47 protein-coding genes (1 of these 47 running past the window's edge) are annotated in these 57,464 nt (G+C 61.9%); 19 read left to right on the top strand and 28 right to left on the bottom strand.

The annotated features are described in order from the left end of the window. The 6 genes from AB5Y54_RS19695 to AB5Y54_RS19670 form a co-directional block, all read right to left on the bottom strand. On the bottom strand, nt 1-923 hold the 5' portion of the coding sequence (locus AB5Y54_RS19695) for an EAL domain-containing protein (protein WP_109112568.1). Its footprint begins 1,003 nt before the window's first position; the window shows 923 of its 1,926 coding nt (coding positions 1-923); its start codon is at nt 921-923; its stop codon lies off the left edge, out of view. Nucleotides 924-926: 3 nt separating this feature from the next. Continuing rightward, a complete protein-coding gene (locus tag AB5Y54_RS19690; protein WP_232092819.1) occupies nt 927-1,685 on the bottom strand; it encodes a transglutaminase-like cysteine peptidase in 759 nt (252 codons plus the stop codon). Between the two features lie 99 nt (nt 1,686-1,784). Next, on the bottom strand, nt 1,785-3,116 hold the full coding sequence (locus tag AB5Y54_RS19685; protein WP_010675164.1) for a TolC family outer membrane protein: 1,332 nt from the start codon (nt 3,114-3,116) through the stop codon (nt 1,785-1,787). Between the two features lie 35 nt (nt 3,117-3,151). Then, nucleotides 3,152-4,567 (bottom strand): HlyD family type I secretion periplasmic adaptor subunit, encoded by a 1,416-nt coding sequence (locus tag AB5Y54_RS19680; RefSeq protein WP_010675165.1) that lies wholly within the window; start codon nt 4,565-4,567, stop codon nt 3,152-3,154. Continuing rightward, nucleotides 4,560-6,704, bottom strand: coding sequence for a type I secretion system permease/ATPase (locus tag AB5Y54_RS19675; RefSeq protein ID WP_039040368.1), 2,145 nt, complete (start codon nt 6,702-6,704; stop codon nt 4,560-4,562). The genes AB5Y54_RS19680 and AB5Y54_RS19675 overlap by 8 nt, the downstream gene beginning before the upstream one ends. 370 nt (nt 6,705-7,074) lie before the next feature. Continuing rightward, nucleotides 7,075-8,019, bottom strand: coding sequence for a TIGR01212 family radical SAM protein (locus AB5Y54_RS19670; RefSeq protein WP_113070079.1), 945 nt, complete (start codon nt 8,017-8,019; stop codon nt 7,075-7,077). A gap of 613 nt (nt 8,020-8,632) precedes the next feature. Here AB5Y54_RS19670 and gltB point away from each other — a divergent pair. Together gltB and AB5Y54_RS19660 are read left to right on the top strand one after the other, a co-directional pair. Beyond that, on the top strand, nt 8,633-13,090 hold the full coding sequence (gene gltB, locus AB5Y54_RS19665; RefSeq protein ID WP_042014659.1) for a glutamate synthase large subunit: 4,458 nt from the start codon (nt 8,633-8,635) through the stop codon (nt 13,088-13,090). 12 nt (nt 13,091-13,102) lie between these two features. Beyond that, nucleotides 13,103-14,518 carry an FAD-dependent oxidoreductase gene (locus AB5Y54_RS19660; RefSeq protein WP_042014661.1) on the top strand — a complete coding sequence of 472 codons (1,416 nt, stop codon included), beginning with the start codon at nt 13,103-13,105 and terminating at the stop codon, nt 14,516-14,518. A gap of 82 nt (nt 14,519-14,600) precedes the next feature. Here the strand turns inward: AB5Y54_RS19660 and AB5Y54_RS19655 are convergent, their stop codons facing one another. Further along, on the bottom strand, nt 14,601-15,179 hold the full coding sequence (locus AB5Y54_RS19655; RefSeq protein WP_103858275.1) for an O-methyltransferase: 579 nt from the start codon (nt 15,177-15,179) through the stop codon (nt 14,601-14,603). Between the two features lie 61 nt (nt 15,180-15,240). Between AB5Y54_RS19655 and AB5Y54_RS19650 the strand changes: the two genes are divergently transcribed. Then, the gene (locus AB5Y54_RS19650) at nt 15,241-15,435 is read left to right on the top strand and encodes a hypothetical protein (RefSeq protein WP_223931711.1); all 195 of its coding nucleotides are present in this window, start codon (nt 15,241-15,243) and stop codon (nt 15,433-15,435) included. On the opposite strand, the gene AB5Y54_RS19645 is transcribed toward AB5Y54_RS19650, so the two are convergent. The 5 genes from AB5Y54_RS19645 to AB5Y54_RS19625 all read right to left on the bottom strand — a co-directional run bounded on the left by AB5Y54_RS19645 (nt 15,432) and on the right by AB5Y54_RS19625 (nt 20,143). Beyond that, nucleotides 15,432-15,863 carry a hypothetical protein gene (locus AB5Y54_RS19645; RefSeq protein ID WP_041213092.1) on the bottom strand — a complete coding sequence of 144 codons (432 nt, stop codon included), beginning with the start codon at nt 15,861-15,863 and terminating at the stop codon, nt 15,432-15,434. The genes AB5Y54_RS19650 and AB5Y54_RS19645 overlap by 4 nt on opposite strands. Nucleotides 15,864-15,907: 44 nt before the next feature. After that, entirely contained in the window at nt 15,908-16,948 is a 1,041-nt protein-coding gene (locus AB5Y54_RS19640; protein ID WP_223931698.1) for a M35 family metallo-endopeptidase, read from the bottom strand. Between the two features lie 253 nt (nt 16,949-17,201). Continuing rightward, nucleotides 17,202-17,837, bottom strand: a complete 636-nt coding sequence (locus AB5Y54_RS19635) for a DUF2913 family protein (protein WP_041213094.1) — start codon at nt 17,835-17,837, stop codon at nt 17,202-17,204. 114 nt (nt 17,838-17,951) lie between these two features. After that, on the bottom strand, nt 17,952-19,247 hold the full coding sequence (locus AB5Y54_RS19630) for a DEAD/DEAH box helicase (RefSeq protein ID WP_180344881.1): 1,296 nt from the start codon (nt 19,245-19,247) through the stop codon (nt 17,952-17,954). A 245-nt stretch (nt 19,248-19,492) separates the two neighbouring features. Beyond that, nucleotides 19,493-20,143 (bottom strand): DedA family protein, encoded by a 651-nt coding sequence (locus AB5Y54_RS19625; RefSeq protein ID WP_010675180.1) that lies wholly within the window; start codon nt 20,141-20,143, stop codon nt 19,493-19,495. Nucleotides 20,144-20,544: 401 nt separating this feature from the next. Between AB5Y54_RS19625 and AB5Y54_RS19620 the strand changes: the two genes are divergently transcribed. Together AB5Y54_RS19620 and AB5Y54_RS19615 are read left to right on the top strand one after the other, a co-directional pair. Beyond that, complete coding sequence (locus tag AB5Y54_RS19620) at nt 20,545-21,444, top strand: autotransporter domain-containing protein (protein ID WP_232092820.1); 900 nt, start codon at nt 20,545-20,547, stop codon at nt 21,442-21,444. 111 nt (nt 21,445-21,555) lie between these two features. Continuing rightward, nucleotides 21,556-22,554 carry a DUF1176 domain-containing protein gene (locus tag AB5Y54_RS19615; protein ID WP_368154221.1) on the top strand — a complete coding sequence of 333 codons (999 nt, stop codon included), beginning with the start codon at nt 21,556-21,558 and terminating at the stop codon, nt 22,552-22,554. Nucleotides 22,555-22,594: 40 nt separating this feature from the next. Here the strand turns inward: AB5Y54_RS19615 and AB5Y54_RS19610 are convergent, their stop codons facing one another. The 6 genes from AB5Y54_RS19610 to dapB all read right to left on the bottom strand — a co-directional run bounded on the left by AB5Y54_RS19610 (nt 22,595) and on the right by dapB (nt 33,065). Continuing rightward, the gene (locus tag AB5Y54_RS19610; protein WP_323899577.1) at nt 22,595-23,758 is read right to left on the bottom strand and encodes a DUF1615 domain-containing protein; all 1,164 of its coding nucleotides are present in this window, start codon (nt 23,756-23,758) and stop codon (nt 22,595-22,597) included. 145 nt (nt 23,759-23,903) lie between these two features. After that, entirely contained in the window at nt 23,904-24,809 is a 906-nt protein-coding gene (locus tag AB5Y54_RS19605) for a GGDEF domain-containing protein (RefSeq protein WP_223924770.1), read from the bottom strand. A 244-nt stretch (nt 24,810-25,053) separates the two neighbouring features. Further along, the gene (gene leuA / locus AB5Y54_RS19600) at nt 25,054-26,712 is read right to left on the bottom strand and encodes a 2-isopropylmalate synthase (protein WP_042014680.1); all 1,659 of its coding nucleotides are present in this window, start codon (nt 26,710-26,712) and stop codon (nt 25,054-25,056) included. A 503-nt stretch (nt 26,713-27,215) separates the two neighbouring features. After that, nucleotides 27,216-30,440, bottom strand: a complete 3,225-nt coding sequence (gene carB, locus AB5Y54_RS19595) for a carbamoyl-phosphate synthase large subunit (RefSeq protein ID WP_103260345.1) — start codon at nt 30,438-30,440, stop codon at nt 27,216-27,218. 16 nt (nt 30,441-30,456) lie between these two features. After that, nucleotides 30,457-31,593 carry a glutamine-hydrolyzing carbamoyl-phosphate synthase small subunit gene (carA, locus tag AB5Y54_RS19590; RefSeq protein ID WP_048207941.1) on the bottom strand — a complete coding sequence of 379 codons (1,137 nt, stop codon included), beginning with the start codon at nt 31,591-31,593 and terminating at the stop codon, nt 30,457-30,459. A 659-nt stretch (nt 31,594-32,252) separates the two neighbouring features. Next, a complete protein-coding gene (gene dapB / locus AB5Y54_RS19585) occupies nt 32,253-33,065 on the bottom strand; it encodes a 4-hydroxy-tetrahydrodipicolinate reductase (RefSeq protein WP_010675190.1) in 813 nt (270 codons plus the stop codon). A 316-nt stretch (nt 33,066-33,381) separates the two neighbouring features. Here dapB and AB5Y54_RS19580 point away from each other — a divergent pair, with 316 nt between their 5' ends. The 4 genes from AB5Y54_RS19580 (at nt 33,382) to serA (ending at nt 37,724) form a co-directional block, all read left to right on the top strand. Beyond that, nucleotides 33,382-34,728 (top strand): Na+/H+ antiporter NhaC family protein, encoded by a 1,347-nt coding sequence (locus AB5Y54_RS19580; RefSeq protein ID WP_323899581.1) that lies wholly within the window; start codon nt 33,382-33,384, stop codon nt 34,726-34,728. 104 nt (nt 34,729-34,832) lie between these two features. Further along, nucleotides 34,833-35,429, top strand: coding sequence for a 5-formyltetrahydrofolate cyclo-ligase (locus AB5Y54_RS19575; protein WP_039040382.1), 597 nt, complete (start codon nt 34,833-34,835; stop codon nt 35,427-35,429). Nucleotides 35,430-35,572: 143 nt separating this feature from the next. After that, a complete protein-coding gene (rpiA, locus tag AB5Y54_RS19570) occupies nt 35,573-36,226 on the top strand; it encodes a ribose-5-phosphate isomerase RpiA (protein WP_039040383.1) in 654 nt (217 codons plus the stop codon). 265 nt (nt 36,227-36,491) lie between these two features. Then, nucleotides 36,492-37,724 (top strand): phosphoglycerate dehydrogenase, encoded by a 1,233-nt coding sequence (serA, locus tag AB5Y54_RS19565; RefSeq protein ID WP_039040384.1) that lies wholly within the window; start codon nt 36,492-36,494, stop codon nt 37,722-37,724. A 78-nt stretch (nt 37,725-37,802) separates the two neighbouring features. Here serA and AB5Y54_RS19560 read toward each other — a convergent pair whose 3' ends face one another. Then, nucleotides 37,803-38,183 carry a diacylglycerol kinase gene (locus AB5Y54_RS19560; RefSeq protein ID WP_052816484.1) on the bottom strand — a complete coding sequence of 127 codons (381 nt, stop codon included), beginning with the start codon at nt 38,181-38,183 and terminating at the stop codon, nt 37,803-37,805. A gap of 141 nt (nt 38,184-38,324) precedes the next feature. On the opposite strand from AB5Y54_RS19560, the gene AB5Y54_RS19555 reads away from it, so the two are divergent. Beyond that, complete coding sequence (locus AB5Y54_RS19555; protein ID WP_010675196.1) at nt 38,325-39,389, top strand: 3-deoxy-7-phosphoheptulonate synthase; 1,065 nt, start codon at nt 38,325-38,327, stop codon at nt 39,387-39,389. Nucleotides 39,390-39,600: 211 nt separating this feature from the next. Here the strand turns inward: AB5Y54_RS19555 and AB5Y54_RS19550 are convergent, their stop codons facing one another. From AB5Y54_RS19550 to AB5Y54_RS19540, 3 genes are all read right to left on the bottom strand, one after another. Next, nucleotides 39,601-40,374: an ATP-binding cassette domain-containing protein gene (locus AB5Y54_RS19550; protein WP_223956718.1), complete on the bottom strand. Its 774-nt coding sequence runs from the start codon at nt 40,372-40,374 to the stop codon at nt 39,601-39,603. Beyond that, entirely contained in the window at nt 40,361-41,368 is a 1,008-nt protein-coding gene (btuC, locus tag AB5Y54_RS19545; RefSeq protein WP_039041213.1) for a vitamin B12 ABC transporter permease BtuC, read from the bottom strand. Before btuC ends, AB5Y54_RS19550 begins: the two co-directional genes overlap by 14 nt. Before the next feature lie 75 nt (nt 41,369-41,443). After that, a complete protein-coding gene (locus AB5Y54_RS19540; protein WP_045524275.1) occupies nt 41,444-42,175 on the bottom strand; it encodes an ABC transporter substrate-binding protein in 732 nt (243 codons plus the stop codon). A 112-nt stretch (nt 42,176-42,287) separates the two neighbouring features. On the opposite strand from AB5Y54_RS19540, the gene AB5Y54_RS19535 reads away from it, so the two are divergent. Next, nucleotides 42,288-42,644, top strand: a complete 357-nt coding sequence (locus AB5Y54_RS19535; protein WP_010675200.1) for a DMT family protein — start codon at nt 42,288-42,290, stop codon at nt 42,642-42,644. A 56-nt stretch (nt 42,645-42,700) separates the two neighbouring features. Then, nucleotides 42,701-43,837 carry a type IVa pilus ATPase TapW gene (tapW, locus tag AB5Y54_RS19530; RefSeq protein WP_029314740.1) on the top strand — a complete coding sequence of 379 codons (1,137 nt, stop codon included), beginning with the start codon at nt 42,701-42,703 and terminating at the stop codon, nt 43,835-43,837. 61 nt (nt 43,838-43,898) lie between these two features. Here tapW and AB5Y54_RS19525 read toward each other — a convergent pair whose 3' ends face one another. The 3 genes from AB5Y54_RS19525 to AB5Y54_RS19515 are packed head-to-tail and all read right to left on the bottom strand — an operon-like array spanning nt 43,899 to nt 46,682. Continuing rightward, a complete protein-coding gene (locus AB5Y54_RS19525; protein ID WP_039041210.1) occupies nt 43,899-44,141 on the bottom strand; it encodes a FeoC-like transcriptional regulator in 243 nt (80 codons plus the stop codon). Nucleotides 44,142-44,187: 46 nt separating this feature from the next. Then, the gene (feoB, locus tag AB5Y54_RS19520) at nt 44,188-46,458 is read right to left on the bottom strand and encodes a Fe(2+) transporter permease subunit FeoB (RefSeq protein ID WP_368154220.1); all 2,271 of its coding nucleotides are present in this window, start codon (nt 46,456-46,458) and stop codon (nt 44,188-44,190) included. Beyond that, nucleotides 46,455-46,682, bottom strand: a complete 228-nt coding sequence (locus tag AB5Y54_RS19515) for a FeoA family protein (protein ID WP_010675204.1) — start codon at nt 46,680-46,682, stop codon at nt 46,455-46,457. The genes feoB and AB5Y54_RS19515 overlap by 4 nt, the downstream gene beginning before the upstream one ends. 119 nt (nt 46,683-46,801) lie before the next feature. Here AB5Y54_RS19515 and AB5Y54_RS19510 point away from each other — a divergent pair, with 119 nt between their 5' ends. From AB5Y54_RS19510 to AB5Y54_RS19480, 7 genes are all read left to right on the top strand, one after another. Then, the gene (locus AB5Y54_RS19510) at nt 46,802-47,131 is read left to right on the top strand and encodes a translation initiation factor (protein ID WP_010675205.1); all 330 of its coding nucleotides are present in this window, start codon (nt 46,802-46,804) and stop codon (nt 47,129-47,131) included. Between the two features lie 253 nt (nt 47,132-47,384). Then, entirely contained in the window at nt 47,385-47,942 is a 558-nt protein-coding gene (locus tag AB5Y54_RS19505; RefSeq protein WP_010675206.1) for a TMEM165/GDT1 family protein, read from the top strand. A 217-nt stretch (nt 47,943-48,159) separates the two neighbouring features. After that, complete coding sequence (locus AB5Y54_RS19500; RefSeq protein ID WP_368154219.1) at nt 48,160-49,098, top strand: DUF2157 domain-containing protein; 939 nt, start codon at nt 48,160-48,162, stop codon at nt 49,096-49,098. Next, on the top strand, nt 49,091-50,098 hold the full coding sequence (locus AB5Y54_RS19495) for a DUF4401 domain-containing protein (protein WP_042014995.1): 1,008 nt from the start codon (nt 49,091-49,093) through the stop codon (nt 50,096-50,098). The genes AB5Y54_RS19500 and AB5Y54_RS19495 overlap by 8 nt, the downstream gene beginning before the upstream one ends. Then, on the top strand, nt 50,095-50,589 hold the full coding sequence (locus AB5Y54_RS19490) for a GDYXXLXY domain-containing protein (protein WP_201893651.1): 495 nt from the start codon (nt 50,095-50,097) through the stop codon (nt 50,587-50,589). The genes AB5Y54_RS19495 and AB5Y54_RS19490 overlap by 4 nt, the downstream gene beginning before the upstream one ends. Before the next feature lie 191 nt (nt 50,590-50,780). Continuing rightward, nucleotides 50,781-51,503 (top strand): transporter substrate-binding domain-containing protein, encoded by a 723-nt coding sequence (locus AB5Y54_RS19485; RefSeq protein WP_323930016.1) that lies wholly within the window; start codon nt 50,781-50,783, stop codon nt 51,501-51,503. A 280-nt stretch (nt 51,504-51,783) separates the two neighbouring features. After that, the gene (locus tag AB5Y54_RS19480; RefSeq protein ID WP_029314742.1) at nt 51,784-52,062 is read left to right on the top strand and encodes a hypothetical protein; all 279 of its coding nucleotides are present in this window, start codon (nt 51,784-51,786) and stop codon (nt 52,060-52,062) included. 101 nt (nt 52,063-52,163) lie between these two features. Here the strand turns inward: AB5Y54_RS19480 and AB5Y54_RS19475 are convergent, their stop codons facing one another. From AB5Y54_RS19475 to AB5Y54_RS19465, 3 genes are all read right to left on the bottom strand, one after another. Further along, a complete protein-coding gene (locus tag AB5Y54_RS19475) occupies nt 52,164-52,451 on the bottom strand; it encodes a hypothetical protein (RefSeq protein ID WP_042864058.1) in 288 nt (95 codons plus the stop codon). Nucleotides 52,452-52,537: 86 nt separating this feature from the next. Continuing rightward, on the bottom strand, nt 52,538-53,596 hold the full coding sequence (locus AB5Y54_RS19470; RefSeq protein WP_368154218.1) for a GGDEF domain-containing protein: 1,059 nt from the start codon (nt 53,594-53,596) through the stop codon (nt 52,538-52,540). Between the two features lie 2,714 nt (nt 53,597-56,310). Then, on the bottom strand, nt 56,311-57,348 hold the full coding sequence (locus tag AB5Y54_RS19465) for an IS630-like element ISAeme16 family transposase (protein WP_041206064.1): 1,038 nt from the start codon (nt 57,346-57,348) through the stop codon (nt 56,311-56,313). Between the last annotated feature and the right edge of the window lie 116 nt (nt 57,349-57,464).

Raw genomic sequence — 57,464 nt, 5'->3', positions numbered from 1 at the left:
GCGCCATCCCAGCCATCCAGCAGTTCCCTGAGCACCTGTGCAATGGACTTGACCATGTTGTCCCTTGCAGCAAAGCCCTCTTCCCGATAGAGATCGTCCAGCATGTCGACGGCCACCAGCATGACCCCGCCCTGCCCGGCCTCCGCAATCCAGGCATTGACCTGCCCGACGAAGTAAGAGCGGTTGCCAAGCCCGGAGACGGCATCCACATAGACGCGGGCTCGCAGATTTTCGGCTTCGTCAGCCTGCTCTTTGAACTGCACGGCAAGCTTGCTGGAAAGGGTATTGATGGCCTGTACCACTTGCCGCAGCTCGCGGGTCTTGGGCTCGGGAATGGCGTGGCCGAAATGGTGCAGCTCGATTTCAACCGCCTGATCGCAAATCAGCTTGAGCGGTTTGAGCAGATAATTGAGCGCCCGCATCAGCAAGAGAGTGGTGACGAGAAAGCCGACCAGGAACCAGGTGGCCAGTTCGCTCATTCCTTTCCAAAGCTCGTAGTAGGCTTGTCCAGGGTGGCCGACGACCTTCAGCTTGCCCAGTTGCAGCCAACCCGACGTCAAAATCGATTCATTGGCCACTTCAGGGAACAGATCCAGCCCAATGAACCACTGTGGGACCCCTTCGATATGGCTGCTGTTCTCCAGCTCGATGACATCCTTGGAGGCCAGCAGATCGAGACGGACCAGCTTGTAGTAACCCCCGTCGAACACCGCCTTGATCACGGATTCGGCACTGACCTTGTCGCCGTTCTCCAGATAGGGGGTCAGCGCCAGACCCAGTGCGGTGGACGTATTGATGACGGTGGTCTCCTGCTGCTGCGCCAGGTAGTTGCGGGTCGAATTGAATTGCACCCAATAGGTGGCGGCAAACAGCAATCCGAACAGCAGCAGCATGGTTGCCAATAGTTGTCTGTAGAGCGTCATAGGTTAATCATCCAAATTGACCGCAGGCCGAGCCAATCGCCCCGATGTCATGCGATTGCGTAAGTCTGTCCATAATCCCAAGCGGGATGATTGCCCGGCCAGTTCCCCTTGACCACGCGCCTTCATCAGCCACAAGTGACTACCGTTAAAACTGTAAATTGGCAACAAATCCGCCCGTTGGGTCGCCGGGCGAATTGATCCGACAAGATTGTCCAGAATCAGGGGTACTGCCGCAGGCGTCTCATAGTAGGCAACGACCATATGAAACTGGTTATAATCCAATGCCTTGACATATACCATTCGCATTTTTTCATCAGGGATGCCAAGTTCCAGCAAGGTAAAATACTTGGAAATGCTGAAGTCTTCACAATCTCCTCCTGCTGCGCCCAGAAATTCCAGCGGTGTCGCCCAATAATCCTTCTTGTGCCACAACTTGATGTCATCGATGAAACGCATCTGGTTGAAGAACTGGTTCACCTTCTCCAGCTTCTGCCGATCCGTCAGCCCCGCTGCCTTGTTCTGCATTGCCAAAGTGCGCCAGCTGGTGACCCGTTTGCCGGCCCTAGGGCCATAGGTCTCCTCCGCGCGCTTGACCAGTTTCATATCCTCCGGTGAGAGAGGCTGGCTGGCGCTGAGCAGCAGGGGGATCGCCAGCAGGGCCAGCCATAGCAGGCGAACCCGCCAGGGCGCACGTGCACCTGCGATAGCTCGATACCCATCACGTCGGCTCCAGCCTGTCGATGCCACTTCTTTCTGTGTCATGACGCCGCCATCATCCCCTGACCGCCGGACGCATAAAAGAATGACTGCAGCACGCTGCAGCCATTCCCCTTGCCTGATATGACATCAGTGGCAGGGCCATCAGTTGTTGTTGGCCTGCCATTCAGCCGGTTGCTGCACATTCAGGGCATTGAGCAGACCACCGGTGGCATTGAGGATACGATAATCCGCCAACAGGGAGTCGTACTCGGCCGTGATGTAGCTGCGGCGAGCCTCGAACAGTTCGTTCTCCGTGTTCAGCACGTCCAGCAAGGTCCGTTGGCCCAGGCCGAATTGCTTCTTGTACGCCTGTACGGTGTCATAGCTGGCGTCCACGTGCTCTTTGAGGAAGACTTTTTGCTTGGCCAGCGACTCTTTGGCGTTCCAGGCGAGGCGGGTCCCCTCTTCCACCTGACGGAAGGCATTCATGTGAATGTCTTTGGCCTGGGAATAGAGCGCAGAGGTTGCCTTGCTTTCTGCCAGATCGGACCCACCGCGGAACAGGTTGTAACGCATCCGGACCATGGCGGTGAGATCGTCGTTACGGCCTTTGACCGCATCGATGTCCTCGTTCCAGTTCTGATCCACTTCAAAGGCTACGTTCGGGTAGAACCCTGACTTGGAGCCTTCATGCTGGTACTTCGCCTCTTCGATGTCCTGCAGGGATGACAGCAGGGTCGGGTGAACCTCTGTTGCCGTCTTCAGCGCATCTTCCAGTGTTGCTGGCAGGAGCTGGGTGTTCGGTACTGGCTGAACGAGATCCTTGGGCACTTCATTGACGACACGGATGAACTCACTCTCGGCATCCCGATAGTTGTTCTCCGCCGCCGCCTGATTGGAGTAAGCCCGAGCCACACGACCGTCGATCTGGGTCTGGTCAGCGGTCGACCCAAGACCGGAGTCGGTCCGTTTTTGGATGTCACTGCGGATCTGCTCGTGGGTTTCAAGGTTCTGCTTGGACAGCTCCAGGATCTCCTGCTGACGCAGCATGTTGAGATAGACCTCGGCCACGCGCAGGGCCGTGTTCTCCGCCTCGGAGATCATCGCCAGGCGCTGGGCCTGGGCGGCGGCATCGGTCCGTGCCACGTTGCTGCTGACATCAAAGCCGTCAAACAGCATCTGGCGAAGGCTGATCCCGGCCTCCTTGCGCGTCATGGAGTCATCGATCGTCTGTGAATTGGGACCTGCGGCACGGGTCGAGGGACTGTCAGTCTTCTCGTAACCGACGCCACCACGCAGATCAATGGTGGGGTAATAGCCGCCCTTGGCTCCATCATGCTGATACAGTCGTGCCTGATAGAGATCAAAAGCTTCCTTGATTTTCGGATGGGTAGCCAGTGACTGCGCCACTGACTGTTCCAGCGTCTGTGCCTGGCTCAGGCCCGGGAACAGTATGGTGCCACTAACCAGCATGGCAACAATCGTCTTCTTCATGGTATCTCCAGTCATGTTGTTTTTAGATTGTTGGCTTATCGTTCTCTCAGTGCCGACTGCTTAGCCCTCAAGATGGGTTTCAGCAAGTAGTCTAGGACACTTTTTTTACCAGTAATAATATCTGCACTGGCTAACATACCGGGGATGATGGGAAGTGCGTTAAGCTCATCGCCCAGATAACTCTTCTCGGTTCGTACTCGCACCAGATAGAAGGAATTGCCCTCCTCATCCTGGATTGAGTCGGCACTTATCTGTTCAACCTTGCCATGTAAACCTCCATAAATAGTGAAATCATAGGCAGTTATCTTGACCACGGCCTCCAGCCCGGGTCTGAGGAACGCGATGTCCTTTGGCGACACCTTGGCTTCAACCAGCAGGGTGTCTTCCAGCGGCACTATCTCCATCAGGTCCATGCCCGGCTGAACGACCCCACCCAGCGTATTAATCTTGAGCTTTTTGATGGTCCCCTTGAGAGGCGCGATCACACTGGTACGATCGACTCTGTCCCTGAGGCCGACCTGACCCTCCGACAACTGGCTCAACTTGCCTTGACGTTCGTTTAGCTCGGTCTGGGAGTCCGCCCGGAATTTCAGGGCGATATCATTTCGCTTCGAGATGGTCTCCCGCAGTACCGAGTTGAGCTTGGGCACCAGCAGGCGGTTCGCCTCCAGCTCCCCTTGCATTTCGTTGACCTGCCGCTCCAGTTTAATTAGCTCCACTTGAGGAACTATACCCTCTTTTGCGAGAGGACGGCTGATGTTCAGCTCCTGACGAGCCAGATCAACGCTGCGGCCCACGGTCCGGATCTTGGCATTGAGCTCTATGGTCTCCTGCTCTTTCTGCTCGATCTGCTGTCCCAGGATGTAGAGCTGGTTCTTGAGGTTGTTTAAACGCGCCTCCTGCACCGACCTTTCACGGGCGGCATATTCGGCAAATACATTCTCGTACCCTTCGGGGAACTCGATGGCCTGTTTGTCGATGGCTACCTGTTCACGCCACCCCAGATTGGGCTCGTTCTTGACCACCACGCTGCGAATTTCGGCGCGCAGGCGGGCGATATCCCCCTTGAGGGTGACCAGCTCCTGCTCCCGTTCGCGAAAATCCGACTTGAAGCGGGTATCGTCGATGCGCAGCAGTGGCTGTCCCTTCTCGACGATGTCCCCCTCCTTGACGAAAATCTCCTTGACGATCCCCCCTTCCAGGTTCTGGATCACCTGCAACTGGCGCGACGGTATCACCTTGCCCTGGCCGACGGTCACTTCATCCAGCTCTGCCCAGGCTGCCCAGACGATGGCGCTGACAAAAAACAGGAAGCAGGCCCACAGCAGGACTCTGGCACGGGTGGGTGTCGTCAGCAGCACGGCGGCGGCGCCGTCATCCACGTACTCAAGATGCTCGGGTGCAGGCAAGACCGTATCTGAGGGCGTTTTCTTGAACCAGTGGTTAGCCATTCGCCGTCTCCTGCACCCGCACCTTGCCTTCCTTCAATTGCTGCAACACCACCTCTTTGGGACCGTCCGCCACTATCTTCCCCTGCTCCACGACGATGACCCGGGAAGCGACATCCAGCATGGAGGTCTTGTGGGTGATGAGGATAAGGGTGGTTTCGGGGCCGAGCCGCGCCAGCTCCTGCTTCACGTGCATCTCTGACTGGTTGTCCATGTTGGAGGTCGGCTCGTCCATCACCAGAATGGGGGGATCGTTGAGCAGGGCGCGAGCCAGCAGGATGGACTGACGCTGGCCACCGGAGAGCTGACGTCCCCCTTCGCCTATCTGTCTGTCGAGACCGTTGGGATCCCGGTTGGTAAAGTTGGTGACCCCGGCCCGCTTGGCGGCGCGCAAGACACGGGCATCGTCCACCAGGGGATTGCCCAGCATGATGTTGTCCCGAACTGAACCAAAGAAGAGGGTCACATCTTGCGGCACACAGCCGATGTTGCGGCGAATGATGGTCGGCGGCAGTTGGTCCAGCTCAAAGCCGTCCAGACGCACCAGGCCGTCAGTCGGGCGATAGAGGCCCATCAGCAATTTCTCCAGCGTGGTTTTACCCGCACCGATCCGCCCGATGATGGCCACCTTCTCACCCGGCTCGATGCGCAGGTTGATGTTGTGCAGGGTGCTGCTCTCCATGCCCGGATACTTGAAGGAGACATTTTCAAACTCGATGCGCCCCTGGATGACCGGATGGTGGATGTACTGCCTGCCCTCCTCCTGCTCACCCGGCGTCATCATGATCTTCTCCAGGATTTCGAGCGCCGACTTGGCCTGGTTGTAGCGAGTGGAGAGTACCGAGAGCTGCACCATGGGGGCGATGGCCCGGCTCGACAGCATCACGGCCGCTATCATGCCCCCCATGGTCACCAACCCTTCCGAGATCTGGTAAACACCGACGATCACCAGTCCCACTGTCACCACCTGCTGGATGTAGCTCGCCAGAGAAGACATGGAGTTGGTGATGCGCCGGGTCTGCACGCCCCAGGTCGAGATGTGGGACACCGCCTGCTCCCAGCGGTGCTGGAACATGCTCTCGGCCCCGAAAATCTTCACGGTCTCAAGGCCCGAGATGCTTTCGATCAGATTGGCGTTCTTCTGGGAGGCGAGCCGGGAGCCCTCCTCGATGGATTGCTTCAGCGGTGCCTGAATGTAGAAGCTGTAGGCCACCAGGATCAGGATGGCGATGATGGGCACCACCACCATGACACCGGCGAAAATCCAGATGATGAAGAGGAAGAAGATGGCAAACGGCAGATCGATCAGGGTGGAGACGGTGGCCGACGTGAAAAACTCGCGCACCGATTCAAACTCCTGCAAGTGCTTGGCAAAGGCACCGGTCGACGCAGGCCTGGACTCCATCTTCATGCCCATCACCTTGGCAAAGATTTTGGCCGACAAGAGCACGTCGGATTTCTTGCCTGCAATATCGATGAAGTAGCTGCGCAGCTGGCGCATCACGAAGTCGAAGGTGAACACCACCATGGCTCCAACCGCCAGCACCCAGAGGGAGTCGAATGCCAGGTTGGGCACAATCTTGTCATAGACGTTCATGGTGAACAGGGGGCTGGCGATGGCAAACAGGTTGATGAGGATCGAGGCCACCAGCACATCCCGATAGATACCGCGGGACTCGAACAAGGTGCTCCAGAACCAGTGACCATCACGGGTCTCCAGCACTTTGGGCGAGCGCTCATCAAACTTGAACTGCCGCTTGACGTAGAACAGACGACCATTGTACTCGTCACCCAGTTGGGCAAGACTGACCCATTGGGCCGCGTCTCCGGCCTGGGGAAAGATGACCCTCGCCTGGGTCCGTTCTTCATTCCATTCAAGCAAGATGCAGGCGCCGCCATTGCGCGTCTGCAAGACGCAGGGCAGCAGCAGGGAGGAGATCTGTTCAAGGGGCTGGATCACTTCGCGGGCAGAGAGACCGCCCCGCTCGGCGGCACGACTGAAGAGCGCCGTGCTGAGACGCCCGGAGACCAGTGGCAAGCCGGTGGTGAGAGCATCCTGACTGTTGGGCACCCCGTAAAAGCGGGTCAAAAAGACCAGGCACTCCAACAGTTCATCTATATGGCTGGTTTCTGCTTGCATAGCATCCCATCAAACATGATTCAGAAGGTTGTCTCGGGGCCGAATATCCAAAGCCCGGCGGCGATCCGGAAAAACAGAACAGACCTCGCCACCCAGACCCACAACCCGATTAGCGCACAGAGCCGGGACACTGCATGTCTCGCCTCCCTCACAGATTTTCATGCCGGAAACGGAGGGGACATACCAGGCACCTGGTGTTGCCAAGAAATATGCCACCCGGTTCGAAGAGACACCGCCCGGTATACAAACTGCAAAGAGTTATTGATAACTATATCTTTTTTCAAGCCGACCATCTTATCAAGGTGACTTGAACGAAACTATACTCCAAAGACTGAATTTCATCTAATAACCCACTGTTTTTTTGACGAAATTAGAGTTGGCACTCGCCCGTGGAAGGGAGAGAAAAAGGGCGTCCCAGGCAGTGCCCCTGAGGGCCTGAGCGTGCCAGCGCCGCGGCAATGGCGGTCATGGCGCTCCAGCGATTCTCGCACCAGGCGGGGGCCAGCAGGGTCGGGCGGCGCGCCGACGCCGAGACCCTGTGATAGACCACCTCGGGAGGCGTGTACTGGATCATGGCGACCGCCGCCGCCACATACTGCTCCATCGTCAACACATCCAGCCGTCCCGCCTGCCACGCCTTGCCAAGGGTGCTCCCCTCCACCACATGCAGTGGGTGAAGCTTGATCCCCTCGACGCCGGTCTCCACGACACGGTGCAGGGTTTCCAGGCTGTCCATCGGCGCCTCGCCGGGCAGGCCGACGATGAGGTGGGCACACACCTTGATGCCCCGCAGATGGGCTCGGGCAACGGCATCGGCATAAGCGGCATAGCCGTGGCCCCGATTGATGCGTTGCAACGTCTTGTCGTTGGCGCTCTGCAGCCCGAGCTCCAGCCACACCTCGTAGCCGCGGGCCTGATAACCTGCCAGCAGATCCAGCACCGCATCGGGTACACAATCAGGGCGAGTTCCGACGCAGAGCCCCACCATGTCGCTCACCGACAAGGCTTCTTCATACATGCGCTGAAGGTACTCCACTTCGGCATAGGTACTGGTATAGGCCTGAAAGTAGGCCAGATAGCGCCTGGCCCGGGTCACCTCGTCCCGGCGTGCCAGCAGTTGCTGCACCACGGAGAGTTGCTGGGCCGACTCGTCGGCAAAGGAGGAGACATTGCAGAAAGTGCAGCCACCCCGGCCCAGGGTGCCGTCCCGGTTGGGGCAGGTAAAGGCCCCGTGGATGGAGAGTTTGTGGATCTTCTGGCCGTGGCGTTGCTTGAGATCCTGGCCAAATGTATTGATGAGTTCGTGTAACTGCATGACACCTCCGAAATGAGGTGTCATTCTAGCGACGCAGCCCGGCGGGCAGGCTGCGCTGGATCAATCCCGCTCTCTACCCAAAAATCATATAAATATTCACGTTAGATGCGATAAATACCCAACAGTCGGCATTCACGGTCACTTTTGACAACCTGTCACTCCTGCAACCTGGAGAATAGTGTCATAACCTCTCGCCCATAACCGGCTGTAACTACTGAAAAAATCCTGTTTAGTCTGCTTATGGACAAATGCAAGACGCAGGATCCTGAAATGTGATCCCCGCCAAGCACACCAGAGATGACTTTGTAAAATTACTACAGTTTTCCGCCACCATGCAGTCAACCACCAAACCGTCCATAACCAGAACATAAAGCCAACAAATAAATAAAAAGCAGTCATAAATACACAAAAATGCTGATTGAGTCTCAAAAACCCACATTTTGTTATGGCGATGTAACATTGCAAACAAGCGGGATGTCCAATTGACCTTGCCCGAAAATCCCATTAGTTTGGAGATTCGCCACCTCAGGCGGACGGAACCACAAGAGCCAATCGCAATTTATGCAGTCTGTTGATGACAGTGCGATGGAAGGCCGAGCAAGGGAGAAATGCAATGTCACTATATGATCCAAAGCTGGAGAGGGATAACTGTGGCTTCGGCCTGTTGGCCCACATGGAAGGGGAAGCCAGCCACAAGCTTGTCCGTCTCGCGATGTCAGCCTTGGCTCGCATGCAGCACCGCGGCGGTATCTCCGCCGATGGCAAGACCGGCGACGGCTGCGGCCTGTTGCTGCAAAAACCCGACAGCTTCTTTAGAGCGGTCGCCGAAGAGAAGGGATGGCACCTGGGCCGCAACTACGCGGTCGGCATGCTGTTCCTCAACCCCGATCCCATCCTGGCCCAGGCCACTCGCGACATCATCGACGAGGAGCTGGAAAGAGAGACCCTGAGTCTGGTCGGCTGGCGCAAGGTGCCCATCGATACCAACGTACTCGGTTCCATCGCCAAGGCGTCCCTGCCCAGCATTGAACAGGTCTTTGTCAACGCGCCCCCGGGCTGGGTCGACAAGGATCTCGAGCGCCGCCTCTATATCGTGCGCCGCCGCATCGAGAAGCGCATCAGCGACGACTACTTCTATGTGGTCAGCCTTTCCAACCTGGTCACCGTCTACAAGGGACTGTGCATGCCGGTGGATTTGCCGCGCTTCTATCTGGATCTGGCCGACATCCGCATGCAGGCCGCCATCTGCGTGTTCCACCAGCGTTTCTCCACCAACACCAGCCCACGCTGGCCGCTGGCGCAGCCGTTCCGCTACCTCGCCCACAACGGCGAGATCAACACCATTGCCGGCAACCGCCAGTGGGCCAAGGCGCGCAGCTACAAGTTCGCCACCCCGCTGATCCCCGATCTACAAGAGGCCGCCCCCTTCGTCAACACCACGGGATCGGATTCCTCCAGCCTCGACAACATGCTGGATCTCTTCCTGGCCGGCGGCATGGACCTGTTCCGTGCCATGCGTCTCTTGATCCCGCCTGCGTGGCAGAAGCACCCGAACATGGATGACGACCTGCGCGCCTTCTACGACTTCAACTCCATGCACATGGAGCCCTGGGACGGCCCGGCCGGCATCGTCATGACCGACGGTCGTTACGCCACCTGCGCACTCGACAGAAACGGTCTGCGTCCGGCACGTTACGTCATCACCAAGGACAAGTTCATCACGCTGGCCTCCGAAGTGGGCACCTGGGACTACACCCCGGACGAAGTGCTGGAGAAGGGCCGTGTCGGCCCGGGGGAGCTGTTCGTGGTCGATACCAGCAACGGCAAGATCTGGACCAGCTTCGAAATTGACGACGATCTCAAGAGCCGTCACACCTACAAGCAGTGGATGGACAAGCACTGCAAGCGCCTGGTGCCCTTCGAGCAGATGGACGATGCCAGCACGGGGTCGCGCGAATTCCCGGATGACCGGCTCAAGACTTACCAGAAGCTGTTCGGCTACTCCTTTGAAGAGCTGGATCAGGTGATCCGCGTGCTCGGCGAGAATGGCCAGGAGGCAGTGGGCTCCATGGGGGATGACACCCCGATGGCGGTGCTCTCCTCCAGCCAGCGTACCCTGTACGACTACTTCCGCCAGATGTTCGCCCAGGTGACCAACCCGCCCATCGATCCCCTGCGGGAAAATCACGTCATGTCCCTGGCCACCTGTATCGGCCGCGAACAGAACGTGTTCAACGAGACCTTCGGTCACGCCCACCGGGTGCTGTTCCAGTCGCCGATCCTGCTCTACTCCGACTTCCATCAGTTGCTGGCCCTGGAAGGGGAGCACTACCGCCATGCGGTGCTGAGCCTCAACTACCTGCCCGAAGAGGGGCTGCAAGCCGCCCTCGAGCGCCTCTGCCACGAGGCAGCTGAAGCGGCCCGCAGCGGCGCGGTGCTGCTGGTATTGTCAGACCGGGACATCAGCCCGGATACCCTGCCCATCCCGGCCGCCATGGCGGTGGGTGCGGTGCAGCGTACCCTGGTGGACAACAACCTGCGCTGCGACGCCAATATCCTGGTGGAGACCGCGAGCGTGCGCGACCCGCACCACTTCGCCGTGCTGCTGGGCTTTGGCGCCACCGCCATCTACCCCTATCTCGCCTACGAGACCCTCGCCAAGCAGGTAGAGGAAGGCGTGCTCAAGATGAGCCTGCGCCAGGCCATGCTCAACTACCGCAACGGCATCAACAAGGGCCTCTACAAGGTGATGTCCAAGATGGGCATCAGCACGGTGGCAAGCTACCGCTGCTCCCAGCTGTTTGAGGCGGTGGGCCTCTCCAAGGCTGTTGTCGAACTCTGCTTCCGCGGCGTATCGAGCCGCATCCAGGGTGCCGACTTTGCCGACATCCAGCAGGATCAGATCAATCTGTCCCGTCTGGCCTGGCTCGGCCGCAAGCCGCTGACCCAGGGCGGCCTCTTGAAATTCGTCCACGGTGGCGAGTACCACACCTACAACCCGGACGTGGTGCAGACCCTGCAAGTGGCGGTGCGCTCCGGCAACTACGCCGATTACAAGGAGTATGCCCGTCTGGTGAACGAGCGCCCGGTGGCGACCCTGCGAGATCTGCTGTCGCTCAAACAGGGCACCACCCCGGTTGCGCTGGATCAGGTGGAGCCAGCCGCCAGGCTGTTCCCCCGCTTCGACTCCGCGGCCATGTCCATCGGCGCCCTCGGCCCTGAAGCCCACGAGGCCCTGGCCATCGCCATGAACCGCCTCGGCGGTCAGAGCAACTCCGGCGAAGGCGGTGAAGATCCCAAGCGTTTTGGTACCGAGAAGAACTCTCGCATCAAGCAGGTGGCTTCCGGTCGCTTTGGCGTCACCCCGCACTACCTGATGAACGCGGACGTGGTGCAGATAAAAGTCGCCCAGGGTGCCAAGCCCGGTGAAGGGGGCCAGCTGCCCGGAGACAAGGTCACCGCGCAAATCGCCCAGCTGCGCTACTCGGTGCCCGGCGTGACCCTGATCTCCCCGCCGCCCCACCACGACATCTACTCCATCGAGGATCTGGCCCAGCTCATCTTCGACATCAAGCAGATCAACCCGAACTGCCTGGTGTCGGTGAAACTGGTGTCCGAACCTGGCGTCGGCACCATCGCCTGTGGCGTGGCCAAGGCCTATGCGGACTTCATTACCGTCTCCGGCTACGACGGCGGCACCGGCGCCAGCCCGCTCACCTCGGTCAAATACGCCGGATCCCCCTGGGAGCTGGGCCTGGCCGAAACCCAACAGGCGCTGGTGGCCAACGGCCTGCGCCACAAGGTGCGCCTGCAGGTGGATGGCGGCCTCAAGACCGGTCTGGACATCATCAAGGCGGCCATCCTCGGCGCCGAGAGCTTTGGCTTCGGTACCGGCCCCATGGTGGCGCTCGGTTGCAAATACCTGCGTATCTGCCACCTGAACAACTGCGCCACCGGCGTCGCCACCCAGGATGAGAAGCTGCGCCGCGAACACTTCACCGGCCTGCCGGAGATGGTGATGAACTACTTCAAGTTCATCGCCGAGGAGACGCGCGAGCTGATGGCCGAGCTTGGCGTCACCCAGCTCACCGACCTCATCGGTCGTACCGACCTGCTGGAAGCCCTGCCCGGCCTCACCGCCCGTCAGGCCAAGCTGGACTTGTCCGGCATCCTGGCGGCCCCGGTTGCACCGGCAGGCTCCAGTCTGTTCAGCCAGCAGCACAACCCCACCTTCGACAAGGGGCCCTTGAACCTCAAGATGGTGGAAGACCTGCTGGACGCGGTGGAAAACATGAGTGGCGGCGAGTTCCGCTACGACATCCGCAACACCGACCGCTCCGTGGGTGCGCGTCTGTCCGGCGAAATCGTCAAGCGCCACGGCAACCAGGGCATGGCAGCCGATCCGGTCAAGGTGCACTTCAACGGCACCGCCGGCCAGAGCTTCGGTGTCTGGAACGCCGGTGGCCTTGAGATGATCCTCACCGGGGATGCCAACGACTACGTGGGCAAGGGGATGACCGGCGGCAAGCTGGTGATCAAACCCCACGTCGGCGTGGCGTTCAAATCCCACGAGGCGGCCATCATCGGCAACACCTGCCTCTATGGCGCCACCGGCGGCAAGCTCTATGCCGCAGGGACCGCAGGCGAGCGGTTCGCGGTGCGCAACTCAGGGGCCTTGGCGGTGGTCGAGGGGATTGGCGACAACGGCTGTGAATACATGACAGGCGGCATCGTCACCGTGCTCGGCAAGACCGGTGTCAACTTCGCGGCGGGCATGACAGGCGGTTTTGCCTACGTGCTCGACGAGTGCGGCAACTTTGCCAAGCGCACCAACCCCGAGCTGGTCGAACTGCTGGAGGTGGCGGATCTGGCCATCCACCAGGAGCACCTGCGCGGTATCATCACGGCGCACCTCAACGAGACAGGCAGCTCGCGTGCCGAGGAGATCCTGGCCAACTTCGACTCCTATGTGCCCAAGTTCAGGCTGATCAAACCCAAGTCCAGCGACGTCAAATCGCTGCTTGGCCACACCAGCCGTTCCAGTGCAGAACTCAGAATCCAGGCGCAATAAGGAGGGAACCCTATGAGCCAGAACGTATTCCAGTTTATCGATGTCCAGCGGGTCGACCCGCCCAAGAAGCCGCTCAAGATCCGCAAGATCCAGTTCGTGGAGATCTACGAGCCCTTCAACCAGGCCCAGGTCGGCATGCAGGCAGATCGCTGCCTCGACTGCGGCAACCCCTATTGCGAGTGGAAGTGCCCGGTACACAACTACATCCCCAACTGGCTGAAGCTGGCCAACGAGGGACGCATTCTGGAGGCGGTGGAGCTCTCCCACCAGACCAACAGCCTGCCGGAGGTATGTGGCCGCGTTTGCCCGCAAGACAGACTGTGTGAGGGTGCCTGCACCCTCAACGACAGATTCGGCGCCGTGACCATCGGCAACATCGAAAAATACATCACCGACAAGGCGTTCGAGATGGGCTGGCGCCCGGATCTCTCCAAGGTGGTCAAGACCGGCAAGCGGGTCGCCGTCATTGGTGCGGGCCCCGCGGGCCTTGCCTGTGCCGACGTGCTGGCACGCAATGGCGTCACCCCTGTGGTGTTCGACAAGTACCCGGAGATCGGTGGCCTGCTCACCTTCGGTATCCCCTCCTTCAAGCTGGAGAAAGAGGTGATGCAACGCCGCCGCGAGATCTTCGAGGGGATGGGGGTGGAGTTTCGTCTCGAGACCGAAGTGGGCCGTGACGTCACCTTCGCCGATCTGCTCGGCGAGTTCGATGCGGTCTTCCTCGGGGTCGGCACCTACAAGTACATGAAGGGCGGCTTTGCCAACGAAGAGGCGCCGGGGGTCTACGACGCCCTGCCCTACCTCATCTCCAACGCCAATCGCTTGCTGGGCTTTGAGAAGGCGCAAGCCGATTACATCGACTTCGCCGGCAAGCAGGTAGTGGTGCTGGGGGGCGGCGACACCGCCATGGACTGCGTGCGCACCGCCATCCGCCAGGGGGCCGATCGGGTGATCTGCGCCTACCGCCGGGATGCCGAGAACATGCCAGGATCCAAGCGGGAGGTGAAAAACGCCCAGGAGGAAGGGGTGGAATTCATGTTCAACCTCCAGCCCATCGGCGTGGAGCTGGACGCCCACGGCCGCACCTGCGGCATCAAGGTGGTGAGCACCGAGCTCGGCGCCCCCGATGCCAATGGCCGCCGCAATCCTGTGGTCATTGAAGGCTCCGAGCAGGTGCTGCCCGCCGATGCGGTGGTGATGGCGTTCGGCTTCCAGCCCAACCCCCAGCCCTGGATGGCAGAGCACGGCGTCGAGCTCGACGGCCGGGATCGCATCAAAGCGCCCGAGAAGGCCGAGTACGCCTTCCAGACCAGCAACCCCAAGGTGTTCGCCGGTGGTGACGCGGTGCGCGGCTCGGATCTGGTGGTGACCGCCATTTATGAGGGTCGCAAGGCGGCCGAAGGGATCATGGACTACCTGGCCGTGTGATCTGCCGTCGCAACCACGCTGTCATGCAAACAGCCCCGCTCGTGCGGGGCTGTTTTTTTATGCCTGGCTTTGGTGCTGCGCTCTAGCACCGCACCACCAGAAACTCCCCCTTGCCCACCGGCACCAGGGAAGTCAGGAAATCGGGGTCACGCCGCACCTGTGCCATCCACTCCCTCATCTCGTCCTCATGGGAGATGGCATTGTCCACCACCAGCAGGCCACGAGGGGCAAGCAGGCGCTGGATCTCGGGCCACCAGGCCTGGTAGTGGCGGCGCTCGGAGTCGAGGAAGATGAGCTGATAGCCCGCCGTCGGCAGGCAGGGCAACAGGCTGCCGGCCTCCCCCGCCAACTGCTCAATCCAGGGAGTGAGCCCGGCCCGCTCAAAGTTGGTCGCCGCCATGGTCCGTTTGCCCTCGTCCAGCTCGATGGTGGTGACCCGGCCCCCCAGCCGTTTCACTGCCTCGGCCAGCCAGAGGGTGGAGTAACCGTTGGAGGTGCCGATCTCCAGCACAGCCTGCGCCCCCCTCGTCTGCACCAGCACCGCCAGCAGTTCGCCGGTGTCGCGGGTAATGTTGAGCATCTTGCTGCCACGGGAGTGTTGCGCGCCGTCATTCTGCTCGCCAAAGCGCTCCAGCTCCCGTTTCAGTTGTTCCAGTGCCATGTCTCCTCCTTGACGGTGTAAACGAGTCGGCCCGGTGCATGGCATGGCTGGACCGCCCCTCATGTTCATCATTTTGCTATCGACCCACTCGGTGGCCCATCCCCTGCGTCATCCGGATAAAGACAACACCCTGGCTCACCATGTGATCACGCTGGTGCACTGCTGCTGGCGGGAAAGCCAATCGTCACGCAGTCTGGCGGTGGCCATCCGCGCCGTCGGGCTGCTGGATACCAAGGGCAAGCCGCAGATCGCCTAGGGGGCCACCCGGGTAAAGTCGATGGCGGGGCAGCTGGGCGCCACGCCCTTGGTCAACGTCAGGGGCTGAGCACGATAGCTGAGCCGGTAGCGGCCCGGTTGGGACAGATCGTAGGCCTGCGCCAGATCCGCATCGGCCTGGCTCTGCTCCCCTGCCCCCAGGTGCAGGAAGTCGCCGTCCCCGGGGGTACCTCGCTTGGCAAGCGGCCCTCGATAGTCCAGCGGCTGCCCATCGCGGGTCAGGTCGATGGCATCGGCAAACCACCCCTCGAAGGGGGTGAACCAGGTCAATACCTCGAGGGGCGTCTCCCCCCGGTTGGTCAGGGTCATCACCAGGGGCAGGGGTTCGTTCACCCCGCTCTCTGCGCTGACCGACAGCTCGCACTGCAAGGGCGCCAGTGCCAGGGTGGTGAGCAAGAGTGTCATCATGGTGCCTCCGTCAAAAAAGGGGCCATCCGGCCCCTGTTTGCAACTCAATTTTCGCTCGGGGTATTCTCGGCGAAATATTCGTGGTTGTCGGCGTTGTTCAGGGCCTTCTGGGGATCCGTGCTCGCCAGATTGCGCGCATTGGCCTGACCGTATCCCAGATCGTCGGTGCCCGCCACCACGTTGAAGTGGCTCAGCTCGTGGACAATGGTGCCGGCGCGGGAATCGGTCCCGGTGACCGGCGCTGTCCAGAAGCTCTTGCACAGATAGACCTTGTAGGGCTGGTCCGGATAGACATAGGCAAAGTAGCTCTGCTTGCAACCGCAGTCGAAGGTGAGCGGCTTGTTGTCGATGGCATCCTTGATCTTGCTGAAGTTGGTCTCGGCCTGGTTCCAGAGGGTGGCGTCATAGGCGCCAAACCAGCTGCGGTAGCGCTGCCCATTCGGCTTGTCCACCGCGAGGTAGCTGCTGGAGTTGTTGGCGATGCCACTCGCGGCATCAAGCGCCGCCAGGATGTCGCTCTTCTGGGTGTTGGTGCAACGGCCGCTGAAGCTGACCGAGGCGCTCACCGCCTGGGGCTCGGCCACCGCCGCCTTGGCCAGCACCCGATCATCGCTCACCCCGTCCACCCAGAGGGTCACGGCATTGGACTCGCTCGCCTGGGCCTGTTTGGCCTTGGCCGCTTTCCCCTCCTGCGCCACGGTCGGCAGCAGGTAACGGATGCTGTACTGGCCCTGGGCGCTCATGTCGTAGAGACCGGAGACCTCCGCCTGCACAGTCAGGCTCTGGCCTGCCTTGAGCAGTTGGTAGTCCTTGTCACTCGGGGCGGCCCGCTTGATCAGGGCCCCTTCGTAATCCACCGGCTGGCCGTCACGCTCCACCTGGAACAGGGGAGCATCCTCGCTGCCCGGTAGTTGCCATTTGAGCAGACGAACCGGCTTCTCCCCGGTGTTGGTCAGGGTCAGGTTGACGCGCACATCGTCTGTGCTGCCCTCCACCAGAGTGAGCCGGGCATCGAGTCCGGCGGCGCAGAGCGGGGACGCCAGCACGCCGGCCAGCAACAGGGCAATTGGAGTCGCTTTCATCATGTTTCCTCATTCATTGAGTGTCGCCTTGTCAGGCGGTCTGCTTCCTTTAAGGCCCTCTTTGGGGCCCATCCACCCTAGAGCAGAAGCACCACCCCACCATCCCTCCATATGGGGGACGCCCCCCATCAGAGGGGGAGCTCCTTGGCTGCGACAAAGATTGCCCGCCCGGCCCGAGCGTGCAGGCAACCCCGTGGGGGGCATTTGCCATAAAAAAACCCGGCGCAGGGCCGGGTGACGGGATGAGAAGGCGGGATCAGGAGGACAGCAGCGCCAGGGCAGGCTGCGCGTTGCCCGGCATCAGCCGATAGGCCTTGTGGTGCTTGACCAGGGTGGTTTTCTTGTTGCCCTGGCTCAGCAGCAGGCCCCGGGCAAATGCCGCCTCGGCCAGTACCTGCTCGTCCCCGCGCACATAGAGGGTGAGGGGCTTGACCAGCTCACCTCCCTCGATATGGCCCTGATACTCGCTGGCCGAGATGATCAGGCTGGATTGCCCCTGGCTCAGCAGCCGCTGCCGGGTGTTCAGTTCGCTGTCGGTGAACACCAGCCAGCCCGCCCCCTCCAGCGCCAAAAGCAGATCGGCCAGGCGCGCCCCCAGCTGTACCGGCTCATGCATGGCACGCTCATACTGGCGCTGCACCCGCTCAAGCAGCCCCTTGAGATCGGCCCCCGCCCCCAGCGTCCGCCCCAGTTGCACCCAGGCCTTGAGATCCTCCATCACCAGCCGAGAGAAGCGTTTCTCCTTGAGAGAATCCGCCATCCAGGTACAGAGAAAGTGGCTCTCCTGGGCGGGGGTGCGTTTGCCCGTCTTCTGGGCAGCGGTGCGCTCCAGCTCCGCCAGGCTCTGGCGGGCCATCTCGAGCAGAGCCTGATTGTAAGCAGGAAGGGTCATCTCGGATCCTCTGAAACGGGGCGGCCAGGGGCCGCGTCATCGACAGCACAAAGGCGCCAGTGGCGCCTTTGGAGAGTAAACGCCCCTCCCCGACCGGGAGGGTGCGACGTTGCCTTATTTCGGCTGACGGGGCTTCTTGGCCGCCGCCAGACGCTTGAGGCGCTGACCTTGCAGTTTCGCCTCGGCCATGGCCTGGGCGGCGGCATTGTCTTCACGCTGCGGGCGCTTGCCGAAGCGGCGGCGCTCCTGCAACTGCTTGATGAGGTCGTCACGGCTGCTCACCTCGTAACCCGGCACCATGATGCGGCGGATCTTCTGGCCGATGAGGGCCTCGATCTCAAGCAGGGTGCGCTCCTCCTCGCGACTGACGAAGGAGATGGCCATGCCGCTCTTGCCAGCGCGACCGGTTCGGCCGATACGGTGCACGTAATCTTCCGCGAGGAACGGCAGATCATAGTTGACCACGTATTCCAGGCTCGGAATGTCCAGGCCGCGGGCGGCCACCTCGGTGGCCACCAGCACCCGCAGCTTGCCTTCGGTGAATTCACGCAAGGCGCGGCGACGGCTCCCCTGGGCCTTGTCACCGTGCACCACGGCAGACTTGATGCCGTCGAGGTTGAGCTCCTCCACCAGTTCATCGCAGCTCTCGCGGGTGCTGGCAAACACCAGCACCTGCTGCCAGTTCTGCTTGCCGATAAGCTCGGAGAGCAGCTCGCGCTTGCGCTTCTGTTCCACCGGATAGACGGTGTGGCTCACGGTGTCGGCAGTGGAGTTCTGCTTGTCGACGGCCACCACCTGGGGTTTGTCCAGCATGAGGTTGGCCAGCTTTTTCACCGCCTCGGAGAAGGTGGCGGAGAAGAGCAGGTTCTGGCGTGTCTTGTTGACCGCCTGCAGGATCTGCTGCACATCGGCGCTAAAGCCCATGTCGAGGATGCGATCCGCCTCGTCCAGCACCAGAGTCTCGACCCCGGAGAGGCTCAGGTTGCAGGCGGTGAGGTGCTCGAGCAGACGGCCAGGGGTGGCCACTATGATGTGTGCGCCCGCTTTGAGCTTCTTGGCCTGCACATCCTGTTTGCCACCACCCACGATGGTGAGGGTGGAGATCCCCAGATACTTGGCGAAATCGTTGATATTGCTCGCCACCTGGGCCGCCAGCTCGCGGGTCGGGGTCAGGATCAGCACGCGGGCATTGGAAGGCTGCACCGGCGCCGGGTTGTCTACCAGGCGTTGCAGGATGGGCAACGCAAAGGCGGCTGTCTTGCCGGTACCGGTCTGGGCACTGGCCAGCACATCGCGACCACGGCGAATGGCCGGGATGGCCTGGCTCTGCACAGGGGTCATCTCCTGATAACCGCAATCTGAGATGGCGCGCAAAATCTCGGGGGCAAAATCGAACGATTCAAATCTCATGTTGGGTTCCTGTGTTCCAGCGGAGCTGTAGTTGGCGTGGGTGGCCTGGGCCGGCGTGTGGCCTGGCATCGGCGAGGCGTGGAGCCAAGGACGGCTGGGTCTGACATCAGATCAGAAGATGAGCCGGAAAATGGCGGGCGCGAAGTGTAACAGATAAGCGACAGGAATGCCGCCTCAAATGGCTTGTATTTTTCCGGGGGCTGCGCTCTCCAGACGCGGCTGCAGGCGCAGCCCGGGCAGTGAGATCAGCGCACCCGCTTGCTCGGACGCTTGAGCAGCCGCATGCCGATGGCCGCCACCGCGATGACGAACAGCCCGAAAGAGGTGACGAGCAGGCACTTGGTCAGCAGCTCCTGATGATGGGCAAAGACCGGGGTCGCCATCACCATCTTGCCCACCATGCTCAGTACCAGGGACCAGAGGAAGGCGCTGGCAAAACTCGCCACGGCCACCCGCAGCAGGTGCAGGCGGGAGACTCCCATCAACATGGGGGTCAACACTCTCACGAAGGGGATGAAACGGGACACGAACATGGCCCAGAAGCCGTAACGATCCAGCAGCCGGGAGGCCCTGGGCAGGCTCCCTTCCGGGATCATTCGCTCCACATGGCCCATGAAACGGGTGCCATGCAGTGCCTGCCCCTGCCAGTAGGCGAGCACGCTCCCTATCCCGGCCGCGAGCGGCAGATAGAGCAAGGTCACCTCGGGCCCCAGCACCCCCATGCCCACCAGACCGCCCGCCAGCAGCACCAGGCTGTCACCGGGCAGGGGCAGAAAGACGAAGCTCGATTCAAGGAAGAGGATCACCACCAGACAGGTGACGAGCAGACCGATTGCCTGCATTTGTATAAGCTGATCAAAATCCTGATGCCATATGGCAAGCAGCATGTCCTGCATCTGGTGTGACTCCCATCAACGTAATGCGCATTCGTCATGATGACCCGAAGGCCCCGTCTGGTAATCCATCCCTGCTACCACCCCAATGTTCGTATGGGAGGCCTCTTATACACCCGGGGAACTGAACAATAAATTAATGTCTGTGATTTCTGCCCAGCGGTTCACCCTTCTCGCGGCCCCCTGCCCCCGCCAAAGCGAGGGCAGCTTGGCCCATCAGGCCAATGCGCCCCCCCCAAAACAGGACGGGTCGGCCCTTGCCTGGCTGCCAAGCCAGATGAAACCCGTTACAGTGTGAACATGCCCCAATGGACGGGGTACTCATGGAGCCAGGTATGGCAAGACAGCTCTCTTCTCACACACTTTCCTTGCTGGCGGTTATTGCCGGCGTCTCTGTCGGTCTTATGACAAAGGCCCGCGCCAGCGGCGAGAGCCTGGTTCAACAGCGCGCCAACGCCGTCGTCTCCCTGATGAGCTACGCCGTGGTGCCGGATATCACCGCCAGCAACCTGAATATCGGCAGCGGCACCAACGACACCTCTGCCCTCACCATCACCCAGCTCGGGGGTGGCGCCACCCTGAGCGAGGATGTTCCCCTCTATCTGGAGGGCACCCTGGGCTACAGCCGCTACGATCCCCAGTTCGTGTTCACCGATGGCAACGAGACCCGCACCATTCCCACCAAATGGAACAGCCTGAGCGCCACCGGCGGCATCGGCTGGGATGTCGGCGTCCACCGGGATCGCTTTGGTGGCAATCTGGTGCTGCGGCCCATCGCCAATGTCACCCTGGGCACGGTGGCCAGCGACCTTCGCATCGGGGCCGCCCTGCTCGAGCACAGAAGCGGCAAGAATCTGGACTTCCTCGACGGCGGCACCCTCAATGTCTACGGCCTCGGCGGCTCATTGATGCTGGACTATGAGCTCTTCTCCGCCGCCCAGGACATCGATGCCGAGCTGCGCTACTCCTACCAGCATCTGCAAAGCTTCACCGGCACCGCCGAGAGCGTCAGCGGTCAGGCCGATGCGGAAAACCTCGGGCTTTACCTGCGCCGCCGCGCCCCCCTCTGGGACTGGACCCTGCTGGACAGGCCCCTTCGCTACGTGCTGGAAGGGGCCAGAACCGAATACCTGGGGCAGCAACGGGGGCTGCTCGGTTTCAACAGCCTCAACTCTCTGGGACTTGGCCTCGAACTCGACAGCAGCAAGTACGACATCTTCATCACCCGCACCCGGCTGGTGGCCCGCTATATGTTCAGCAACAGTACCAGCGGCTACTCCATCGGACTGGCGATGAGTTTCTAATCGGATCAAAGGGGTACGCCACTCGGCACAGCTCAGTCAACCCAAAACAAGATTCAATTTGAACCTTCCAGAATGCTATCCTGACCGTCCCAATGCTTCTGGAAACCTCTAATGTTCATCACAACACTATTGGCCTCTGCACTCGGCTCGTTTACTGAAGGGCTCTCTTTTCAACACAAGGACTGGGAACTGGCCTGTGACAACACGCGCACATGCCGAGCGGCAGGTTACAGCGCGGAATTGGGTGGACTTTCGGTTCTGCTCACCCGAGAGGCTGGCGCCAAGGGCACACTGCATGCCGAGCTTGCCATCGCAGAGGTTGATCAGCGGGCTCCGGCGGCCCCCGCTGATGGTTTGATCACACTGCGCATCAATGGCGAGGTGCTCGGCATCGTAAAAGAGCGGACTCCGTTCACCCAGCCCCAAACTGCAGCGCTCGTCCGAGCAATCAAAGGGACTGGCAAGGTGGTATTTGAATGGAGCAAGCACCAAGAACCGTTATCCGGTGCCGGTGCCTATGCCATTTTTCTCAAAATGGATGAGTTCCAAGGCCGTCTCAATACCAGTACAGCCCTGACCAAACAGGGCTCGTTACCCACCACAACTATTCCCCCGGCCTTGGTGGCCCCCGTGATCCATGCAGGTGCCGTTGCCGCAGACAACCTATCTCGCCCACTCACCAAGCCTGAGCTACAGAGCATAAGGGCTTGGCTGAAACAACACGTCAATGAAGATGTCTGTCCCAGCGCATATGAGAATCAGGAAGATGGCCAGATCTATCCCCTGAACCAGGAACGAGCCTTGATCCGGATACCCTGCTGGCTCGCCGCTTACAACGACGGTTCGGCATTTATTCTGATTGATACGGACCTTGATACCAGCAGTGCAACCCTCATCAGCACTTACGCAAACGGTTATGGAGAGGGCGAACTGAGTGCCTCGCACAAAGGAAGAGGAATAGGAGATTGTTTTTCTTTCGAAAGCTGGGTATGGGACGGCCAAACCTTCGTGCAGAGTGAGAAAAGCACCACTGGTAGCTGTCGCATGATCACTCTGGGGGGAACCTGGGAGCTACCGACCATGACCAGCCAGGTGGTCAAATCACAATAAACAAGGGCGGCCCATTGGCCGCCCTTGTTGTCTCTGGCTATCAGCGAATGGTCGCCATCTTTCTGACGCAGGCCTGCTCCCTGTCATCCACCCGCTTGGCAAACCAGGCGGTGGTGAGGTTGCGGGTGATCTTGGGGCTCTTTAGCTGGATACCGGGCAAGATGGCGCGGGGTTGCCGTGTCCCGGCCTGTTTGTCGGCCAGGGCGAAGACCCTGTGGTAGAGATCGCTTTTGGCAAAGTCGCTGGTGTCCCCGAGCTTCAGGCTCTGGTGAATGGCCTGCTTGCTCATGTTGACGCGGCTGGCGATGCTGTGGACCGCGAGTTCGGTCTTGCCGGGCAAATCCGAGTCGTAACGGATGAGATCCCCGTCCAGGGCCAGGGGCTTGCCACTCACCCGGCTTACCGCCGCCTGGAAGGCCGCATTGCGGCTCGCGTACCAGCCCGCATTGAAGTCGGCGAAGCGATAGAGGGTATCCGGGTAGTCGGCGGGATAGCCGAAGATGTGTTTGGTGCCAAACCAGATGCCGCCGCGACGAGTGAACACCTCGTGGCGAATGGACTCCTTCACGGGATAGGGGTAGCCACGGGCGTTGGCTTCGGCAAAGGCGACGCTCACCTGCATGGGGCCACCGGTGCGCACCGGGTTGAGGTTGCCAAAGAGCTGCTTGCCCATGGGGACGCTGCCTGTCATGTCTTCGAAGATCTCGCTCATCTCCCGCTCGGTGCGAAGCTTGTCGATGCGCTCGGCATAGCTCTTGCCAGTGGGGGATTGGATGGAGAGGGCCGTGCGCACCATGAACTCGGGGATGAGCAGCTTGCCGGCCCGGGCATTGATCTCCTTCCAGGCAATCTTGTTGAGGTTGGGCACCACGGGGTCCGCCTGATAGGTCGCCTCCTGCTCCGCCACCGCCAGCACGCTGCAGACGTTGTGATCGCTCACCGTCAGCCCCTGGGTGGTGAGCGCCGTCACCACGTCATTGGCCCAGCCCGGCTTGTCCACCACGCTGCGCGGCAGGAAACGCACGATACGGCTCTTCATGTCGGCCGGTTTTTGCGGCTGCATCGCCTTGGGAATGGGGTGCCCCGCCGGCGTCGCCGGGCTGGTCGGGGCGGGAGGCTCGCTGGCACAACCCGACAGCAGGGCAAGGGAAAGCAGTGACAGCCAGCGCCAATGGACATCAAACAAGGAGTGAGAGGGGATCATGAAGGCTTCCTGAAGAGCGGGACCTGCCCCTCATCGTGAATGAGAGGGCTCGAATGCATGGAGGCGGACATTGTAGGGAACAAGTCTGACAAGATGAAGGCGGATGAACCTGCTGGCCCGCTGGCTGCGGCATCCCCTGGCGCCATCACGCCAGCTCCACCCGGTTGCGTCCCAGATGCTTGGCCTGATAGAGGGCGAGATCGGTGCGCTGGAGCAGGGCATCCACCCCCTCCCCGCTCTGGCTGATACCCAGGGCAAGGCTCACGGTGAATCTTACCCCGTCACCTGAGACCAGCTCTTCGGTCGCGCACCTTATCTGCTCCGCCAGCGCACGGGCTTTGTCGCCCGTCATGCCGGGCAGCCAGATGGCAAACTCCTCTCCCCCAAGGCGTGCCACCACCCCATCCAATGGGCAGAGCTGGCGCAGCAGGGTGCTGAATTCACGCAGTACATTGTCGCCGATGGCGTGGCCATAGCGATCGTTGATCAGCTTGAAGTGATCGAGATCCAGCAGCAGGAGCGGCGTCCCCTCCTCTCCGTGCGCCTCCAGCACGGCGCGAAACGCCCGGCGATTGGAGAGCCCGGTCAGCTCGTCTGACATGGCGAGAGAGGAGAGCCGCATCTGGGTGCCATACATCTGTTGCACCATCAGCAGCACACCCCAGGCCGAGGCCAGCATGCCGATCGTGCGCAGGCTGTCTTCCACCGTGGAGAGCCACCAGGGCTGGAAATAGACCTCATCCATCAGATCGATGACACCGGAAACGAGCCAGAGGATCAGCCCGCCGGTGAGGGAGAGATAGGTTCTCAAGGTGATCTGGGCACACTGCACCACCCAGAACATGAACATCAGGGTCAGCACGTTGAGCGCTTCGGCCAGAGCCCCGACGGTATAGAGGTTGTGCTCTGCCAGGGGATCAAAGCTGACCCCGGCCAGGATCCCCGTCAGCAGCAGCAGACAGGGCAGGCTCACCAGCGCGAGACGACGGCAGGGAGGAAGCGAGAAGAACCGGGCGGGGTGAACGGATAACCTGAGGGGAGTCTTCATCATGTTTTGGGCTCCAAGCGCGCATGTCTTCTATCCCGAATGGCAGCCGTTGGCAGCCATCGCCAGCGAACCCCGACGGCATTCCTGGTGGCAAATCACTGATATTGTGGGCCGATTTTTCCATAAAAAACAATCCCCTCACCATATGGGTCAGGGGATTGTTGCAACGGGGACGGCGCGATCTGCCGTGACATCGGGGTGGGCGGCCCTTCCCTGCTCGCCCTCACGACAAACGGGCAGTGCCGCCTCAGGCGCTCTGGCGCAGGGCCTGATGCTGGGCGGCGCCGTTGATCACCGCCTGCAGGGAGGCGTTGACCACGTCGCGACCGACGGCGACGCCACACATCCGGGTGCCTTCGACGCTCAGCAGCACATAGGCGGCGGCGCGGGATTCGGTGCCGGCGGTGAGCGCATGCTCGGAGTAATCCAGCACATCGATGTGCATGCCGGTCTGACGCTGCCAGCCGTTGACCAGGGCCGTGATGGCACCCTCCCCTTCACCACACAATTGCAGGGTGCCGTGGGGGGTCTGCAACTCCAGGCGCAGGCTCTCCTGACTGTCATGACCGAGCTGGAAGCGCCCGATGCGATAGCCGTGGGCAGGCTCAAGATAGTGCTGCTCGAACAGGGTGCGGATCTGCTCCGGGCTGATTTCGCTGCTGCTCGCCTCAGCCTCGGCCTGTACCCGGCGGCTGAAGTCGATTTGCAGCCAGCGCGGCAGTTGCAGACCGAGGTCACGCTCCAGCAGATAGGTCACCCCTCCCTTGCCGGACTGGCTGTTGATGCGGATCACCGCCTCGTAGCTGCGACCGAGATCGGCAGGATCGATGGGCAGGTAAGCCACATCCCAGTAGTGATCCGGTTTTTCTGCCGCGAGAGACTTGCGGATGGCGTCCTGGTGGCTGCCGGAAAACGCCGTGTAGACCAGCTCGCCGGCATAGGGGTGGCGAGGGTGCAGGGCAATCTGGGTGCAGGCCCCCACGGTGGCGACGATGGCATCCATGTCGGACAGGTCCAGCTCGGGGTCAATCCCCTGGCTGTAGAGGTTCATGGCCATGGTGACGATGTCCATGTTGCCGGTGCGCTCCCCGTTGCCGAGCAGGGTGCCCTCGATGCGATCCGCCCCCGCCAGCACCGCCAGCTCGGCGGCGGCCACCCCGCAGCCTCTGTCGTTGTGGGTGTGGATGGAGATGCTCACCTCGGGTCGCGCCTTGAGGTGTCGGCAGAACCACTCCACCTGATCCGCAAACACGTTGGGGGTGCTCACCTCCACCGTGGCGGGGAGGTTCAGGATCATCGGGCGGGCAGCGGCACGCCACTCGTCGATGACGGCGTCACACACCTCGACGGCGAACTCCACCTCGGTACTGCTGAAACTCTCCGGGGAATACTGGAAACTCCACTCGGTGTCCGGATTGCGGGCCGCATACTCCCGCACCCAGCGCGCCCCCTGCACGGCGATGGCCTTGACCCCGTCCTTGCCTGAGTTGAACACATAGTTGCGCTGGGTCGGGTTGACCGAGTTGTAGACGTGGACGATGGCCCGCTTCGCCCCCTTGAGGGCCTCGAAAGTGCGGGCGATCAGATCTTCGCGCGCCTGCACCAGCACCTGGATGGTGACATCATCGGGGATGAGGTTGCGCTCGATGAGCTCGCGCACAAAGTCGAAGTCTGGCTGGGAGGCCGCCGGGAAGCCCACCTCGATGTGCTTGAAGCCGATGTGGGTCATCAGCGCCCACATTTGCAGCTTCTGGGCCACCGTCATGGGCTCGACCAGCGCCTGATTGCCATCGCGCAGGTCCACGGCGCACCAGAGCGGTGCCCGCTCCAGTACCCGGTTGGGCCACTGGCGATCCGCCAGGTTGATCACGGGGGCACGGCGGTATTTGCGATGATCGAAGCTCATATTCAGATTCCCTTGACGGATGGGCGAGGCGCCGGACGACCGGGCCGACAGGCGGGTGGGGCAAGGAGGGGAAGCGGGTTGGTGCGGTAACACCGTCCCTGACGAGTCGCGCGGCGGTAACCCCGCGACCGGTTTTCCTGCGGCCCCCGTCGGTCACCGGGGCCGGCCACGGCAGCCGGATCGGGCTGCGGGCGCTGATCCTCTCGCACGCCACCTTTCGGTATGTCGGCGCAGACGACCTTGTTTGTATGAGCACCCAGTATAGGGAGGTCGTGGGGGCGAGAGATTGCGAAGATTGCACCCCTTCATGCCAATTCAGCAATATTGATGCAGTGAATATCCAATAATGGGGTGAGTATCACCACCCATGATGAATTATCCGCCATCTCCCCCATCTTCCTTGAAGGCGTTTCCCCGGGAGTGGCAGGGCGCGGGCAATAAAAAACCCCGCCATCGCTGGCGGGGTTTGCGTGCATCAAGCGGGCAGCGTGCTGCCGGTGCTCTTAGCGGTTGTTCACCTTCTCGTGCAGCTCCTGCACCGAGTTCACATTGGCGGTGGCATCGACACTGATGGCCATGCAGGTGGCGAAGGCCGCGTGCAGCGTGGTGGTGTAGGCCACCTTGTGCTGCAGGGCGCCACGGCGCAGCTGCTTGGAGTCCTCGATGGCCTGACGACCCTCGGCGGTGTTGACGATGTAGGTGTACTCGCCATTCTTGATGCGATCCAGAATGTGCGGACGACCCTCGTGCACCTTGTTCACCAGACGCGGGTTGATGCTCGCCTCGCCCAAGGTCACGGCGGTGCCGTGGGTGGCGTCGAGGTCATAACCCAGCTCCAGCAGCTTGGCGGCCAGGTTGACCACCCGCTCCTTGTCGCCGTGGCGAACGGACAAGAGGGCGCGACCTTCGCTCGGCACCTGGTGACCGGCACCCAGCTGCGCCTTGGCATAGGCCTCGGCGAAGCTGCTGCCCACCCCCATGACTTCACCGGTGGAGCGCATTTCCGGACCCAGCAGCGGGTCCACACCCGGGAACTTGGCGAACGGCAGTACCACTTCCTTCACCGAGTAGTAGGGCGGGATGATCTCGGTGGTGAAGCCCTGTTCTTTCAGGCTCTGACCGGCCATGACGCGGGCGGCGATCTTAGCCAGCGGTGCGCCGGTGGCCTTGGAGACGAAGGGCACGGTACGGGCGGCACGGGGGTTCACCTCGATGAGGTAAATCTCGTTGTCTTTCACCGCGAACTGCACGTTCATCAGACCGACCACGCCGAGTTCCAGCGCCAGCTTGCGCACCTGCTCGCGCATCTCGTCCTGGATGGACTTGGACAGGGTGTAGGGCGGCAGGGAGCAGGCGGAGTCACCGGAGTGGATACCGGCCTGTTCGATGTGCTCCATGATGCCGCCGATAACCACATCGGTACCGTCGCAGATGGCGTCCACGTCCACCTCGGTGGCGTCGTCCAGGAAGCGGTCCAGCAGTACCGGCGACTCGTTGGAGACGCTCACTGCCTCGGCGAAGTAGCGGCGCAGGTCCTGCTCGTCATAGACGATTTCCATGGCGCGGCCACCCAGCACGTAGGAGGGGCGAACCACCAGCGGATAGGTGATGCGCGTGGCCAGTTGCACAGCCTGCTCCAGGGCGGTGACGGTGCCGTTTTCCGGCTGCTTGAGCCCCAGGCGCTCGACGGCGGACTGGAAGCGCTCGCGATCTTCCGCGCGGTCGATGGCATCCGGGCTGGTACCAATCACCGGCACGCCGTTCGCTTCCAATGCCCGCGCCAGCTTCAGCGGAGTCTGGCCGCCGTACTGGACGATGACGCCCTTGGGCTGCTCGACCCGCACGATTTCCAGCACGTCTTCCAGGGTCACCGGCTCGAAGTAGAGACGGTCGGAAGTGTCGTAGTCGGTGGAGACGGTTTCCGGGTTGCAGTTGACCATGATGGTCTCGTAGCCGTCTTCGCGCAGGGCCAGGGCCGCATGTACGCAGCAGTAGTCGAACTCGATGCCCTGACCGATACGGTTCGGGCCGCCACCGATGACCATGATCTTGTCGCGGTTGGTGGGGTTGGCCTCGCACTCCTCGTCATAGCTGGAGTACATGTAGGCGGTGTTGGTGGCGAACTCGGCCGCGCAGGTATCGACCCGCTTGTAGACCGGGAAGATGTTGTGGCGGGCACGCAGCTTGCGCACTTCCCCTTCGGCCACGCCGAGGATCTTGGCCAGACGGGCGTCGGCAAAGCCTTTGCGCTTGAGGGCGCGCAGGAAGTCGGCGTCGAGACCGGCCATGCCGCGCTCTTTCACCTGCTCTTCCAGTTTCACCAGCTCTTCAATCTGCACCAGGAACCAGGGGTCAATCTTGGTCAGCTTGAACACGCCGTCCATGGAAAGACCGGCGCGGAAGGCGTCGGCGATGTAGAAGATGCGCTCGGCACCGGCATCCTGCAGCTCGTGACGGATGCGGGTCAGGGAGTCGGGGGCGTTCAGGTCAACCATGGGGTCGAAGCCGGTCTTGCCGGTCTCGAGACCACGCAGGGCCTTGTGCAGGGACTCCTGGAAGTTGCGGCCGATGGCCATCACTTCACCCACGGACTTCATCTGGGTGGTCAGACGGTCGTTGGCGCCGGCGAACTTCTCGAAGTTGAAGCGCGGCACCTTGGTCACCACGTAGTCGATGGCCGGCTCGAAGGAGGCCGGGGTGCGACCGCCGGTGATGTCGTTCATCAGCTCGTCCAGGGTGTAACCGATGGCGAGCTTGGCGGCGATCTTGGCGATGGGGAAGCCGGTCGCCTTGGAGGCCAGCGCAGAGGAGCGCGACACCCGCGGGTTCATCTCGATGATGACCATGCGGCCGTCTTTGGGGTTGATGCCGAACTGGACGTTGGAGCCGCCGGTCTCGACACCGATCTCGCGCAGCACCGCCATGGAGGCGTTGCGCATGATCTGGTACTCCTTGTCGGTCAGCGTCTGGGCTGGCGCGACCGTGATGGAGTCACCGGTGTGGATGCCCATGGGGTCGAAGTTCTCGATGGCGCAGACGATGATGCAGTTGTCGTTGCGATCCCGCACCACTTCCATCTCGTACTCTTTCCAGCCGATGAGCGACTCGTCGATGAGCAGCTCCTTGGTGGGGGAGAGATCCAGGCCGCGTTCGCAGATTTCGACGAACTCTTCGGTGTTGTAGGCGATGCCGCCACCGGAGCCGCCCATGGTGAAGGAGGGACGGATGATGCAGGGGAAGCCCACCATCTGCTGCACGCCCCAGGCCTCTTCCATGTTGTGGGCGATACCGGCACGGGGGCACTCGAGACCGATGCTGCGCATGGCCTTGTCAAAGCGGGAGCGATCCTCGGCCTTGTCGATGGCGTCGGCGGTGGCGCCGATCATCTCGACACCGAACTCCTTGAGCACGCCATGCTGCTCCAGCGCCAGGGCGCAGTTCAGCGCAGTCTGACCACCCATGGTGGGCAGGATGGCGTCCGGGCGCTCTTTCTTGATGATCTCGCGCACCACTTCCCAGGTGATGGGCTCGATGTAGGTGGCGTCGGCCATCTCCGGGTCGGTCATGATGGTGGCCGGGTTGGAGTTCACCAGGATGACGCGGTAGCCCTCTTCTTTCAGGGCCTTGCACGCCTGGGCGCCGGAGTAGTCGAATTCGCAGGCCTGACCGATGACGATGGGGCCGGCGCCGAGGATCAGGATGCTCTGTAGGTCGTTACGTTTTGGCATGGCTCTCTTTATCCTCTTAGGCGCGATACTGCTTAATCAATTCAATAAAGTGGTCGAACAGACCGGCACAATCGTGCGGGCCCGGGCTCGCTTCGGGGTGACCCTGGAAGCTGAAGGCCGGACGGTCGGTGCGATGGATGCCCTGGAGCGACCCATCGAACAGGGAGACGTGGGTGGCACGCAGGCACTCGGGCAGGGTCTGCTCGTCCACCGCAAAGCCGTGGTTCTGGGCGGTGATCATCACGGTGTTGTCGTCCAGACTCTTCACCGGGTGGTTAGCACCGTGGTGGCCGAACTTCATCTTGATGGTCTTGGCGCCGGAGGCCAGGCCCAGCAACTGGTGGCCCAGGCAGATACCGAACACAGGGGTGTTGGTATTGAGGAAAGCCTTGATAGCTTCGATGGCGTAGTCGCACGGTTCGGGGTCGCCGGGGCCGTTGGAGAGGAAGATGCCATCCGGGTTCATCGCCAGTACCTCGGCGGCCGGGGTCTTGGCCGGCACCACGGTCAGGCGGCAGCCACGGTCCACCAGCATGCGCAGGATGTTGCGCTTCACGCCAAAGTCGTAGGCCACCACATGGTATTTCAGCTCATCGGCCGCCGGGGTGACGTGACCCTTGCCGAGCTGCCAGCTGCCTTCAGTCCAGCTGTAGGATTCGCTCACGGTCACTTCCTTGGCCAGGTCCATCCCCTTCAAACCGGGGAAGGCGCGGGCCTGTTCGAGGGCATGGGCTTCATCGAGCTGCTTGCCGGCCAGGATGCAACCGGCCTGTGCGCCTTTTTCACGCAGGATGCGGGTCAGCTTGCGGGTGTCGATGTCGGCGATGCCAACGATGTTGTGAGACTTGAGGTAATCGGAGAGGGATTGCTGATTGCGGAAGTTGGAGGCCAGTATCGGAAGGTCCCGGATGATGAGGCCCTGAGCATGGACCTGACTGGACTCTTCATCTTCGCTGTTGGTGCCGGTGTTGCCTATATGGGGGTAAGTGAGGGTAACGATCTGACGGGAATAGGAGGGATCTGTGAGGATTTCCTGATAACCCGTCATCGACGTGTTGAAAACCACTTCACCAACGGAACATCCCTCGGCGCCTATCGACACGCCTTTGAACACAGTTCCATCTTCCAGCACTAGCAATGCAGTGTGATTCAAGACAACCTCCAGTTATTTAGCTTTAAATTCAGCAATTTACCTGGGTGTTGCGGGCTCGGTTCCGGTCTTTGACAGGACTCGAACCCGGCAGATTTCTGGCAAATTGGGCGCATTCTACTTAAAAACGATCTCATTTCAACGTCTTTTCTCGTTTGAAATGCATCTAAATTCAATAAACAAGCAACATTACCCATTATCTATGCACTCACTCGCTTTGCAACCCCCTCTTCAAAAAGAAAAGCCAAACACAGACAACAAAGCGGCGCCCGATGCCATGCAACGTACAAAAAACCAAATTTACCACTTAATAAACAGCAAGATAGAAAATTAAAAAATAAACTACACAACAGCAAAAACACCATTTAAAGCCAGAAAAGTGAACACCAAGAATAGAAAACGTTTTTCTTGGATTGCATTTTTAGTCTATTTCACATCAAGGCGAAATGCCCCCCGCAGGGGAATATTGAGACCCAAACCCGTTACCCCTTGATGACATTTTTGTCGCAAGAGGGTGGCAGGCTTGTAAGAATGGCAGGATTTAGCGAGGTTCACTCAAAAAGTGATGATTAAGGCTCATTTCTACAAAAAAGTGACAAAAAACCCCGGCGGACCGGGGTTTGGCAACCAGTACGGGAGTCTGCACTCCCCCTGAAGACGGTTTATTTCAGACCGAGCACATCCTGCATATCATAGAGACCGGCCCCTTGCTGGCCGAGCCACTTGCCCGCCCGCACTGCACCGTTGGCGAAGGTCAGACGGCTGGAAGCCTTGTGGCTGATCTCGACCCGCTCGCCGATGTCGGCGAACATGACGGTGTGCTCCCCTACCAGATCTCCGGCGCGGATGGTGGCAAAGCCGATGGTGTTGCGATCCCGCTCACCGGTGATCCCCTCACGGCCATAGACGGCGCACTCTTTGAGATCCCGGCCCAGGGTTTTCGCCACCACTTCCCCCATGGAGAGCGCAGTGCCGGACGGAGCATCCACCTTGTGTCTGTGGTGCCCCTCGATGATCTCGATGTCGGTGTACTCCCCCATCACCCTGGCCGCCTGCTCCAACAGCTTGAACACCAGGTTGACCCCGACCGAGTAGTTGGAGGCGAAGACGATGCCGATCTGCTTGCCCGCCTCGTGCAGGGCCGCCTTGCCCGCCTCGTCAAAGCCGGTGGTGCCGATCACCATCTGCTTGCCATGCGCCAGTGCAAAGGCGAGGTTCGCCAGGGTCACCTCGGGGCGGGTGAAGTCGATGATGAGATCGAACTCGTCCTTCACCTTCTCCAGACTGTCGCTGATGATGACGCCAAGGCGCCCCAGGCCGTTGAGTTCACCCGCATCCAGACCTATCACGGCAGAGCCCGGTCGCTCCAGCGCCGCTCCCACCACCACGCCCTCGGCGTTGGCGATAGCCTCCAGCAGCACCTTGCCCATACGACCATTACAGCCCATCACGGCCACACGGATCGGATTGTCCATCTCCACCCTCTCATCTCTTTATTATGGAAAGAGACCGTTTTACCAGCCCGCGCCCCCTTTGAAAAGCCCGATCTGGCCCGCCAAACCACCCCGACATTTAAACGATAAATTCAATAAAAACAGAATAAATGACGGAATAACCAGACAAGTCAGAATCACGAAGCAAAAAGCCCTATCCATCTGGACGGCTATCTTGACCCGGGCGGGCCGACTCACTACTGTTGGCCCCCCATGGTGGCAGGATGCCCGCCCTGTGCCCGCCCCGGAGGCGCCACAGGCAACGACAGGAGGTCATTGTTCAAGTTTCGAGGAACACATGATCCAGACCCAACCCCGTGCCAGAGCCCTGCTGCCCCTTCTGGTCTTTCTTGCCCTCTTCATCGGAACCGGTACCTGGCTGACCCTGCAGGGGGTCGAGTTTGCCTTCTACCAGCTCCCCGCCCCCGTTGCCGCCCTGCCTGCCGTCATGCTGGCCCTGCTGATGGGACGCGAGGGGTTCAACAAGAACCTCGAGACCTTCTTCAAGGGGGTGGGCGAGAGCAACATCATGGCCATGTGCCTCATCTATTTGCTGGCGGGCGCCTTCGCCACCGTGGCCAAGGCCACCGGCGGGGTGGATGCCACGGTCGCCCTCGGCCTATCCCTCATTCCGGGCTGGTGCCTGCTGCCGGGGCTCTTCCTCATCTCTGCCTTCATTGCCACCGCCATGGGTACCTCCATGGGCACCATCGGCGCCGTGGCACCGGTGGCGCTGGGCGTCGCCCAGGCCGCCGGCATCGATCCGATGCTGATGGCGGGGACCATCCTCTCCGGCGCCATGTTCGGGGACAACCTCTCCATCATCTCAGACACCACCATCGCCGCCACCCGCAGCCAGGGCTGCGAGATGAAGGACAAGTTTCGCGAGAACATCAAGATTGCCGCCCCCGCCGCCGTGCTGGTGATCCTGTTCTATCTGGTGCTGGGCTCCACCGGTGAAGCGCCGGCCCCCACCGCCGAGGCGGACTTGCTCAAGGTCGCCCCCTATCTGCTGATCCTGGTGCTGGCCCTCTCTGGCATGAACGTCTTCATGGTACTGGGGCTCGGCATCCTGGCGGCCGGTGGCGTGGGGCTGCTTGGCAGCTACTCTCTCGGCCAGTTCAGCAAGGACATCTATCAGGGCTTTACCAGCATGCAGGAGATCTTCCTGCTCTCCATGCTCATCGGCGGTCTGGGTGCCCTGATGGAACGCCAGGGGGGGCTCGCCTGGATAAGTGAGCGCATCGCCGCCCTGATTGCCCGCTTCACCCGCCACCACGATGGCGAGCAGAACGAGAAGGCGGCCGAGCTCGGCATCGCCGGCGTGGTGAGCCTCACCAACCTGTGCACCGCCAACAACACCGTGGCCATCATAGTCGCGAGCAAGGTGGCCAGGGATCTGGCGGACCATCACGGGGTCACCCCGCGACGCGCCGCCTCCATGCTGGACATCTTCTCCTGCGTGGTGCAGGGGCTGATTCCCTGGGGCGCCCAGGCGCTGCTGCTGGGTTCCATCTTCGCCCTCTCGCCGATCCTGGTCGTGAGCATGAGCTTCTACCCCATGGCGCTGGCCCTGGCCGCCATCGTGGCCGTTTTCCTCAAGCACCAGATGGGCGCAGTGGCTCCCGCCCCCCACCGTTCCTGACGCCCGACCTCAGGGGCCGCCCGGCTGACGGCCCCGCCATCGGCTTTTCATCCCGTCGGCCCCTTGCTAAGGTAGCGCCAGCCCACCTTTGCCCAGGAGTCCCCATGCCGGATACCCAACCCGAACGCCAGAACCTGCGCCAGCTCATTCGCCAGCGCAGAAAAAGCCTGAGCCAGGCCGAGCAGCAGGCCGCGGCCCAGCAGTTGGTCGAACGCTTCCAGGAACACCCCGGCATCCTCGCGGCCAGGCGCATCGCCCTCTATCTGGCCAACGACGGGGAGCTCGATCCCCTGCCCGCCATCCACTGGCTGTGGGCCCGGCAAAAGGAGGTCTACCTGCCGGTGCTGCACCCCTTCACCCCGGGTCACCTGCTCTTCTTGCGCTACACCGCCACCACCCCCATGACCCGCAACCGCTACGGCATCGCCGAGCCCGAGCTCGACGTGCAGCAGGTACTGCCCCACAGCATGCTGGACATCATCTGCACCCCGCTAGTGGCCTTCGATGAGGCTGGCAACCGCCTCGGCATGGGGGGCGGCTACTACGATCGCACCCTCGCCTGCTGGCACGAGCACCAGCTCGGCCCAAGACCCCTGGGGCTCGCCCACGATTGCCAGCAGGTGGATGCCGTCCCCCGGGAGCAGTGGGACGTGCCGCTCCCCCAGATCATCACCCCCAGCCGCAGCTGGCACTTTGCCTGATCAGGTGGGGGCGCCCCCTTCGGTTCAATAAACAGGCAAACGATTTACATCTTGGGGATTTTTGCGCCGGAACGTGAGCACCATGGTCGCTCTGGGGGGGATGCTTGGATATAATGCGCCCGCTTTTTCCATAAGGATCCATCATGACTCAAGATGAAATGAAGAAGGCGGCCGGTTGGGCTGCGCTCAAATACGTGGTACCCGGCACCATCGTCGGGGTGGGCACCGGCTCTACCGTCAATCACTTCATCGACGCACTGGCGACCATGAAAGACCAGATCAAGGGCGCGGTGTCGAGCTCCATCGCCTCCACCGAGCGCCTCAAGGGTCTCGGCATCCCGGTGTTTGACCTCAACGACATCGATGCCCTCTCCGTCTACGTGGATGGTGCCGACGAGATCAACGCCAGCCGCGACATGATCAAGGGGGGCGGCGCCGCCCTGACCCGCGAGAAGATCGTCGCCGCCGTGGCCGACCAGTTCATCTGCATCATCGACAACACCAAGACCGTCGACGTGCTGGGCACCTTCCCCCTGCCGGTGGAAGTGATCCCCATGGCCCGCGAATACGTGGCCCGCGAGATCCGCGCCCTTGGCGGCAACCCGGTGTGGCGTGAAGGGGTGGTGACCGACAACGGCAACATCATCCTGGACGTCAAAGGCATGGCCATCACCGATGCCAAGGCTCTGGAAACCCGCCTCAACAGCATCGTGGGCGTGGTCACCAACGGCCTGTTCGCCCACCGTGGCGCTGACGTTGTGCTGATCGGCACCCCCGAGGGTGTGATCACCAACTAAGGCCCGCTCCCCGGACCTCTCCCTCCGGGCAAGCCCCCGCCCGGGTCAGTCAATCTGACTGCCCCAAATGGACAACGGCGCCTCATGGCGCCGTTTCTGGTTATCCCTCAATGGGTTGTAGCAGCACATCTGCAACAATCGTTGATAACTTCAAAGAATTTGACTTTCGTCACAAATATTCCCTCTCCCAAACGTTTTTGCTACTTTACGGTTTTCTTCACACTGCAAGCCTGAACGCATTTTTCAAAACAATAGAGGGAACGTCATGACAGCCAAGTTTTCGCTGGACAAGGATAAGATCAAGGTACTGCTGCTGGAGGGAGTCCATCCCAACACGGTGGAGACCTTTCGGGCAGCCGGCTACACCAATGTGGAATATCTGAAGACGTCCCTGTCGGAAGAGGAGTTGATCGAGCGCATTCGTGACGTGCATTTCGTGGGCCTGCGTTCACGCACCCAGATCACCGAGAAGGTGCTGGATGCCGCCACCAAGCTGGTGGCCATCGGCTGCTTCTGCATCGGCACCAACCAGGTCTCCCTCGACGCCGCCCACGTGCGCGGCATCCCCGTCTTCAACGCCCCCTTCTCCAACACCCGCTCCGTGGCCGAACTGGTACTGGGGGAGATCCTGCTGCTGCTGCGCGGCATTCCCGAGAAGAACGCCAAGTGCCATCGCGGCGTTTGGGAGAAGCTGGCCAACCGCAGCGTCGAAGCCCGCGGCAAGAAGCTCGGCATCATCGGCTACGGCCACATCGGCACCCAGCTTGGCATCATCGCCGAGATGATCGGCATGAAGGTCTATTACTACGACATCGAGAACAAGCTCTCCCTTGGCAACGCCATCCAGGTGCCGAACCTGGTGGAACTGCTCAACATGTCTGACGTCATCAGCCTGCACGTACCGGAAACCGCCTCCACCAAGGATCTCATCGGTGCAGAGCAACTTCGCATGATGAAACCGGGCGCCATCTTCATCAACGCCTCCCGCGGCACCGTGGTGGACATCGACGCCCTGGCCGACGTCATCAAGAGCGGCCACCTCTCCGGCGCCGCCATCGACGTCTTCCCGGTGGAGCCCAAGTCCAACGACGAGGAGTTCCTCACCCCGCTGCGCGGCCTGGACAACGTGATCCTGACCCCCCACATCGGCGGCTCCACCCAGGAAGCCCAGGAAAACATCGGTCTGGAAGTGGCCAACAAGCTGGTCAAATACTCCGACAACGGCTCCACCCTCTCCGCGGTCAACTTCCCGGAAGTCTCCCTGCCCGGCCACAAGGGCTCCAGCCGCCTGCTGCACATTCATCGCAACCAGCCCGGCGTGATGAACCAGATCAACCAGATCTTCGCCGACGAGGGGATCAACATCGCCGGTCAGTACCTGCAGACCAGCAGCGAGATCGGTTACGTGGTCATCGACGTCGAAACCGAGCACAGCGAGAAGGCCCTGGCCCGTCTCAAAGAGATCAATGGGACCATCCGTGCCCGGATCCTGCACTGATAAGCCCTTATCTGCGCAGCAAAAAGCCCGTCGTGATGACGGGCTTTTTTATGTCAGGAGAAAGGTTGCTCTCGCAACCTACCACCACCCCAGCAGGTTGCGGCCCACCAGGGCGCCCCACACCAGGGCGTTCAAGGCCAGGGCGATGAAGACGGCGGCGGAGCCCAGATCCTTGGCGCGGCCCGAGAGTTCGTGATGCTCGGAGCCGATGCGATCCACCACCGCCTCCACGGCGGAGTTGAGTACCTCGACGATCACCACCAGCCAGCTGATGCAGACGAGCAGCAGGATCTCGTTGAGGGAGTCACCTATCCAGAATGCCAGCGGCATCAGCAGCAGGATGAGCAGCAGCTCCTGACGGAAGGCGGCCTCGTTGACCCAGGCCGATTTGAGACCTTTCATGCTGTAACCGGTTGCGTTGATGATGCGGGTGATCCCGGTCGCGCCTGGCTTTGCCACGATAACTACCTCATTTGAAATGGCTTTTGGGTTCACATCCTATCAGAGCCGCCCAAGGTTTCCATCGGGTGACTTTTGCTTTATTTTATTCCCTTGCATTTTGGCATCCCGCCCACCTTATCCACTCGAGAATTGAGTCGTATGTCCATTCACACCGATGAATTGCGCACCCGTCGCCTGGAGGCCCTGATCACCCCAAGCGAGCTGGCGCACGCCTTCCCGTTAACCGACACCATCGCCCAGAACCTGCTGGATGCCCGCCGCCAAGTGGAAGCCATTCTGTCCGGTGAGGATCAGCGCCTGCTGGTCATCGTCGGCCCCTGCTCCATCCACGATCCCGCCGCCGCCCACGAATACGCCCTGCGTCTGAACACCCTGCGTGAAGAGTACAAAGAGAGCCTGTGCATCGTGATGCGCACCTACTTCGAAAAGCCGCGCACCATCGTCGGCTGGAAGGGGCTCATCAATGATCCGCGCCTGGACGGCAGTTTCGACGTCAATGAAGGGCTGAAACTGGCCCGCAAGCTGCTGGTGGACATCAACGAGACCGGCATGCCCACCGCCACCGAGTTCCTCGACATGGTGACCGGCCAGTACATCAGCGATCTCATCACCTGGGGCGCCATCGGCGCGCGCACCACCGAGTCCCAGGTTCACCGGGAGATGGCCTCCGCCCTCTCCTGCCCGGTGGGGTTCAAGAACGGCACCGACGGCAACACCCGCATCGCCATCGATGCGGTGCGCGCCGCCCGTCACAGCCACATCTTCTACTCCCCGGACAAGGACGGCAAGATGACCATCTACCGCACCGCCGGCAACCCCTACGGCCACGTGATCCTGCGCGGCGGCCACCGTCCCAACTACGACACCGCCAGCATCGACGAGGCGTGCGAGGCTCTGGCCCAGGTGGGCCTGCCGGAGCGCCTGGTGGTGGACTTCAGTCACGGCAACAGCATGAAGGATCACCGCCGCCAACTGCTGGTGGCCCAGGATATCTGCGATCAGCTGCGCCGCGGCCGCACCGGCATCGCCGGCATCATGGCCGAGAGCTTCCTGGTGGAAGGGCGTCAGGACGTGGAGAACGGCTGCGCCGCCACCTTCGGCCAGAGCATCACAGATGCCTGTCTGTCGTGGAGTGACACCGAAACCCTGCTGGCCATGCTGGCAGAAGCCGCCCAGGTGCGGCTGGACAAGCAGAAAGCCTGAACAACCGCTCAACGCTCTCTCTACCAATTCAAAGAGCCAGGCATCACGGATGCCTGGCTCTTTTCATTTCCACAGTGATTCACTCGCCCCCTTGGCTTCACTCAGCCTCTGCAGGTTTTCAATGCTGTATCCGTAGTCGACGGAGCGGCTCCCTTCTCCCACTTGTTTTAAAAGAATGGGAGAAGGGCTGGGGATGAGGGGGAAGACCGCCTCAAAGACTCGGCATAAACCAGGTGCGGCCGGCCGCCTCGATGCGATCGGTGCGGATCTGGAACACCCGCTCCAGCAGCGCCTCGTCGATGATCCCGACGTCCCCTTCCCCCACCACGCGGCCCTGTTGCAGGCAGAGCACGCGATCCGCCCAGTCGATGGCCAGATTGATGTCGTGGATGGCCACCACCACCAGCAATCCCTGCGCGGCCAGTTGCTTGAGCAGCCGCAGCAGCGCCATCTGGTGATGCAGATCCAGCCCCGCCAGGGGTTCGTCCAGCAGCAGCACCCGCCCGGTCGGATTGAGGCTTGGCCAAAGTTGCAGCAGAGTGCGGGCGATCAGCACCCGCTGCTGCTCCCCCCCGGACAATCGACTGAAGTCCCGAGCCAGCAGAGGCGCCAGTTCCAGGGCGTCGCACACATCCGCCACCGCCTGCGCCTGGGCATCGGGGTCCCCCTCCTCCAGCCCCAGGCTCAGCACCTGGAACACCGGGATGTGGAACAGCTGGGGCTGGCGCTGGGGCAGCATGGCGCGCCGCGTTGCAAGCTCGGGCCAGCTCAGGGTCGTGATGGCCTCTCCCCCCAGCAAGACGGCGCCATCGGCGGGCAGCAGGCCCGCCAGGGCCCCGAGCAGGGAGGACTTGCCGCTACCGTTGGGGCCGAGCAGGGCCACCAGCTGACCACCGGACCAGGCGAGATCCAGGGGGGCGAGGCGATGGGGGATGGCCAGGGCGCGGGCCTCCAGCCGCCAGGGGGCGGGATCAGCGGGACACATCGGCATCTTGCCTCAGCAGCAAATAGATAAAGAGCGGGGCACCCACCGAGGCAGTGATGACCCCGATGGGCAACTCACCGGCGTGCAGCGCCGAGCGGGCCACCAGATCGGCCCCGAGCAGCAGGGCGCCGCCCCCCAGCGCCGAGGCGGGCAGCAGGAAGCGCTGATCGCTGCCGCCGCACAGGCGCAGCAGGTGAGGCACCACCAGGCCGACGAAACCGATGACGCCGCACAGGGAGACCGCCACCCCGGTGAGCAGACATACCGCCAGCACCAGGCGTACCCGCATGCTGTCCACGTTCAGCCCCATGAGGCGGGCCTGGGTCTCCCCCAGCAGCAGTTGTTGCAGTGCCCGCCCCTGCCAGCAGAGCCAGCCGAGGGTGAGGGGCAGCACCAGCCACCACCAGGCGAGCTGCTGGCTGCCGTAGGCGAGGCTGCCCATCATCCAGAACATGAATTCCCGCAAGGCGCCGTCGTCGGCGAAATACATCAGCCAGGTCATGGCCGCATTGGTGAGGATGCCGATGGCGACCCCGAACAGCAGCAGCCGCCCATGGCCGAGCCGTGCCCGGCGTGCGAGACGGATGAGCAGCATGGTCACCACCAGGGCACCGCCAAAGGCCGCCAGCGACAGCCCCCAGCCCGGCAAATAGAGCCCGAGCCCCTTGGCCACCGCCATCGCCACCATGGCGGCCAGCCCAGCGCCGCTCGAGACGCCAAGCAGGCCGGGTTCCGCTACCGGGTTGTGCAGCATCACCTGGAGCACGGCACCACCGCAGGCAAGGGAGGCCCCCGCCAGCAGGGCCAGCAGGGCGCGCGGCAGGCGCAGCTCCAGCAAGATACGCAGCTCCAGATCCCCCAGCGGCTGCCAGGGCAGCAGCACGAACTCCCCGAGGGCGAGGGAGAGCAGGAACAGGGCCAGGGTCAGCAGCGACAGCAGGAGCAGCCAGCGGCGCTGCCAGCGCTGCTGGCGACGGATGAGAGCGAGATACACGGGATCCCCAAGAAGCGAGGCCCGCCGGGGGGCAGGCAGGAAAGCTGCATGATAACAGCGCGTTACCACCCAAGGTCAAGGCTGGTAGGGCTTGGCCAGCGCCGCTATCTCGCCGCTCTCCACCATGGCTTGCAACGCCTGCGCCAGCTTGGGGCCCAGCTCGTGGTGGGGTGAGTGCTTGCTCATCCCGAGGTAGAGCACCACCGGGTTGGGGGGCTGGAAGGGCGCCTTGACGAGGCCGGCGTCGTTGCGCTGGCTCAGGGCGTAATCCACCTGGCAGTCGGTCCCTATCATCAGGGGCAGGTGGCCCCGCTCCACCATGCGCTGCAACTGGTCTTCGGTGGGGACCCCGTGCTTGTCGAGCCCGGCGTCGCCATCGAAGGGGGGGAAGTAGGCGGAGTTGAGCACATAGCCAATCTCGCGGCCCCGCAGATCCTCGTAGCGCCTGAGGCCGGCCACGGCGGCGGGCTTGCCATAGAAGGCAGGCCGGCACTGGTAATAGGACGGCTGCAGGTAGTCGATGAAGGCGGCCCGCTCCTCGGTGTGAGCCAGCCCTATCATCAGATCCACCTGACCGGTCTGCATCTGTTTGAGTGCCCGTCCCCAGGGCACCCGTTTGAGGGTGAGCACAATGCCGCTGCGTGCCTGCAACTGGCGCAGAATGTCGATATCCAGCCCCTGGAAGTCGTCGTTCTCTGCCAGCATGCGAAACGGCGGCCAGACATCGGTGGCCACCGTCAGGGTCGGCGCACCTTGCGCCCAGCAGGCAAACAACAGACAAAGCGCACCCCAGCTTGTCTTGCCCATCCAGCTTTCGCCTTCTTTTGTTACATCCTTGTGAGCTAAAAATACCCTCAAGCACCACTTATGAAAACCCATGGAGTCGAGATAAAATGCATTGATTTAAAAGGAGAACCTAATGAACCCCATCATGACCAGTATCGGCCTGCTCATCTGCAGCAACGTCTTCATGACGTTTGCCTGGTACGCCCATCTCAAGAGCATGAATCACAAACCCTGGATCATCGCCGCCCTGGTGAGCTGGGGGATAGCCCTGTTCGAATACCTGTTGCAGGTGCCCGCCAACCGCATCGGCCACACCGTGCTCTCCGTCGGCCAGCTCAAGATCCTGCAGGAGGTGATCACCCTCACCGTGTTCGTTCCCTTCTCCATCTTCTATCTGAAAGAAGACCTGAAGTGGGACTACCTCTGGGCGGGTCTGTGCATCCTGGGCGCGGTCTTTTTTGTGTTCCGCGAAAAACTGACCGGCGCCTGAGGCTGTACACTCAAGCCATTCATCATCCCCCAGCCCTTTGAGCGACGAGGCCCCTCATGGAATTGAGAGACATGCTGCAGATCCTGGCCAAACAGGACGGTTCCGATCTCTATCTCTCCACCGGCGCCCCCCCCTGCGCCAAGTTCAACGGCGCCCTGCGCCCCCTCACCCAGGAGCCCCTGGGGCCGGGCGAGGTGGCCCGCATCGCCTACGACATCATGGATCTCGAGCAGAAACAGCAGTTCGAGAAGGAGCTGGAGATGAACCTCGCCATCTCCCTGCCCCAGATAGGCCGCTTTCGGGTCAACATCTTCAAGCAGCGAAATGAAGTTTCCCTGGTGGCGCGCAACATCAAGACCGAGATCCCCCGCTTCGAGGATCTCAAACTCCCTCCGGTGCTCCTCGACACCATCATGGAGAAGCGGGGTCTGGTGCTCTTCGTCGGCGGCACGGGGTCCGGCAAATCCACATCGCTCGCGGCCCTCATCGATCATCGCAACCGCAACAGCGGCGGCCACATCATCACCATCGAGGATCCGGTGGAGTTCGTCCATCGCCACCAGAAGAGCATCATCAACCAGCGGGAGGTGGGGGTGGATACCCGCAGCTTCCACGCGGCCCTGAAGAACACCCTGCGCCAGGCGCCGGACGTCATCCTCATCGGCGAAATCCGCGATCGGGAGACCATGGAGCATGCCCTCGCCTTCTCGGAGACCGGGCATCTGGCCATCTCCACCCTGCACGCCAACAACGCCAACCAGGCGTTGGATCGCATCATCAACTTCTTCCCGGAAGAGCGCAGACCCCAACTGCTCAACGACCTTGGCAACAACCTCAAGGCCTTTGTCTCCCAGCGGCTGGTGAAGACCACGGACGGCGGGCGCCGGGCGGCGGTGGAGGTGATGCTCGGAACCCACACGGTGCGCGATCTCATCAAGCGCGGCGAGTTTGGCGGCCTCAAGGAGATCATGGAAAAATCCAGGGCCCTTGGCATGGTGACCTTCGACAGCACCCTGTTCGATCTGGTGGTCGAGGGGGTGATCGACGAGGAGGAGGCGGTGAAGAACGCGGACTCCCAGAACAACCTGCGCCTCAAGATCAAACTCTGGCGGGAGAAGGGCCAGATAGGCAACAGTGCGGCGGCGAGCGGCTGGAGCCTGGAGCCCACCAAGGACGAGGGAGACCTCTTCTGAGACGGGCCCGGCGGCCACGAAAAAGGGAACCCTCGGGTTCCCTTTTGCATATGGGCAGGCGTCAGCCCTTCTGGACCAGCCCTATCTGGCCGGGCTCGCACCACTCGAACGTCACCTCTTCGTGCTTGCCGCAGCAGGAGCCGCCACACAGGCGGCTCTCCCGCTTGGCGACGCGCCCCTTGCGCATCCAGACCCCGAGCATGGCCTCTACCGCATCCTCGGAGGTGTGGAAGTGGCGGGCCAGCGCCCGTCGACTCACCTTCTTGTGCAGGGCCAGATAGTCCCCCAGTTCACGCAGGATCACAGAATACCCTCCCTCTCGGCGCACTCGCCCCTGACCATGAGCCCCTTCACAGGGTCACCACCTTGCGGGCGACGATGTCGCCGTGACGACGCCCCAGCCACCAGAGCAGCACCAGGGAGAACAGATAGCTCAGGCTCCAGACCAGGCTCTGCGCCGGGTGGGCGGCGAAGGTCGCCAGTTGATAGAAGAGGGTGGCGCACAGGAAGGCGACGTAGTTGCACCAGGCGGCGGTGAACAGGGCCCACTGGCGACCGGTCTCTCGTACCAGGGCCCCCATGGCGGCGGCGCAGGGCATGTAGAGCAGCACGAACAGCAGGTAGGCAAAGGCTCCGGCCACGCCGTCGAAGTGGGTCTGCATGTTGCCGTAGGTGGAGGTGTCCACCTCCTGGGCCTCGGCTGCCGCCTGCTTGTCCTCCAGATCCCCCACCTTGAGCCCCATGGGATCGGCGGGGTCGATGTCCGCCAGGTTGGCGGGAATGGTGGCCAGCGCCGCTTTCAGGCTGCCCAGCAGGGAGTATTCACTCTCCTCCTCATCACCGGCGCCGCCGGCGTAGAGGCTGTTGAGGGTAGCGACCACCGCCTCCTTGGCAAAGATGCCGGTGAGGATGCCCACCGTGGCCTGCCAGTTGTCGTCGCGCACGCCTATGGGATGCAGCACCGGGGTCACGGACTGGCTCAGCTTGCTCAGCACCGAGTTCTCCTGATCCTGGTTGCCGAAGCTGCCGTCGGTGCCCAGCGAATTGAGCACGCTCAGCACCGCCACCATCAGGACGATGGTCTTGCCCGCGCCGAAGATGAAGCCCTTGAGTTTCTGCCAGGTGCGCAGCCCCACGTCCACCGGACGGGGCCACTCGTAATCGGGCATCTCCATCACCATGGAGTCGCTCTTGCCCGGCAGCAGGGTGCTGCGCAGGAAGAGGCCGGTGAGCACCGCCACCAGGATGCCGAACAGATAGAGACCGAACACCAGGTTCTGCCCCGACTCGGGGAAGAAGGCCACCGCGAACAGGGCGTAGACCGGCAGACGGGCACCGCAGGACATGAAGGGCGCCATGGCCGAGGTCATCAGCCGCTCGCGCTCCGACCCCAGGGTCCGGGTTGCCATCACCGCGGGCACGGTGCAGCCAAAGCCCATCAGCATGGGGACGAAGGCCTTGCCGGGCAGGCCGAGGCGACGCATCAGGGCGTCCACCACGAAGGCGGCGCGGGCCAGATAGCCGGAGCTCTCCAGCACCGCGAGGAAGAGAAAGAGGCAGCCCACCACGGGGATGAAGGTCGCCACCGTCTGCAAACCGGCACCCACGCCGTCCGCGAGCACGGCCCCCAGCCAGTCGGGGGCACTCATCAGCCCCAGCAGGTGGTGCACTCCGTCCACGAACAGGGCCCCCCCGAGGATGTCGAAGAAGTCGATGAAGGCGCTGCCCACCTTGATGGCGAACATGAACATCAGGTACATCACCAGCAGGAAGAAGGGGATGCCCACCCAGCGGTTGAGCAGCACCCTGTCCAGCCGTTCGCTCTGGGCGACGGTGAGCTTGTCCTGATGACGGCACGCCTGCTGGCACCAGTGGTGGATATGGCCGTAGCGCAAATCAGCGAGTTGCAGGTCGATGTCCTGGGCGTGGTGGGCACGGCTCACCACGTTGTCGGCCGCCGCCTGCTGCCCCGCCGCCAGGGTCGCCTGCATGGCGATGTCTTCCTCCAGCAGGCGCAGGGCGCGGCCACGCCGATGCAGATGATGGGGGGCGAGCAGGGTCTCCAGCTCGGCGATGTCCCCCTCGAGGGGCTGACCGTAGTCGAGCATCAGGGCGGGCTGGGACTGGCCGATAAACTGGTGGATCCCCTCTTTGAAGGCCGCTACCTGCTGGCGATTGTGGGCCGAGAGCGACACCACGGGGCACCCCAGCGCCTTGGCGAGCAAGGCCTCGTCGATGGTGATGCGCCGCTTTTGCAGCAGATCCATCTTGTTGAGCACCACCACCATGGGCAGCCCCAGCTCCCGCAGTTGCAGGGTGAGGTAGAGGGAGCGCTCCAGGTTGGCGGCATCGATGACGTTGAGCAGCAGATCCGGCTGCTGGCGCTGGACGAAGCGACTGGCGATCTGCTCGTCCAGGCTCGCCTCCTGGTTGGCCAGGGCATAGATGCCGGGCAGGTCCACCAGGGTGTATTCCTGCCCGCGGGCAGCAAAGGCCCCCATCTTCTTGTCGACGGTGACCCCGCTCCAGTTCCCCACCTGCTGGCGGGAGCCGGTCAGGGCGTTGAACAGGGAGGTCTTGCCGCTATTGGGATTGCCCACTGTGACCAGGTTGTAGCTCATACCGGCTCCACCTCGATTTGCTGGGCCAGACTCCGCTGCATGGAGAGGCAGATGCCCTGGCACTGGATCTGGAGCGGGTCCCCCAGGGGTGCGGCCCGCAGATAGAGGATCTCGGTCTGGGGCAGCAGCCCCATCACCATCAGCTTGCGCCGCAAGGCGCGGCCAAGGTGGTTCATGTGCGTGATGCGAGCGCTCTGTCCCGGCGACAGCTCTGTGAGTACCATGACGGGCTCCTGAAGTTAAACAAGAATAATTCGCTTTTAATGGGGGAATTATAAGCTGTGCCCTCAACATTTATTTGCGTAAAATCAAACTCCGCTTAGCTAACCGACAAAGTATTGCCATGAGTCACGACAACAACAGCCGCCTGGTCTATAGCACGGACGGCGGCATGATCAAGGAATCCGCCCCCGCCCAGCACGCCTCCCCCTTCCCCGCCGACGGGGTCGTGCGCATCCGCCGCGAGACCAAGGGACGCAAGGGGGCCGGGGTCATCAGCATCCACGGCGTTCCCGTCGACCAGCAGAAGGCCCTCGCCACCCTGCTCAAGAAAAAGTGCGGTACCGGCGGCGGTCTCAAGGAGGGGATCATCGAGATCCAGGGGGACAAACGGGACCTCATCAAGGCCGAACTGGAGAAGGCCGGCTTTCAGGTCAAGCTGGTGGGGGGATAATTCCCCATCCCGCGCCTTGCCTCACCGGGGGTTTTTCCCTAGAATGCCCGCTCCCATCGAGGGGGAGTAGTCTCGCCACGGACCCGTTCCGTGCGCGATCCTGATCAACATACTTGGTGCCAACTCACCATGGTCAGGGTGATCCGGGCAATGCCGGATTTGACAAGACCTTTGACGGGCCAGTGCCAAAACCGGGGACGGATGGCGCAGGCTTGTCTTTGGTTTATAACAATTCCGTCCCCCGGTCATTTTTATGGAAGCCTTGTTAACCTCCACCATCAGCGTTGCCATCGCCGAGATCGGCGACAAGACACAGCTGCTGGCTCTGTTGCTCATCTGTCGTTTTCGCAAACCCTGGCCCATCATCGCCGGCATGCTGGCTGCCACCCTGCTCAACCACGCAGGGGCCGCCTGGATAGGGGAATTCATCAGTCGCTGGATGGATCCCAAGGTGATGACCTGGCTGGTCGCTGGCGCCTTCATCGCCATGGCCGCCTGGATCCTGGTGCCGGACAAGATGGACGATGAAGAGAGTTCCCTGGACAAGTATGGCCCCTTCATGGCCACCTTCGTGCTCTTCTTCATCGCCGAGATCGGTGACAAGACCCAGATAGCCACCGTGCTGCTGGCAGCCAAGTACGACTCCCTGATCCAGGTGATCACCGGTACCACCCTCGGCATGATGCTGGCCAACGTGCCCGTGGTGCTGCTCGGCAAGCTCGGGGCCGACAAGCTCCCCCTCAAGGGGATCCGCATTGCCTGCGCCATCCTCTTTGCGGGGCTTGGCATCTCCACCCTGATCTTCGCCTGACCTCCATAGAAGCCGGCGGGGGATCAGCGTGAGCACTGATCGCCACCGCCGCCCCGGACGTCCTTCAGGCCCCCTCCTCACGGCGGGGGCCTTTTTAGTGCAAAGACATGGCCCCGTGCCGCGACCTGTGTCGCAGCGCCGACGGCGCCCCTGCCCCGAGACGCGTCGCCGTGCCATAATGCCTTATCTTTCAGGCATCACGGCTTCAGGAGCCCCCATGCACCTCACCTCAAGACAGACCCTGCTCGACTGGGTCAGGCGCGGCCGCCTGCCACGGGCCTCGCTGCCTGCCGCCCTGGCACTGTGCGATCTGCCCCCCAGCCCTGCCCGCTGGCAGTGGCTGTTCGACAGGCTGCTGCTCTGGCTCGGCTGCCTCTGCCTTGGCGCCGGCCTCGTCTTCTTCGTCGCCTTCAACTGGCAGGCCCTGGGGCGCCTCTCACGTCTCGCCCTGCTGGAGCTGCCGTTGCTCGCCATGCTCCTGGTGCTCTGGCGCAAACCCATGAGTGACACCCCGCGCCAGGCCCTGCTGCTGGCCCTGGCCCTCAACCTCGGCGCCCTGCTCGCCCTGGTGGGCCAGACCTACCAGACCGGCGCCGACCCCTGGCAACTCTTCGCCACCTGGGCCCTGATGCTGCTGCCGCTGGCGGCCCTTGGCAGAAGCCCGCTGCTCTGGACCCTGGCCTGGCTGCTCGGTCAGCTCGCCCTGGTGCTCTACTGGCGGCTCGGCCTTCTCGATCTCTTCTTCTCCTTCAACGAGGAGGCCCTCGGCTGGTGCCTGACCCTGCTCAACGCCGCCCTCTGGGGTCTGCTCATCCTGGTGCCCGCCCGCTACGCCCTGATCCCCTCCTGGCTCGCGGGGCTGGCCGCGGGGCTCGGCATCACCCTGCTTACCCTGCTGGCCCTGTTCGATGCCGCCTCTCCCTGGGTCTGGCCTGCCTGGCTCGCCTGGCTCGGCGCCGCCTACCTGCGCTGGCACCACAGGTTCATCGCCGGGCTCGCCATGGGGTGCCTGAGCCTTATCGCCGTCATCCTCGCGGCCCTTGGCAAGTGGATGGAGCCGGACATGAACGGCTTTTTGCTGCTGGCCCTCATCGCCATCGGCCTGTCGGTGATGGCCAGCCGCTGGCTGCAACAACAACGGAGGCAGCATGTCTGATCTCACCCCCTGGGAGCGCCTGCGTGCAGCCCAACTTGTGGAAGGGGATGCCCCCCGGGATGAACAGCCCCACTGGTCGGGCCGTTTTCTGCTCGGCATGGTGGGCTGGATAGCCGCCCTCTTCCTGCTCTTCTTCCTCTTCATGGCCTTCGAGCAGCTGACCCGCGACCCCAACAACGCCCTCACCATGGGGATGGTGCTGATGGCCGCCGCCCTCGGTCTCAACCGCATGGCGACCCGCAGCGATCTCTGGGATCAGTTCGTGCTGGCGCTGGCGCTGGCGGCAGATGCCTGGCTGCTCTACGGCCTGCTGGACAGGCTGGATCTGAACGTCGCGTGGCTCTGGTTCGGTCTGACCGCCTTCTCCCTCGGGGTGGCCGCCCTGTTCGAGCACTGGCTGATCAGGCTGTTCCACAGCTTCGCCGCCGCCATCCTGCTCACCCTCGCCCTCGCCTGCCTCGGCCTGCACCTGCTGGCCCTGCCGCTGGTGATGGGCGCCGTCGCCCTGTGCTGGCTGCAGGCGGAGCGCGATCCCGCCCGCCATCTGCTCTATGAATCCCTCACCCTGGGGCTGGCACTCTCCCTGCTGGTGCTGGGACGGCTGCACCACCCCCTGTGGGAGGGAGGCACCAGCGTCCTCAATGAGCTCGGCAGCTCCCGCCTGCCCCTCTGGCTCAATCCCCTGCTCTGCGCCGCCCTGCTGCTCGCGGTCATGGTTCGCCTCAGGCTGCCGCTGCGCTACGGGCTGCCGCTGGTGGTGATCAGCGCCATCATTCCCGGCATGGGGGCTGGCGCCCTGGTGCTGGTGCTCGGCTTCTACGCCGGCAGCCTGGCCCTGATGACCCTGGCAGGCCTGCTGCTGCTCGGCTTTGGCTCCCTCTATTACTACGATCTGGGGCTGACCCTGATGACCAAGTCCTGGCTGCTGCTCGCCTCGGGGGCCCTGCTGCTCGGTACCCGTCAGTGGCTCAAGCACCTTCACAACGGGAGCCCCTCATGAGACGCCTCGCCTTTTTGCTGACCGGTCTTGCCCTGCTCGCCGGCATCAATGCCACCGTCTGGCGCTTCGAGCACGCCATGAGCCAGGGGGAGGTGGTGCTGATCGAGCTGGCACCGGTCGACCCCCGCTCCCTGATGCAGGGGGACTACATGCGCCTGAACTACGCCCTCGCCCGCCAGCTGGCGGGCCGCCAGGCCGCCGCCGGACCCCACACCCTGGTCGTTCGCCTGGATGAACATCAGGTGGTGCACTGGGTGGAAGGGGGCAAGTCCGAGGCCCCGGGCCCGGGGGAGCGCCTGCTCAAGGTGCGCCAGCGCGACGGCCAGTGGTTTATCGGGCCTGACGCCTTCTTCTTCGAAGAGGGCACGGGAGATCAATATGAGTCGGCCCGCTACGGCGAGTTTCGTCTGCAAGAGGATGGCAGCACCCTGCTGGTGGGGCTGAGGGACGAGGCGTTCACCCCTCTGGGTCACACCCGCCCGGCCTGGTAAAAAGGGGGCGCCGACACGGTTGTGAGTGGCAAGAGAATGACGGCCCCCGGCGGATAACGTCTGCGCCGGGTGGCGAAACGCCGTGACTTGGCAACACTTGAAACTGGGCACTCGGCAGCAGGACGGTCAGGATGAACATAGACATTGCAGTCCCCCTTCGCAGACTGGTCGCCTGCGCCGCCCTCGCGGCCATGGTCTGGGGCTCTCCCGCGACCCAGGCCAGCCCGGCGCTCGCCAGCCTGCACTACCTCACCGAAGAGTACAAACCCTACAACTTCACCGGGGAGGATGGCGCCCCGACCGGCTTTGCCATCGACCTGCTGCACCTAGTGTGGCAAAAGACCGGCACCCCTGTCCAGCCCGTCAGCATCCTCCCCTGGGCCAGGGGCTACTACCTGCTGACCCAGAAACCCAATGTGGTGCTCTTCTCCACCGCCCGCACCGAGGCGCGCAATCCCCTGTTCAAGTGGGCCTGCCCCATCGGCTATGCCGAGATAGTGCTGATGGGGCTCGCCAGTCGCCCCCTGACCTTGACCCGCCTGGAAGATGCCCAGCGCTACACCATAGGCGCCGTGCGATCCGACGTGGGGGAGCAACTGCTGCTCAACGCAGGCTTCGACGAGCAGAAGATCATGACCGCCAACCGCCTCTCCCAGGCCCTGCGCATGCTCACCTCGGGCCGGGTCGATCTGGTCTCCAGCAACAAGTCCACCCTGCTGGATCTCATCAAGACCCAGCAGCTGGATCCTGCCCAGTTCGAGGTGCGCTGGATGTTGAGCTCCGAGCAGTACTGCTTCGCCTTCAGCCACCCGGTGGACGATGCCCTGGTCAGGGAGTTCCAGCTCGGCCTGACCCAGGTGCTGGCCAGCAGCGACTTCCAGCAGCTCCAGCACAAATACTTCCCCTCCCCCTGACCCCTTCCCCCGCCGGGGCAGCCAAGGCCCCGGCCCGCCTTTGAGCCAGCGCACGAAACCCGTTTAATGTTCGCCACTTGCAACGACAAGGGGTGACGCAGACCACCTCGGGTCCGTAATATAGGGCGCAGGAGCCTGTTGGCCCCTTTTTCACGGCAAGGGGCAGGGCGCACGGTGGCAGCGACAGTCAGGGGCGGCAGCGTGCCCGCTGGCCGCCTTCATCGGGCAGCGCCGCGCTCACGCCCTTCCCCGCCATCTCTCCGATCTCTTGGGAATACACATGCACAACACAGCGAAATGGTTGATGAGTCTCTCGGTCTGCGCCCTTCTGATGGCCTGCGGCGGTGACAAGACCACCGGCAAGGCCTGTCTCGGGTCAAACAACGACACCCTGGTGGAGGGGATGCAGGACAAATGCAAGGCGGGGGACATTGTCGCCACCAAGCACCCGGCCTATTTCTGCGATTTCAACTACGCGGTCACTTTCAACAGCTACAACTCCGCGATTTGCGTCTACTCCGGCGGTCTGAAACCGGAGAGAACCACGGAAAAATCATGACTGGCGACCCATTTGCCCCGTCTGACACGAAGAGGGCGGCAGGATATGTGGTCAATGCCCGGGCGGCGGTGCCGCCCAGGCCATCCGGGGCGGCTTCGCCCCTATTTCACCCGCATCAGACGGTGATGCTGCCCGGCGCACTCGAGCTGGAGCACCTGGGATCGGGCCATGGCTTCCACCCTGGCCAGCATCTCGGCGCTGTAGCCCTTGCGACGCATCCATTGCAAGGGCTCCTCGAAGCCCCCTTCGTTGACCACGAAGGTATCTGTGTAGGACTCCTTGACGATGCTGACCACCCAGATGCGCTGCTGAAACTCGCAGAGTCCAGCCACCAGGGTGGCCGCCCGCCCGGCAAGGGCGCGCACACGGCGGACAAGAAGATGAACCATGGTATGGGCTCCGAACTGATAAAAGGGAAAACAGACTGGCACCCGGGTGGACGCGCCCCCCTGTGCCCTCTCAACCCGCCCCGCTCCTATCGCGGGGCAGACACCTGACTGGAAGGAGGCGGGTTCCCGCCCTCCCCTGCGGCCCGGCGCTCGCGCTTGACCGCATACATGCTCGCATCGGCCCGGTTCAGCGCCTCCTCGACGCTGACCTCGGCCAGCATCACGGCCACCGCCCCCACGCTGGCACCGGGATAATGGATCACCTTGTCCCCCACCGGCAGTGACAACACGCTGTGCTCGAACAGGCGCTGGCGAAACGCCGCCACCGCCCCGTCCAGCGTGTCGGAGGCCGGGAAAGGCCCCATGCCCACGGCCACGAACTCGTCTCCCCCAAAGCGGGCCAGCAGATCGCCGCCACGCAGGGTCTCCCCCAGTTGCCGCGCCATGGCGGTGAGCAGCCTGTCCCCCGCCTCGTGGCCATACTCGTCGTTGATGGCCTTGAAGCCATCGAGATCCACAAAGGCGATGAGCACCGGATGCCCCGCCCGCTCCGACAGGGAGAACAAGCGGGTGAGTTCGAGCATCAGGGCGCGGCGATTGGGAAGCCCGGTGAGGGGATCGGAGAGGGCCAGGCGCGAGAGCTCGTCGTTGGCCTGCTGCAATTGCCGCAGCAGTTGCTCCCGCTCCACCTGTTCGGCAATCAAGTGCGCGAAGAAGGCGATGAGCTGCTGCGCCCCCGCCACCGCGGGTTTTTGTTCGGTACTGGCGCCGCACAGGGTGCCATAGAGGGAGCCGGTCGAGGTGCGCACCGGGCTGCTCAGATAGGAGCGAATGCCGAGCTCGCTGGCCGCCTGGGAGTCCCCCCACAGAGCGGCGACGTCGTCGGTGTAGCCAATCTCATCGTCGATGGCACGGCGACACAGGGTATCGCTCCACTCCACCGTCATCCCCTCGGGGATCTGCAGCCCGACCGCATTGCGGGCAAACAGAACATGCTGGCTGCTTTGCCCGAGGTCAATCTCGGTGAGATAGGTCGACTCCAGCCCGGTCACCGACGCCAGCATTTCCAGCAAAGGGCGGGTCAGACTCTCCAGATCCCGCGCCTTGATCACCTGCTCCGAGAGCGCCAGCAATAACTTGTCCATGCCTACCTCCACAACTGCGTGCATGTAATGGGCGACCACCTTAGCCAACTCGGGGCGGGCCCGACAAGCGGGAGACCGCGATTGACCGGGGGAAAGATCGATTTGTTCACATTTTGGCATAACCGGCCCCCAAGCGGCGTCGCCATGCGAAACACAGGGGCACAACCCTGCCCTCGCCCCTGGGTGCCGGGTCGATTCCCGCCACGTATTCGTCCACGGTAATCATCCCCTCGCCCCTTGAGGGAGAGAGTCAAGGTGTGGGGTCACTCGCCGTCATTTGGCATGGCTACGCCTGTAGGGTCGGTAGGGTCGGTAGGGTCGATTAGCGAAGCGTAATCGTCCGCGGTAATCATCCCCTCTCCCCTTGGGGGAGAGGGTTAGGGTGAGGGGTCGGTAACGTCATTGCCTGGCGAATGCCGCCCCACACCTCAATGGCACGGCTTCGCCGCGCAGGACACGAGGGCGCAGCCCTCGACGGAACGTCGCCCGCCAACCTCGGCGACTTCGGTTTGATCCCCTCTCCCCTTGGGGGAGAGGGTTAGGGTGAGGGGTCGGTAACGGCATTGCCGGGTGCAATGTCGTCCCACGTGTGAATGGCACGGCTTCGCCGCGCAGGACGAGAGGACTCCGTCCTCGACGGGGTTTCGCCCGCCAGCCTCGGAGACTTCGGTTTGATCCCCTCCCCCCTTGCGGGAGAGGGTTAGGGTGAGGGGTGGGTAACGGCATTGCCGGGTGCAATGTCGTCCCACGTGTGAATGGCATGGCTTCGCCATGCAGGACACGAGGACTCCGTCCTCGATGGGGTTTCGGCTTTGTCCCCTCTCCCCTTGGGGGAGAGGGCTAGGGTCAGGGGTGGGTAACGTCATTGCCTGGCGAATGCCGCCCCACGCCTCAATGGCACGGCTTCGCCATGCAGGACACGAGGACTCCGTCCTCGACGGGGTTTCGCCCGCCAGCCTCAGCGACTTCGGTTTGATCCCCTCTCCCCTTGGGGGAGAGGGCTAGGGTGAGGGGTCGGTAACAGCATTGCCTGGCGAATGCCGCCCCACGCCTCAATGGCACGGCTTCGCCGCGCAGGACGCGAGGACTCCGTCCTCGACGGGGTTTCGCCACCGCTGCGCGGCTTGGCGAGTGACTTTTCTTTGCGTGGCCAAAGAAAAGTCACCAAAAGAAAGGCCACCCCCACTTGTTCGCCCTCCTGCGTCGGGTTCCCTCGGTTCAGGCAAAAGGTCTGGCGGAACGACGCAGACGGTACATCCCTGTACCGCCTGCGTCTGCGCCGTCGTCCATGACGGCGCTCCTGACCTTGTGCCCTCACCTCGGCGAACAACAGGGGGGCAACACCCAACCCGCCGCCCCGAGGCGGGTTAACAGGCGTAGGGTGCACTAAGCGCAGCGCATTGCACCGCGGTAACCGTCCCCTCTCTCCCTGCGGGAGAGGGTTAGGGTGAGGGGTCACCAACCCCGTTGGCATGGCTTCGCCAGCAGGGTCGGTAGGGTCGATTAGCGTAGCGTAATCGTCCGTGCTAACCGCTCCCCTTGCAGGTGAAGCCCATGCCGCAATCCGCAAAGCCTGACGCTGCAAGCAACCCCGCGTCGAATAGAGGTGCAATTCACTTCGTTCATTGCACCCTACGGTATGGGACAAACAGGCTCACCCCGGCGAACAACAGGGGGCAACAGCCAACCCGCAACACCGAGGCCGGTAAACAGACGTAGGGTGCAACAAGCGCAGCGCATTGCACCAAGGTAACCATCCCCTCTCCCCTTGCGGGAGAGGGTTAGGGTGAGGGGTCACCAACCCCGTTGGCATGGCTTCGCCAGCAGGGTCGGTAGGGTCGATTAGCGTAGCGTAATCGTCCGTGCTAACCGCTCCCCTTACAGGTGAAGCCCATGGCGCAATCCGCCAAGCCTGACGCTGCAAGCAACCCCGCGCCGAATAGAGGTGCAATTCACTTCGTTCATTGCACCCTACGGTAATGGCCAAACGGGATCACCCCGGCGAACAACAGGGGGCAACAGCCAGCCCGCAGCACCGAGGCCGGTTAACAGGCGTAGGGTGCACCAAGCGCAGCGCATTGCACCGCGGTAACACTCCCCAGCCTATTCGGGGCAAAGATCGGGCGGGTTGTTGTCTCGCAGCCAACCCCTCGCCCACCCCATGGCAAGAGCAGATTGTCGCACCTATGCAACAGACTTCATCAAGTTGGTTGCATAGGTGAAAAAATCATGGCGGGTACAGCTGCAAGCGGTAGATATCCCTATCGGGAAATGGTTGTATATCGAAAGCCCGATAATTAATTCCCCGTAGTTATAATTTCCATTGAATCCAGATTACATATTACTAATAAAGCGCACTTTATAATTTGATTGATCTATAACGGTTATTCTCAAATGAAAAAAACAGGAAATCATAAAAATAAAACCAAAAAAAACAAATCAATTATATGTCGGAGTATTAAAGCTCCATGCCCACTATGTAATGACATATTATCTGGTGACCTGATGTTTTTGATAAAGCACTTCAAAAACATCCATGCGCGAATGCCAACCCTAGGAGAGGCTAATAGATTTAGAGCTTTTACAAAAAAAGATTCCAGGAAAAGTAATTACACAATATCATTCTTTAAAGACCGTCGGGAAATTAGTGGTGGTCTACCTAGCTTAGGAAAGAAAAAATAATAAAAGCATTAAACTCATCTAAATAGCTGATCCTAATTTCGCTCCAGTTGCATAAGCCCATGTCCATTACCGGGGAACGGGGCGGCATGATCCAGGAAGTAGAACACGCGACGTAATAACTCACCCAATGTGCGGCATTGGTGGTTCCGGGTGATCGTTTCATGGAGGGCATGCCACAGCCGCTCAATCTGGTTCACCCATGGCGAATACACCGGCTGAAAAAGCACGATGAACTTCGGATTTTTTGCCAGCCATCGCTGTGCTTTTTTGCTCTTGTGGATGATGTAGTTATCCAGGATCAGCGTGATGCTCTTGGCGCGCCGATAAGTCCGCTTTAGTGTTTGGAGCAGTGACAAGAACAAGTCCGTGTCTTTGCTATCGCTCGCCACATAGGTCACGTTACCTGTTCCGGCATGCAGGGCGCCAGCGAGGTAATGTTTGCGATTCTGGCCCGGAGTTGCCACTTTCTTCTGCTTCCCTCGCATCATCCAGTCCGCCCCCAGCTTGGGATTTAGGTGGATATCCACCTCATCTTCATAGAACACGGGATGGTCCGCACTGCAGCGTCCCAAGGCCTCATTGATAGCGGCCATTTTCCGCTCTTTATGGGGATCGCGGATGTGCAAAGTGGGCGCGGCCCGGCGCCAGACAATCCCTAGCCTGGGCAGCCATCGCCGTATTGTTGAAGCATGCAATGTCAGGCGCCAACTCCGTTTGAGTTCAAGCGCCATCAGTTCGGTACTCCAACGCGAGCGCTGATATCCGAGCTCCTGTGGAGACAACTGGATCAACAGCTGTAATAGACCCGAGATGTGAGCAAATGGCAGCACCGGCTTGCGCCCCCGAGGCTCGCTTTCAAGCCCCTCCAGACCGTACAAGGTGTACCAGTTCACCCAGCGATTGATCGATGACCGGGCGGCGGCTGTGAGCCGAGAAACAGCCGAGACACTGTGCCCGTCAGCAAGGAGCAAGATGGCGTTGAGCCTCCGGCAGAGATCTTTATCTTTGGTCCGGTGCATCTTGTTGATGATCCGGCGTCGCTCATCATGGTCGGGGAGTGTTAGTATCATTTCGGGCTCGGCTCGTTTGTCGTTTGATTGGTTTGGCGATTAATCAGATCGCACAAACGACGCCGAGTTCCCTTCTTTCCCGGATAAGTGATCTACATTTCGGAACGGTTATTTAG

Origin of the sequence: Aeromonas sp. s9, assembly GCF_040907765.1 — a bacterium.
GTDB classification, from domain to species: Bacteria; Pseudomonadota; Gammaproteobacteria; order Enterobacterales; family Aeromonadaceae; genus Aeromonas; species Aeromonas caviae.
This window is presented reverse-complemented; position numbering and strand designations above follow the sequence as displayed.

What these genes read in the sequence shown, in the direction of transcription:
- AB5Y54_RS19480 (WP_029314742.1), top strand. Translation starts at nt 51,784, where the DNA reads ATGCACAACACAGCGAAATGGTTGATGAGTCTCTCGGTCTGCGCCCTT.
- gltB (WP_042014659.1), top strand. Translation starts at nt 8,633, where the DNA reads ATGTCACTATATGATCCAAAGCTGGAGAGGGATAACTGTGGCTTCGGC.
- AB5Y54_RS19485 (WP_323930016.1), top strand. Translation starts at nt 50,781, where the DNA reads ATGGTCTGGGGCTCTCCCGCGACCCAGGCCAGCCCGGCGCTCGCCAGC.
- AB5Y54_RS19495 (WP_042014995.1), top strand. Translation starts at nt 49,091, where the DNA reads ATGTCTGATCTCACCCCCTGGGAGCGCCTGCGTGCAGCCCAACTTGTG.
- AB5Y54_RS19540 (WP_045524275.1), bottom strand. Translation starts at nt 42,175, where the DNA reads ATGGGCAAGACAAGCTGGGGTGCGCTTTGTCTGTTGTTTGCCTGCTGG.
- AB5Y54_RS19675 (WP_039040368.1), bottom strand. Translation starts at nt 6,704, where the DNA reads ATGCAAGCAGAAACCAGCCATATAGATGAACTGTTGGAGTGCCTGGTC.
- AB5Y54_RS19500 (WP_368154219.1), top strand. Translation starts at nt 48,160, where the DNA reads ATGCACCTCACCTCAAGACAGACCCTGCTCGACTGGGTCAGGCGCGGC.
- AB5Y54_RS19635 (WP_041213094.1), bottom strand. Translation starts at nt 17,837, where the DNA reads ATGACCCTTCCTGCTTACAATCAGGCTCTGCTCGAGATGGCCCGCCAG.
- AB5Y54_RS19465 (WP_041206064.1), bottom strand. Translation starts at nt 57,348, where the DNA reads ATGATACTAACACTCCCCGACCATGATGAGCGACGCCGGATCATCAAC.
- AB5Y54_RS19475 (WP_042864058.1), bottom strand. Translation starts at nt 52,451, where the DNA reads ATGGTTCATCTTCTTGTCCGCCGTGTGCGCGCCCTTGCCGGGCGGGCG.
- AB5Y54_RS19650 (WP_223931711.1), top strand. Translation starts at nt 15,241, where the DNA reads ATGTTCATCATTTTGCTATCGACCCACTCGGTGGCCCATCCCCTGCGT.
- AB5Y54_RS19625 (WP_010675180.1), bottom strand. Translation starts at nt 20,143, where the DNA reads ATGCAGGACATGCTGCTTGCCATATGGCATCAGGATTTTGATCAGCTT.
- tapW (WP_029314740.1), top strand. Translation starts at nt 42,701, where the DNA reads ATGGAATTGAGAGACATGCTGCAGATCCTGGCCAAACAGGACGGTTCC.
- AB5Y54_RS19470 (WP_368154218.1), bottom strand. Translation starts at nt 53,596, where the DNA reads ATGGACAAGTTATTGCTGGCGCTCTCGGAGCAGGTGATCAAGGCGCGG.
- AB5Y54_RS19555 (WP_010675196.1), top strand. Translation starts at nt 38,325, where the DNA reads ATGTCCATTCACACCGATGAATTGCGCACCCGTCGCCTGGAGGCCCTG.
- AB5Y54_RS19605 (WP_223924770.1), bottom strand. Translation starts at nt 24,809, where the DNA reads ATGATGAAGACTCCCCTCAGGTTATCCGTTCACCCCGCCCGGTTCTTC.
- AB5Y54_RS19510 (WP_010675205.1), top strand. Translation starts at nt 46,802, where the DNA reads ATGAGTCACGACAACAACAGCCGCCTGGTCTATAGCACGGACGGCGGC.
- feoB (WP_368154220.1), bottom strand. Translation starts at nt 46,458, where the DNA reads ATGAGCTACAACCTGGTCACAGTGGGCAATCCCAATAGCGGCAAGACC.
- AB5Y54_RS19680 (WP_010675165.1), bottom strand. Translation starts at nt 4,567, where the DNA reads ATGGCTAACCACTGGTTCAAGAAAACGCCCTCAGATACGGTCTTGCCT.
- carB (WP_103260345.1), bottom strand. Translation starts at nt 30,440, where the DNA reads ATGCCAAAACGTAACGACCTACAGAGCATCCTGATCCTCGGCGCCGGC.
- AB5Y54_RS19515 (WP_010675204.1), bottom strand. Translation starts at nt 46,682, where the DNA reads ATGGTACTCACAGAGCTGTCGCCGGGACAGAGCGCTCGCATCACGCAC.
- AB5Y54_RS19490 (WP_201893651.1), top strand. Translation starts at nt 50,095, where the DNA reads ATGAGACGCCTCGCCTTTTTGCTGACCGGTCTTGCCCTGCTCGCCGGC.
- AB5Y54_RS19575 (WP_039040382.1), top strand. Translation starts at nt 34,833, where the DNA reads ATGCCGGATACCCAACCCGAACGCCAGAACCTGCGCCAGCTCATTCGC.
- AB5Y54_RS19535 (WP_010675200.1), top strand. Translation starts at nt 42,288, where the DNA reads ATGAACCCCATCATGACCAGTATCGGCCTGCTCATCTGCAGCAACGTC.
- serA (WP_039040384.1), top strand. Translation starts at nt 36,492, where the DNA reads ATGACAGCCAAGTTTTCGCTGGACAAGGATAAGATCAAGGTACTGCTG.
- AB5Y54_RS19550 (WP_223956718.1), bottom strand. Translation starts at nt 40,374, where the DNA reads ATGTGTCCCGCTGATCCCGCCCCCTGGCGGCTGGAGGCCCGCGCCCTG.
- AB5Y54_RS19615 (WP_368154221.1), top strand. Translation starts at nt 21,556, where the DNA reads ATGTTCATCACAACACTATTGGCCTCTGCACTCGGCTCGTTTACTGAA.
- AB5Y54_RS19670 (WP_113070079.1), bottom strand. Translation starts at nt 8,019, where the DNA reads ATGCAGTTACACGAACTCATCAATACATTTGGCCAGGATCTCAAGCAA.
- AB5Y54_RS19610 (WP_323899577.1), bottom strand. Translation starts at nt 23,758, where the DNA reads ATGATCCCCTCTCACTCCTTGTTTGATGTCCATTGGCGCTGGCTGTCA.
- dapB (WP_010675190.1), bottom strand. Translation starts at nt 33,065, where the DNA reads ATGGACAATCCGATCCGTGTGGCCGTGATGGGCTGTAATGGTCGTATG.
- AB5Y54_RS19630 (WP_180344881.1), bottom strand. Translation starts at nt 19,247, where the DNA reads ATGAGATTTGAATCGTTCGATTTTGCCCCCGAGATTTTGCGCGCCATC.
- AB5Y54_RS19505 (WP_010675206.1), top strand. Translation starts at nt 47,385, where the DNA reads ATGGAAGCCTTGTTAACCTCCACCATCAGCGTTGCCATCGCCGAGATC.
- AB5Y54_RS19620 (WP_232092820.1), top strand. Translation starts at nt 20,545, where the DNA reads ATGACAAAGGCCCGCGCCAGCGGCGAGAGCCTGGTTCAACAGCGCGCC.
- AB5Y54_RS19640 (WP_223931698.1), bottom strand. Translation starts at nt 16,948, where the DNA reads ATGATGAAAGCGACTCCAATTGCCCTGTTGCTGGCCGGCGTGCTGGCG.
- rpiA (WP_039040383.1), top strand. Translation starts at nt 35,573, where the DNA reads ATGACTCAAGATGAAATGAAGAAGGCGGCCGGTTGGGCTGCGCTCAAA.
- AB5Y54_RS19655 (WP_103858275.1), bottom strand. Translation starts at nt 15,179, where the DNA reads ATGGCACTGGAACAACTGAAACGGGAGCTGGAGCGCTTTGGCGAGCAG.
- AB5Y54_RS19645 (WP_041213092.1), bottom strand. Translation starts at nt 15,863, where the DNA reads ATGATGACACTCTTGCTCACCACCCTGGCACTGGCGCCCTTGCAGTGC.
- leuA (WP_042014680.1), bottom strand. Translation starts at nt 26,712, where the DNA reads ATGAGCTTCGATCATCGCAAATACCGCCGTGCCCCCGTGATCAACCTG.
- AB5Y54_RS19685 (WP_010675164.1), bottom strand. Translation starts at nt 3,116, where the DNA reads ATGAAGAAGACGATTGTTGCCATGCTGGTTAGTGGCACCATACTGTTC.
- AB5Y54_RS19660 (WP_042014661.1), top strand. Translation starts at nt 13,103, where the DNA reads ATGAGCCAGAACGTATTCCAGTTTATCGATGTCCAGCGGGTCGACCCG.
- AB5Y54_RS19690 (WP_232092819.1), bottom strand. Translation starts at nt 1,685, where the DNA reads ATGACACAGAAAGAAGTGGCATCGACAGGCTGGAGCCGACGTGATGGG.
- AB5Y54_RS19580 (WP_323899581.1), top strand. Translation starts at nt 33,382, where the DNA reads ATGATCCAGACCCAACCCCGTGCCAGAGCCCTGCTGCCCCTTCTGGTC.